The organism is Undibacterium sp. Di27W (assembly GCF_049340345.1).
In the GTDB taxonomy this organism is placed as follows: Bacteria; Pseudomonadota; Gammaproteobacteria; order Burkholderiales; family Burkholderiaceae_D; genus Undibacterium.
Genome location: NZ_JBMPOS010000001.1, coordinates 980,412 through 1,038,082, shown reverse-complemented (window position 1 = coordinate 1,038,082; position 57,671 = coordinate 980,412). Strand labels below are relative to the sequence as shown.

Below are 57,671 nucleotides of genomic sequence, written 5' to 3'. Positions count from 1 at the left end.
TTTCAGGTCAGCGGGCGTCAATACGCCGCGATCCCTGCGCCCAACAATGCCGTGATCTTTCTCGGTCTTGAATATGGTAGCAATTACTGAGACAGGTCTTTGATCAAGCCCGGCAAACATGACAGGAATGTCGGCCACTGTTCCAAGATTAGCCTGACCCTGCAAGACGGCATCCATGGCAGCTTTACCACTGGAATGCGATTGAATCAAAACGACAATGCCTTCTTTGGCAAAGTAGCCCTTTTCTCTTGCTGCTGTAATTGAGCAAGTCCCAACATATTCTGTATTGGTTGCGATAATGACTTGCTGTAGCGAGGACTCAGGTTTCGCAGGTGTACGCATTATCCAAAGATAGAGAAGGCCGATCGAGAATGCCACCAAAAACAGGCAGACCAGCCAGGTCAGGACAGTCTTATTATTCAATTGCCTGGATTTCACACCCGTCATGCCGACTCTCCTTCTTAATTTTCCAAATACCCACTCCGTCGATACCGAAACTGCGCACAGGTGGAGATCAATCTAGTAAAAGTTTATCTGGTGAAGTCAGGATATTCTTGCTGTTGAAGCGACCTCTTTGCGCCTGGAGCAAATTTTTGCAGCAAATAAGTGCAAATTTGTTAATTTTATTCTAGTTCTTTTAGCAAATTTAAGCAAGCAATCGCAGTTTTGTTGTCAAGGTCATCTTCTTCATGCCACGCTGAAATGGATATGGCAACTAGTTTGTACTGACGTAGATAAGTAAAGAGTGCCCTTATTTCTGCATGGGATGGACCTTGTTTTACATGATACTTTAATGCAGGCAATTTTGCCTTATCATCAATCACATCTGTATCAAAATGCAGATAAATGTTCTCTCCTGGCAACAAGTGCTTATGTACATCCTCGATTTTGCAGATGCTTATTCGAGAGCTTTCTAAAGACTCTTTTTCACCAAGATCAAGGTCACGCGCATCCGATAAAATAATTTTTTCTTCAGGAAAGGCCTGAATACCAATTGCATCCAGGAAGGCGCCAACTGAGTCACGACTATCTTTGCGCCGGTCTCGTTTACCGACCAGCATGGCCAAAGGCATTCCTCCAAGATATTTAGTGTGCGTCGTTCCCCAGGTATGAAAATCCCCGTGAGCGTCCAGCCACAATATACGGTCTGGCAAATTGCCAGCCATTTGCAAACCTGCCAGCGTACCTAAAGCAGAGAAACAATCACCCGCGATAGTGACAGGCCGACCTCCACGCTCAAGGATTTGTCTGACGGCATGGGCATGTAGCGCATAAATTTGCCCCATTCTGCGCAACTTTTCATTAGCGTCATTAATCTTGCCTTCGACGAACTCAGGAACATCCAATACCTGCCACTGCTGTGGACTGACATCATTGACACGCGCCAGACCATCCCTTCTCTGGCCTGTCAAAAATGGAACGAGCAAGTGATTTTTTATAACCATGTTTCAGGATTCATTTGATAAGCTAATGCATCCATCATTATCTTTACCTCTCTTCGCTCAGCCAGACGTAATAGACTATCTTCACGTTTTCGCCAGCGCCTTATTTTGGGAGCCTCGGTTGCCATCGTTACAGGAAAAGCCGGTAATCCAGACATGTCCTGCAAGTCCAGGTAAGAAGTGATCTTCTTAATAACGCTGGCAGGCTTGGACAAAAACTCTTCAAAAGAAACCGACAAACAGCTGACTTGACTGTCAAAGATAGATTGATGAGCAGATAGCCATTGATTCAGACACACCTCCTCCAGGTTGGCGTTGATATATTCTTTCCAGTTTGGTGGCAGATCAAATTTCCACCAATGCTTTCCAAAGCCGACGAGATTGGTATATCCCTTGATTGCCAAATCAACCCCTACTGATTCCACATTTCGTGAAAAGAAAGCGATGGGAGAAAGCCAGCCATCCATCAAACCATTTACTGACTGCGCATAGCCACGGGTCAAATGTATGTATCTGATTTGCGCATTCGGAAATAATTGCTCATACATCCCTATTCTATAAACGTCAGGTGGTGTTTTAAAGAGCAGGGTTTTGTCGCCTGCATCAGCAGGTCCGAATGGTCGTCTATAGTGACGTGGGATGACAAATGGAGGCTCTTCCAATTTAATCACCTCATTAAAGCAATGGCTTGCTGCTGGATTTTTTTTGCCATCATAGTAATCCAGTCGCCAGGTCTCATTTTTGAAGACTCTGGACAAGACCAGTTCCTGCAACATGGCCTCACCTTGTATTTGCTGCTCTCTGGCCTGATCAAAGACCGTCTCTAGGTCCCGCACAAGCTGAAGATAGATTCCAGCTTGAGAAAACAATGCAGGATATTGCAGTAAGAGGCGTTTTTTCCATCGATCCTGAAGTATGTCGTAGTCAGGAACCTCAACGGCAGGCAAACTCATGTCATCAAGGATATTGTCCAGCAATGCTTCTTTATCATTCAAGTGCGTGATGACATCACTATCGCTGTTGCAGGCAAAGCCATTTCTGGTCAAGGCCAGGAATGGTTCAACTTCGCCATCCATGGAGGCAATATCAGGATGGGCAGATAGCACGCTCTTCAATAGACTGGAGCCAGATCTTGGTGCAGTCAAAATGACTGCCACCTTTTTGACAGCTTGGCCACGATCTGTATGTGCTATTTGGCGCAAATCATTAATGGTATCGATGACATCCATCACTACACCGTGGACTTTGCACGCCTCATGACAAAGGCATAGAATTTCTTGGTCTCTGCCTTATCCGCTGCTGCGCTTGCCAATGTCCTCACAGAGAAACCGGCAGCTTTTGCCAATGCCTTGATCTCATCAATGGCACCAAAATTGGATTGTGCAAAATAAATCCGTCCTCCTGGCTTCAAATGCTTGCCCACGTCAGTAAAGAACTGGGTATTTGTCTTGAAATCTGTATCCCATTGTGATCTTGCAACCACATCAGGGGCGGGCTTGTTACGAAAAGGCAGATTGGCCGTAATAACATCAAACTGCTCATCTTTAAGTGCCTGGAACAGATTGGATTTTTTTACCTTCATGAGTTTATCAAAGCCATGCATTTTGGCATTGTGCTTCGCACTCTTGATAGCTGAGGGATTAATATCTACTGCAGTGACTTTACTCGCGCCCCCATAACAGGCGAATATGGCAATGACCCCGGAACCTGTCCCAACATCCAGCACACTTTCACCTGCCTTGATTTTGAAACTTTGCACCAAAGGTTGACTGTCCGTGAATGGCCAGAAAGTTTCAGGGAAAACCAGGAACTCCTTGCCCAGGTACTTGACAGTTTTCCCATTAGGATCAATGTCCTTAAAAGCCTTTTGTCGGTTTTTTTGCCAGCGATCTATGTGAGTAAGGTTAGATGCAGATGTTTGTTCCATGGCTATCCCTTTCAAAAGATAATTGCAGAAAATACCTACCTCAAGCATTTCTCAGCAAAGTCACAAGCTGAAATATGGATCTTGTTCTAAGCCCGTTTTTTATTCGCAGCAAACTCCAGGGCGAGGTCTATTACTTCACTAAATTTTTCTATGTCTATCGGTTTAGTGACATAAGAGAAAAAACCAGCACTATTTCCTTTTTCAAGATCTGCAGGCATCGCATTCGCAGTGACAGCAATAACCGGGATGTGCGCAGTTTTCGGGTCATCGTGCAGGAAACGGCGCGTTTCTATACCATCAATACCTGGCAAGTTAATGTCCATCAAAATCACATCCGGCAAATACAATCGCGCTTGTTCTATGCCCAGCAAACCATCTGTTGCAGTCAACAACACCAAATCCGAACGCAGACGTATCAACTCAGCAACCAGGCGCAAATTAGTTGGATTGTCTTCAACATAAAGCAGTGACTTCTTGACAGATGTTCTGTCGTTTGTGATGCTTCCGTGAGTCAACTCTTTAGTGTTCATTTCCTGGCTTGCAGGACTGGTGGCTGCCCCTGGAAATTTAACCCAAAATGTGCTGCCTACACCTACCTGGCTGTGTATGCCTATGCTGCCTTGCATGGCCTCTACCAAATGTTTTACCAGTGACAAGCCTATGCCAGTGCCCTCTTCATTGAACACTTCTCGCCCCAGGCGATTGAATGGCTGGAAAATGGTTTCCAGCTGGACTACGCTCAGCCCTATGCCGCTATCCATAACTTGAACGCAAATAAGGCCATCCTCGCTGGCATGAACCGTAATCTTGACGGTGCCACTTTCACGATTGTATTTGATGGCATTGGATAAAAGATTGATTAAAACTTGTTTTAAACGAATGCGATCAGCCGTCACAAAAAAACGCGTATTTTCTTGAAAATCTACGCTGATCCTACGCTTTTTAGCGAGTGGCTCTATCATCGTCTTGCACTCACCAAGTATTTCATCAAGAGCGATAGCTTCTACCGACAACTTCATCGCACCAGACTCCACTTTTGCCAGGTCCAGGATTTCATTGATAAGTGTCAGTAAATGACTCCCTGCTTCTTCTATGTGCTTGGCGAATTCTTTCTTTTCATCCAGGCTGGTCTGCAGTGTTTCAGAGGCGAGTATTTGTGCAAAACCCAGGATGGCATTCAAAGGCGTGCGTAGTTCATGACTCATATTGGAAAGAAAGGTCGACTTCGCACGATTGGCGATTTCTGCCTGTGTCCTGGCTTGCTCGAGGTCTTTATTGAGCGCCACCAGCTCTATCGTATGCTCACGCAATTGCCGTTCCAGTTTGGCATTTGCCATACGCAAGTGGCGCGTATCCATGGCGCGTACCAGCACCGGCAAGATGGATGAAATTTTGAATGGTTTGATGATGTAGTCAAGTGCACCAACCTTCATGGCCTTGACTGCGGATGCAATACTACCTTCACCCGTCATGACGATGCATGCCAGATCAGAATCAATTTTTCGTGCCGACTCCACCATGGCAATGCCATCCAGGCCAGGCATCATCAAATCTGTCAACAGCAGGTCAAATGTATTGCTGCGCAAATAATCGAGTGCTTCGATCCCGTTTGCAAAACCAGTCGTTGCATAGTTGTGGTCACGCAACAAATCACACAAAGCTTGTAAGTGTGCAGTCTCATCATCAACTATCAAAATGCGTGCTTGCATTTGGGATAATGTCATTCGAACTCCTGGCACAGTCTGAACGTTCAACATCTATCACTTGCCTGGCAGATTTACCCAGGCTAGCAAACCGAACATGGACTGACGCACAATGTAGATTGCCGGACAAATTGATTTAGGTGATTCTTCTTATAAGCATATTAGCATTTTTTGAAAACGATGATAAAAAATAAGCAATGCAAGAATGCCTATAGATGCAATACTTTGTAAAAGAATATGAAATATCCTGCCGCTTCAGTTGAAGGGCGCTAATGGTAAATGAACATTAGAAATCAAGACGGATGCTTAAGCGCAGACTGGTCTACAAAACCTGTGCGATGCAACATGACAATAGCTTCATGCGTATTTCCGCCTATGGCATCTTGCAGCGTGTATTTATCCAGTGTTGCATAAAATGCATATAAGGCCTGATCAAGCACGGACTTGAGCTGGCAATTACCTCGCAGGGCGCAAGGCGGCGTAGCGCAATCGATGAGTGCAGTCACGCCTTCCAGTTCGCGAATGACACTACCCAGGCGATATTGTTTTGCATCCTGGGCCAGGGCCATACCACCGCCCTTCCCCCTGGTTGTGATAATCCAGTTTTTCTGAGCCAGAAAATGCACGACCTTGACCAAATGATTACGGGAGACGGAAAACTTGTCAGCAATCTCACTGATAGTGACGGGATCTTGCCTGTCTTTGTGACTCAAATACATGAGCACACGCATGCCAAGATCGGTAAAGTGGGTCAATTGCATAAAATTTTTCTGATATGTCCTTATCGCTTGCGCATAGTAATACAGAACTACATAAAACAAGGCCATACGCTTTTGTTTCTTGCAAGGATATGGCCTAAAAATGAATTAATGCGCAAATCCACCACTACCGAAAGCTTCTTTATGTATACGGTCTGAGGCGATACCCATATCCCGCAAACTGGTGATTTGTGCCTGCATGAACGCACGCGGGCCACATACATAGTAATCAGCATCAGCCAATAAAAAATCTGAAGACAAATCTTGCAGATTCAATCGTCCCTGTTGATCGTAATCAATCGCAACCTGGTCTTCTGCGCGAGGCACTTCGTAGTACGTCATTGTTTTGACTTGTGCAAATTGCTGACTCCACTCACGCACTTGCTGTTTGAAAGCATGCACCCCACCATGACGGCATGCATGCAAAAAACGAATCTGACGTGGAGTATTTTGCTTAAGTAGATGTTCCAGCATCGCCAGCTTGGGCGTCACACCGACACCAGCGCTGATTAACACAACTGGCGTATCTCGGTCTTCATGCAACACATAATTGCCCATGGGGGGCGCGACATCCAGCATGGCACCTTGCTGCACATCTCTATGCAATACATTGGAAACCAGTCCAGCAGGTTTTCCTGGCATCTCTGCTTCACGTTTGACAGAGATGCGTAAATACTCCTGACCTGGTGAGCACGACAGGCTGTATTGCCGTGGTTGCATGATGCCCAGTTCTGGCACAAATACTTTGACAGAGATGTACTGCCCCGGCTGATAGTCAGGTACTGCGCCACCATCGGCTGGTTTCAGATAAAAGGAGCTGATCTCATCACTTTCTACTATTTTTTTGCTGACTACAAAACTGCGCCAACCTGTCCATCCACCAGGAATCGTCGCTGCTTTTGCATAGATGGCAGTCTCTTGCGCAATTAATACATCGGCGAGCTGACCGTAAGCAGCTGCCCATGCCTGCAATAATTCATCGCTGGCAGCATTTCCCAATACCTCTTTGATCGAAGCCAGTAAATGCTTGCCGACTATAGGGTAATGCTCTGCCCTGATACCAAGGCTCACATGCTTATTTGCCACCAGCGTAAGTACTGGCAACAAGACCATGGGACTGTCTATGTGTTCTGCATAAGCCAGCACCGCCATTGCCAAGGCTTGTTGCTGGCTGCCGGATTGCTGATTGCCTTGATTGAAAATGGGTTTTAGTTCGGGGTTGTGAGCAAACATGCGTGCGTAAAAATGACGCGTCAATGTGACGCCATGCTCCTTCAATACCGGAACTGTCGCCTTAACCAAATTTCTAGTAGTAGTGTCTAACATAATAGTCTTAGATATATATTAAATACATGTTTAAAGCCGCATCAAAACACGAAGGCTAAAAACAACCATGAACATCACTGGGATTGCATGGACACATCATAAACCCTTAAACATATATTGTAAATACATGTTTATATCCACTCTGAGCCAGATCAAAGATTTTAAAAAATGCATCTCTTTTGGGATTAAGCATGAATCTCTGCTATTACATGAGATCCATGCCATCTTACTTACAATAAGCGACTATGCCTGGGCAATTTTGCAGACAAGTACTCAAGTTGATCAGCTATCACATTCCTGCCACTCAATATGAAATGCTCGAAACGGCAAGGAGCATAAGGAACATAAATTAAAGGCTTGAAATCATGTACCAATTTGTTGCCTTTTGCATGATTGCAGTCCTTGCAGGCAGTCACACAGTTCTCCCAGATATCTTTCCCGCCACGTGAGGTCGCCAGGATATGATCGCGGGATAAATCCAGATAAGGAAAAACTTCTCCGCAGTAGGCACAGATATGCCTGTCTCGTGCATAGAGCAGTCTGTTTCCATCTCCTAATGGAATCTGGTGACGGCTGTTTTTTGACATACGTTCACTATTCCTGATGGAGATGATGGGTTTGATGGCGATTTTTGATTGCTCGCCATCTTTGTTATAACCGCCACGCAGCGTGAAGACTTGATCACCTATATCCCACGCCACTTTGTTTGCGGCGTAATGGGTCGCAGCATCATTCTGACTTATCCAGTCATAGGGTACCCCAGCTATATCCAAAACCAATATTTGTTGCATACATCACCTGTTTCTATTGGGATGTTTTTCAATTTGGGAAGACGGCTGACAAAAACTCAATACACATCACTAGTCATGACTTCATTGTAGGCAGGAAAAGTCGATGCTGTAAGGCATGATGATCAAAATTCATTTTCTAAACATTTTCCAGCAAGATCTAACGGCGTTTTTTCCAGGAATATTCTGGTCCCGGATCGGCAACGCCTGCGCGGCCTACTGAATTCGGATTTTCACATGACATGGTGATATGGCGAATAGCCATACCTTGACGCTGCTCTGCACGCAAGGATTCAGAGAACTGCAAGGCAGCAGCCATATTTTCACCATCAAACTCTTTTGAGCAAGTTCGCTCTTGTCCATCTACCAGGATGGACCAATAAATCATAAACATATTTTCTATTTTTCTTATTTTTTTTGAAATTACAAAACGCATGCAGAACAATATCTGGATATTCTCCACATTTCAGCATGTTAAAAGAGGCTTTCATTCAAACCACTTTTAAGATGCTGCGGACAAATGATTAGCCCGCTACTAGCACCTCTTTCCATCCTCAAAAAGATGAAGCTTGAAAGGATCGTCAATACGTCGTCCCAAATTGTTAAAGAATCCCGTGTTACCCGGCGTTTTCCGGCACGACCGCCCCAAGGCGGGTTCTACTACTGGGTTTTCAGAGCAGTTAATCTGAAAACCAAAAAGGTAAAAAGCCCGGTGCATTATAGGCATCCGGGCTTTTCAACTCTCAATTCAGAAGGCAGAGACATGTCTGCTGCTCCTGAATTCAAGGATTACTCCCCCGAATATCCATCATGATAGACCTGTGAAATGCCAGCTCCCAACCGCTGCCCTGCACATAAAAACCAGTAACTGGTTTAGACCTTGCCAACGGCACAGCACCTGGTATTGCACTACCATTAGCTTCATTTGTTTCCAGCCAGTTGCTCAATAGCAGTCCAGCTCGCGCCGCGAGGCCCAAGCTTGGTTTAACTGACGATTGATGCATGGCTTGAATAATCATATCTTTGTTGATGTTGACGCTTTTTTAGTATTTACCAATTCATCTTGACATAATTTTTTCCAACAAACAAGTCTTTAAAAGAGTAATTTCTTCATTTAAAGAAGAAATTAAATAGAGTGTAGTTTTTATTACTTATTTCTCATGATGGAAATAAGCACTACCTTAACCTTGGCACTGAATTAATTTAGTCTATCTAACAAAGCTTGAGCCAATCCCTTTAACTCCAATTGCAATTGCGCAGGCTTGCGAATAACAAAATCAAAAGGCAAGGAAGCCAGTTGCCGTGCGAACCAAGCTAGATCATCGGATTGGTTATAAAGTAATACACCCTCAGGTGTTTGCTCCAGAACGGCAATAGCATCTGACAGATAATGACGTGCCGTCTGCATATCTGTGGCCAGCATAACCTCAACGCTATAGGCGCGCGGGATGCTTGCTACAGCACTGCGCAAGTGGTCAAGAATATTAAAGCCCATCGGCAAGTCAAAATACTGGGCCAATAGTTCAAACTTGAGAATGCGGTCAAGCCGAAAACTGCGTATGTCACGCCGCAAATGGCAATAGCCCACGACATACCAGTAAGCGGCATGATATGCGACACCATAACCATTGACTACGCGCTCACTCTTGTTGCCATCTCCTCCCTGGTAATACAGATGCACGCTGCGCTTTTGCGCAATGGCATCACTGAGCATGGTCAGTATCTCCTTGTCAGCTGGCATCATGGCAGGTTTCAGGTTCAGCTCTATCGACGCATTCGTGGCGGCCAGTCTTAGTCTGAGCTGCTCAGGCAAAATTCTTTGCAGTTTTGCCTGAGCGCTGTCTATTGCAGTTGGCACATCAAGTAACTTCATTTTGCGCGCAACAGACAAGGCAAGGGATATGGCGAAGCCCTCCTCCTCATTAAACATCATGGGCGGCAATTTAAAACCCGGCATGATGGCATAGCCGCCGTGGCGACCTCGCACTGCCATGATGGGTATGCCCATTTCCTCAAGGGTAAGGATATATCGACGCAGGCTGCGGCGATCAATTTCCAGCATCTGTGCCAACTCAGCCCCACTAAGCTGCCGATGATTTTGTAACAACTCCAGTAGAGCCAGCACACGGGTGGTTGGATGATAGGCTTTAGACATAGCGCAAGTTTATTTATTTAATAGGATAAATTATGCCCTATATATTCTTTATGCTGGCAGCTCTCGCTTCAGTTGAAGCAGGTTCCACAAGGAGAAAACATGAGCACAATAACAAACACCAGCAGTGTTAAGGATTTTGACTTTTTTATCGGCGATTGGATCGTGACACATCGTCGTCTCAAAGAGAGGCTTGCAGGCTGCCATGAATGGCAGGAATTTAAGGGCAATACCAGTGTCAGCAAGTTACTCGGTGGAGCAGCTAACGTCGATGACAATTTGCTGGAAATGCCGGATGGAGCCTATCGGGCAGCGACTCTACGTGCATTTGATGCAGACAAAAAAACCTGGTCTATATGGTGGCTGGATGGCCGCTACCCATCCCATCTGGATGTGCCTATGCAGGGACAATTCAGCAACGGTATTGGTGAGTTTTATGCAGACGACAGCTTTGCCGGGCAAACAATACGTGTACGCTTTTTATGGAGCATGCCAGCAATAGGTCAACCGCGCTGGGAGCAGGCATTTTCCACCGATGGCGGCATCCATTGGGAAACTAACTGGGTTATGGATTTTCACAGATCTGCTCTCCATTCCACCTGATCATTCGATGGGAACATATCACATGAAATTATTTGGCAGCATAGATTCTGGGCATTCATTCAAGCCACGCTCATTTCTCTTACTCACGGGCATACCCCATGATTATTATGGGGTAGACCTTGCGCTGGCCAGGTCTGCGCGGCCAGCCAATTTTGTCTCCGTCAGCAAATTTGGTGAAGTGCCCGTGCTTGTGCATGGCGAACAGGCCATGTGTCAATCGAATGCAATACTGATCTATCTGGCACAAAAAACCCGACTGTATTGTGGACACGATGCCGCTGAGTGGCAATCCATACTCGAATGGCTAAACTGGGAAAGCAATCGCATAGGCTTTAGCATACCCAACTTGCGCTATGCTTTGCGCTGGGCACCTCAAGCACCAGAAGTCTTAGTTTATTTGCGTGATCGAGCAATGGCTGATTTATTGACACTGGATGGTGTATTTGCCGAAAGCGAATTTTTGCTGCCATCAGGAGTTACCATTGCCGACCTCAGTTGTTCAGCTTATTTGTTTTGGCTTTCGCAGGCAGGAATCGATGAAGCAGCATTCCCGAATATTCAGCGCTGGCTGTCATCGATTCGTGCATTGCCCGGCTGGGTTCATCCAGATATCGCATTGCTAGCAACCAGCAGTTAAAGCTGACCACCAAGTACAGGGCGGGAAAAGCGTTGCTCCATGACCTCTTCCCCCCATTGTCGGCCAGGCCGTTCTTCACGCAACACAAATCCGGCGGCTTCATACAGGCGTCGTGCCGTATCCAGACCTCTGAAGGTCCACAATTGTATTTTGCTGAATTGCTGTTGCTCGCAAAAAGAAATTGCTTCAGAGAGCAAGCGTCTGCCTATACCACTACCACGCACCTCATCATCGACGATAAACCAGCGTAAATGCGCAATATTGCTACCCAAGTCCTCGCCATCGATTGCGATAACAGCGACGACTTGAGCCTCGCGCATGGCAAACCATAGTTGATTGCATGATTTATCCATGCGTCCGGCAAACTCAGCCATGCCGCTAGCCACTTTAGCCTCAAAGAAATGCCCAAATCCTGCAAAACCTGCATAGTAACGGGCGTGCATTTCCACAGCGCGGCCCAAAACTCCTGGCCGGTAACCACGCACTATATTCACCCCATGCTCCACGGGAAATACAGTTGGGTGCACCTTTTTGCGACTAGCCGCCAATGCCTCACCATAAATACTCAGCCCATGTTGAACCTTACTTTGCGCCGATGCTGGCATATTGATCAGCGCATTACTGACTTGCGCATATGCGAACTGGTTGATAGCCGCAAGGGTTTGGTGACCTTTGGCGCTCAGAGTAAGCTGTTTTTCACGACCATCTCTTTCGGCGCAGGTTTCGATTAACTCCCCATTGTCTATCAACTTACGCAGCATGCGGCTGACACTGGATTTTTCCAGGCACAGCACATCGCAGAGTTCAGCCGCACTACTAATACCATTTTCCCCAATTTCGATTAAGGCATGGACAGCAGAAGCCGGGAGATGAGTACCAGCCAAGGTCGGTTTCATGAAACCCAGTTCACGCACTAATCTACGTGAGGCATCACGAATAGCTGGAATGGATAATTGAGGATTAGTAGTATTCATGGTCGCCTGCCATATAGTTGCATCATACAACTATATGGCTTACTCTCGTTTTTTACAAGCCTTATTTCCACCCTTCGCCGCCGGTTTCCCACTATCAAAAACAGAAGATTGTCACATAAAGAAAAATAAGCGCTTTTATCTTGAAGTAAGCCAATCCAAACCGCCAAAAATGCCCTTAGCGATTGAAACAAAGTTGGTATTGATATATATTCTCATTATCATTTAGAGTTACATATAGACCAAAGGAACGACGCCATGAGCAGCCTGCCAACAAAGCAAGCAATTGCCACGACATTGAATCAAATGCGCGTGGGTGACTCTGGCGTGGTTGTTGATGTTGAAGATCAGGGTGATGCAAAAAACGAGAGCCTGTTCAATATTACCCGTCGCCTGAAAGAACTGGGTTTTGTCAAAGGCGAATCAGTCAAGGTACTGCATAAAGGTTATTTTGGTGGAGAGCCCCTGGCTGTCAGGATTGGTCAATCCACCTTTGCCTTGCGAAATTTTGAAGCTGCTTTAATCGGCGTTACCCATACAGAAAAAGTAGGAACATAGTGAACGAATTGTTTTCTCCGCGCATTGCTCTTGTCGGTAACCCTAATTGCGGAAAAACTGCACTTTTCAATCGATTGACAGGTGCACGGCAAAAAGTGGCGAATTATGCTGGTGTCACGATAGAACGAAAAGAAGGTAAATTCCGTTCTGCTGCAGGGCGTCACTGGCAAGTGCTGGACTTACCAGGCACATATAGCCTGCACGCCATCACCCCTGACGAAAAAATCACGCAGGATGTTGTCACTGGCCAGCGTACAGATGAGGCTATGCCTGATGCCGTCGTCTGTGTCGTCGATGCCACTAATTTAAAGCGTGGCTTGCGCGTGGTATTTGAATTACTTGCGCTTGGACAGCCCCTCATACTCGCCATCAACATGATGGATATTGCTAAAAAACGCCATATCCATATCGACATTGCTGCTCTGAGCAGTACGCTGAATATTCCCGTGGTCGAAACTGTTGCTGTCGATCCTGCAGGCGTCGATGCCTTGCTGAGTGAGCTTGAGTCACTGGCACAAACACTGCAACCCAATGGCAATACGACGCCACATGCACTGTCTGCACAAAGCCCTGAAAGTTTGCAACAGCAAGCCAATGCTGTACTGGCTGCCTGCGTTACACAAAGTGTTGACGCTGCCAGCGAGCGCGCTGCCAATCTGAGTTTTCGCCTGGATAGCTGGATTTTGCATCCCTTTATCGGCCCGATTATTTTTGCCACCCTGATGTTCCTGGTATTCCAGGCGGTATTTGCCTGGGCACAGGTGCCCATGGACTTGATCAAGTCTTCCATGGACAGTGCAGGCACTGCCGTAGAAGCTGCTCTGGCGCCAGGCATATTGCAAGGCTTGCTGGTGAAAGGCATCATAGGCGGGGCCGGTAGTGTACTGGTATTTTTGCCGCAGATTGTGATCCTCTTCTTTTTCATTCTGGTGATGGAAGATTCAGGTTATCTGCCGCGCGCCGCTTTCTTGCTCGACAGGGTCATGGGCAAAGTCGGTTTGTCAGGTCGCGCCTTTATCCCTTTGCTATCAAGCTTTGCATGCGCCATTCCGGGCATCATGGCGACCCGGACCATACAAAACCCCCGTGATCGTCTGGTAACGATCATGATTGCGCCTCTGATGACTTGTTCAGCACGTCTGCCGGTGTATGCGTTGATCATCGCCGCTTTTATCCCGGAGAAGACAGTGCTGGGCGTATTGAACCTGCAGGGACTGGTCTTGTTCCTGCTCTATCTGGCGGGTATCGTGTCTGCCATGCTGGTCGCCTATTTCTTCAAGACGAAATGGGGTAGCCAAATTCACCAGCAGGCCTTGATGCTGGAGCTGCCTGATTATCGTTTGCCCAATATCCGCAACCTGCTATTGGGCTTGTGGGAAAGAATCAAGATTTTCGTTACCCGTGTAGGTACAATTATCCTGGCCCTCATGATTTTGCTTTGGTTTCTCAGCAGTTTCCCTGGTGCTCCGGAAAATGCTACTCAGCCGGCGATCTATTACAGCATAGCCGGATATCTGGGCCGCATGCTCGAAGTTGTATTTGCCCCTATTGGCTTCAACTGGCAAATCTGTATTGCCCTGGTGCCTGGGCTGGCTGCACGCGAAGTGGCAGTAGCAGCCTTGGGTACGGTGTATGCGCTCTCACAATCCGGTGAAGAACTGAGTCGTTCGCTGGAACCCTTGATTGCCCACTCGTGGAGTATACCGACAGCCCTCTCGCTGCTGGCATGGTATGTATTTGCCCCACAATGCGTAGCCACCTTAAGTGTAGTCAAACGCGAGACCAACACCCTGCGCTATCCGGTATTGATGGCAGCTTATTTGTTTGCGCTAGCTTATGTTGCCTCTTTCCTGACTTACCACATTTCTGCTTTTTTCCTGGGGAAATAAGCCATGCAAAACCTGATCGCTACGCTATTGCTCGTCCTGGCTTTTGCTTATCTTTTACTGAAATGGATGCCAGTCGGGACTAAAGAAAAGATCAGGATGTATAGCATGAGCCGCTTCCCTGCCATGGAGCCCTTATTCAGCAAACTGGTCAAGCAAACCACAGGATGTGGCTCAGGTTGCAGCAATTGCTCGAGCCCATCCGATGATAGTTGTACAAACTCGCTTGACGTAAAACCCATCAAGCTGATTCGTAAAACATCACCTCAAAGATAAGCGATGCTTATCGCCGCCTTTCATTGGCAGCATGCTTGAATTGATGTATCCTCAAAAAAGCAGAAACAATTTCTGACATATTGAGACAAACAAAGGCTGTAGCTGGACATGACTGCAAGTATCTACGACAAGACAGAAAAAGGCCGGGAAGAAATCACCACCAGGAAATATCAACTGGCGCCCAGATTGCGCACTTTATTGGTCATGATAGATGGCAAGCAAACCGCTGCCGAGATCATGAAAAAAGTATCAGCATTGGGTTTAACGCAAGAAAATCTGCAAGAACTGCTAGAGCAAGAATTCATTGTTGAAACATCTGTACAAACTGACTTGCAAACAGACACCTCGACCACTGCGGCGGAGGCTGAGGCGAATGAACCATCATCAGTATCCCCAGAATTATCGATGACGGATGCTGAGCGTTTTCAGGCACTCTACAGCTTTTACAATGAAACCATCAAGAGCGCCATAGGTTTGCGCGGCTATGGCTTGCAACTCAAAGTGGAGCGTGCTGCAAATATTGAAGATTTTCGGGCATTGAGGCAAGTATATGTAGAAGCAGTTCAAAAAGCCAAGGGGCCGGAAATGGCACGCAGCTTGAGTGACAGGCTGGACTTATTGCTAGGCAAGTCTTAATTAATTAAATAATTACTTAAAAGCCTCATTTCCATGCACGAATAAAAAAGCCAGGTATCAACCTGGCTTTTTCTTTATTCCCTACCCTCTTTTACTCGATACCTTGACTACTCAGGTATTCTTCATAAGTGCCCTGGAAATCGATAATTTTGTTTTCCTTGATTTCCAATACACGTGTCGCCAAAGAGGACACGAATTCACGGTCATGCGATACGAAAATCAGGGTGCCCGCATATTTTTCCAACGCGATATTCAACGACTCGATAGATTCCATATCCATGTGATTGGTGGGCTCATCCATCAGCAAAACATTATGGCGGCCCAGCATCAGCTTGCCATACATCATGCGACCTTTTTCACCACCAGACAGCACCTTGACTGATTTTTTAACATCATCACCACCGAACAACAGGCGACCAAGAATGGAGCGCACGGCCTGGTCATCATCGCCCTCTTGTGTCCATTGACCTATCCAGTCAGTCAGGTTTTTATCGGATGCAAATTCTTCGGTAGGATCTTGCGGCATATAGCCTACATTGGCATTTTCTGCCCATTTGACAATGCCATAATCCGCATGCATGCCAGCAATGTCATCGCCACCTATGCAACGCAACAAGGTGGTTTTACCAATACCATTGGCACCGATAATCGCAATTCTTTCACCTGCCTCTACCATCAGATCAACATTCTTGAACAATGACTTGTCATAGGCTTTGCTCAGAGATTGCACTTCCACTGCCAAACGATGCAATTTCTTTTCGCCATCGAAACGCACGAAAGGATTTTGACGGCTGGATGGTTTGAAATCTTCAATCTTGATTTTATCAATCTGCTTGGCGCGTGAAGTTGCCTGGCGCGCTTTGGATTTATTGGCAGAGAAGCGGCGTACAAAGTCTTGCAGCTCGGCGACCTTTTCCTTGGCCTTGGCATTGTTTGCCATTTGCTGTGCGCGTGCCTGTGACGATGCCAGCATGTAGTCATCGTAATTACCCGGATATACTTTCAGCGTGCCGTAATCCATATCTGCCATATGCGTACATACCTGGTTCAGGAAATGGCGATCATGTGAAATGATGATCATGGTGGAATTGCGTTCGTTCAGGATGTCTTCCAGCCAGCGAATGGTGTTGATGTCCAGGTTATTCGTCGGCTCATCAAGCAGCAGAATGTCTGGATTGGAGAACAGGGCCTGTGCCAGCAAGACACGCAGTTTCCAGCCTGGCGCAACCGCACTCATGACGCCCTGGTGTTGATCAGTTGGTATGCCTACGCCCAGCAATAATTCACCGGCACGCGCTTCAGCAGTGTAGCCATCATATTCAGCAAACTTGGCTTCCAGGTCTGCCGCTTTCATGTAGTCATCGTCAGTCGCTTCAGGATTGGCGTAAATCGCGTCCCGTTCCGACATGGCTGCCCACATTTCTATATGGCCCATCATGACCACGTCCAGCACACGCATGTCTTCAAAAGCAAACTGATCCTGGCGCAATTTACCCAGACGCTCATTCTGATCCAGCATGACCGTGCCTGAAGATTGCTCAAGGTCACCACCAAGAATCTTCATAAAAGTGGATTTGCCGCAGCCATTGGCACCGATCAGGCCATAACGGTTACCTTCGCCAAATTTGACTGAGATATTTTCAAACAGCGGCTTGGGGCCGAACTGCATGGTGATATTAGCGGTAGAAAGCATGTAAGTTTAAATCTTTATTTAATTAAATCAAAGCGTTAGGCACAATCTTCCCATTATACACCAACCACTATTGAGCACTGTATAGCACACTGAAAATCAATGACTTACAACTGTATATTTAATAATTAATCTTTTATAAACAGCAAAAATTGAAATTTAAAATGGATACATGATGGTATTTGTGACGCTCTTCTTGCTGGCGTTGTGTACTATTCAATCGTCGACAATCATCTCACCAACCAAAGGCACATCGGGTGCCACATGGCTAGTCATCAAAATGCATTGACTAGCCTGCCGTGCCGGATCGCTTAATTGCTCGCGCAGGTAATATGCAGCTTCAACATCAAGCGCATTGAACGGCTCATCAATTAAAAGCAGCTTCACGGGTAAAGCTAGTGCCAGGGATAAATACATTTTCTTGTGCTGGCCTAGCGAGAGTGTGTCGATAGTTTGCTTTAGCATAGGCAGCAAACCAAATGCGGCCAAATTGATGTTCAGGTCTGCGGCACGCGCTGCCGGATACAGGCTCATGTGTAAATCAAGAAATTCCTGTACGGTCAGCCAAGCGAAGTCCGGAGTTTCGCTACTGCACCAAAAACATTGCAAGCGCCACTCAAAGCCTTGCTGACGGAGATTGCAGCCATCAAGAAAAATGTCACCTTTAGGGGCATGCAGTGATCCGGCCAATAGTTTTAATAAGGTGGTTTTCCCTGCGCCATTTCTGCCGCGCAGCCATGTGATACCCGCGCCCACAGTGAATGAATACTCCCAAAAAAGACTGCGGTTCGGGTAGGCAAAACACAAATTTCGTACACTCAATTCCACAACTCACTCCCGATTGCCGTCAGAATTACCATAAATAAGATAATGATGCGAGCGCGCACTGCTGATGATAAATGGCTCAAGCTCACAATGATCACCTGCGCTATTAATTGCGCGCCAATATACCAGTGAGCCACCCCGGCATGAAAACTGTCGCCCTTGCCAAACAGTAGTACGGCAAACAGCGCCAGCAGCACATTAGCAGGAATGATACACATGAACTTGCTCAATATCTCGAGAGGCAACAATGCAAATGGTAGTGCGCGCAGGTGCGGGCGCAAACGCTGCATTTGCTCCTGGACCGCTTTGCTGCCCTGGTCGGTTACGATCAAGGCCAGACTGCTGGCGCTGATGCAAAACAAAAAGCGTACAAACGGCGAACCTGGTTGCAGCCAGAGCCAGAACATTGCTGCGGCGGAGATGAACAGTATGCATTGCTTGATACCTATCCCATTTTCCAGACGCCAGAACGGCAACCAAAACAGCTTATACCATTGGTGCAGCAGGCCTGGACGCTGGCTTTGCTGTTGGTAGGACAACATCGATATCGCAAGAGGTTTGTGCAATGTGGCACGCATCAGCCTCCATTCCAGGCTTTGTTGGCGTAAATGTAGCACCAGTGTGCCAAACAACAGTATCAGTGCCAGCGTTATGAGCATCATCGCTATACCGGTAACCGCCACCTGATGAATGGCAGGCATTTCAAACCAGCAGGCAAGGGTTGAAAGCGCATAGGCAATACCAAGCGGAAAAATGAAGAGTCGAACCACAGCAACGTGCGCCAACCAGCGCGCGCTCGGCTTGACAGGTAGCGCACGACTCCACAGCAACACATCCCTGGGTAATAAACGCTTACGTAATAAGAAGATCGGCAGTGTCAATATCGCCGAATAAGCAAGCAATACCCCAAGCACGTTTTGCAAAGGCCAGTGTTCTGACATCCATATTGCGTTGAGCCACAGAGGCCAGGACAGCAATGCCACTGCCATGAGCATCGCTTGCCCGGCAGCAAGCAAGATCACTTCCATCGAGCTCTTCATACTCGACGCGAACTGGTATAACCCGTACCGGGCTTGTTTGACATGAAATTGGGAATAAGCAGTCATTGAGTCATATCACTTGGCAGTAATGGTAAGTCAAGCATTGGCAAGATTGCTTCTTCACCAATAGAAAATGGCTTATCTGAAGATTACCCCAGACAAGCCATTTTTAATTTCAAGTAATTTACTTAATTGAAAGTTTTTCCTTCTGCTGCCAGTTTTGCCAGCAAAGGAGCTGGTTTCCAGGCATCGCCATGACGGCCTTTGGCATATTTTTCCATGGCCATGACCACATTAGGCAAGCCCACGGTATCGGCGTAGAACATAGGCCCACCAGTATGCAATGGGAAGCCATAGCCGGTCAGATACACCATATCGATATCAGAGGCACGGGTAGCGATGCCTTCCTCCAGAATGTAGGCAGCTTCATTGACTAGGGAGTAAATCAGTCGTTCGACAATTTCCTGATCAGAAATTTTGCGACGCGTAATACCCAGGTCAGCGGAATGCTGGATGATCATGACATTCACGATCCCTGAAGGATAAGCTTTGCGGTCGCCCGGTTTATAGTCATACCAGCCTGCACCAGTTTTTTGCCCGAAACGCCCCAGCTCGCACAGCAAATCTGCCGTTTTGGAATAAGTAATCTGTGGTTTTTCTACGTAACGGCGTTTGCGGATATACCAGCCGATATCATTGCCAGCCAAGTCGCCCATACGGAATGGACCCATGGCAAAGCCCATTTTTTCTACGGCCTTATCCACTTGTTCAGGCGTACAGCCTTCTTCCAGCAAGAAACCTGCCTGACGGCTGTATTGTTCTATCATGCGGTTGCCGATGAAACCATCACAAACGCCGGATACAACGCCAGTTTTCTTGATTTTCTTGGACAGGCCCAACACCGTCGCCAGTACGTCTTTAGCAGTTTTTTTGCCGCGTACGATTTCCAGCAATTTCATGACATTGGCCGGGCTGAAGAAATGGGTGCCGATGACATCTTCAGGGCGTTTGGTGAAATCAGCAATCTTGTCGACGTCCAGCGTTGAGGTATTCGACGCCAGAATAGCGCCCTGCTTCATGACTTCATCCAGTTTTTTGAAAACTTGTTCCTTGACACCCATGTCTTCAAACACAGCCTCAATGACGATATCTGCCTGGGCAATTTCTTCATACGACAAAGTACCTGTGATCAGGCCCACACGCTGGTCAAATTTCTCTTGAGTCAGCTTGCCTTTTTTAAGCGTGTTTTCATAATTCTTGCGGATAGTCGCCAGACCTTTGTCCAGTGCTTCTTGCTTCATTTCCAGAATTTGCACAGGGATGCCAGCATTGGCAAAGTTCATCGCAATACCACCACCCATGGTGCCAGCCCCGATAACGGCAACTGATTTGATGGGGCGAGTTGGTGTATCTTCCGGTACATCCGGCAATTTGCTGGCAGCACGCTCACCAAAGAAGGCATGACGCAAGGCTTTGGACTCTGTGGTTTGTACCAGATCGACAAATAATTCACGTTCAAACTTGATGCCATCATCAAATTTCTTGGTGATGGCAGCCGCCACTGCTTCCACGCATTTTAAAGGTGCGGGGAAAGGGCCAGCCATGGCGCGCACTGTATTACGTGAAAATTGCAGGTAAGCTTCGTAATTCGGATAATCAATCTTGATATCACGTACTCTTGGTAATGGGCGCACATCGGCCACTTTGGCGGCAAATGCGAGTGCCGCTTCCAGTACATCACCTTCCACAACCTCATTGAAGATCGCTGTCTTGGCCAGTTTTTCAGAGGGCACAGGCGTACCAGAGACTATCATGTTCAAAGCCATTTCCAGGCCCAGTACGCGCGGCAGGCGCTGCGTACCGCCAGCTCCAGGCAAGATGCCCAATTTAACTTCAGGCAAGGCAATTTGTGCGCCCTTGGACGCTATGCGGTAGTTACAACCCAGCGCCAATTCGAGGCCACCGCCCATGCAAACAGTATGAATAGCCGCGATGACCGGTTTATCCGATCCTTCAACCACATTGATAAGGGTGTGCAAGCTAGGCTCGGCAGATGCTTTGGGGGAATTGAACTCCTTGATATCTGCACCGCCCGAGAATGCCTTACCAGCACCTGTAATGACGATGGCTTTGACAGCATCATCATTCAATGCCTGCTTCATGCCATTCACCGCAGCTGTACGGGTAGCATGGCCTAGTCCATTGACAGGCGGATTGTTCAGAGTAATTACGGCAATATTGCCATTCACTTGGTATTCGGCGCTCATGTCTCTTCCTATAGGTGAAATACTGCTTGGATTTACCAGTTCAGTGCTTAAAAAATTGGGAATAAGCTTATTTTTGCTTACTATACCGCAAAATAGTACGAGCGTATTATTTTTATTCAGGTTTTTATTTTGCTTTTTGCTGGTATAAACATCTGGTTAAGCAAGCCTTCTGGCTTGTGAAATATCAATAAATTAAATATCTTTGTCACTATATGCCAAAATCAGGAGAAATCCTTCCTTATGTGAGATTGGCAGCGACCAGGAGCTTGTGAACTCATGCTCGATACCAGACCTGCGTGGATAGATGAAATAAAGATCGCCGCCATCACTTGCGTCGTCGTACTTTTGGCATGCCTGCTAGGTATATTCAGTAGATCCATGGGACATCTGGCAGGCCTATGGCCAGCAAATGCTCTTTTGCTTGGTATGTTCGTACGCTTTCCCTTCCTGAGCAAGCCCTGTGGGTGGCTGGGTGCCGTAGCAGCGTATATCGCATCTGGCGTATTGAGTGGTGAAAGCTGGTCAAGCAGTTTATTACTCAGCACTGGCAACCTGGCTTGTGTCACCGTGGGGTGCATGCTGTTTTCATGGCTAGACCCAGGGCATCGCCGCTTGAAGCATCCGCTGTCTGTGTTATATCTCGCTCTGATCGCCGTTATTTGTGCAGCTACTGCTGGCATAGTGAGCACGATCGCTGACCCTGTCCTGTCGAATGACAGTCATCTCAAGGCTTGGACATTTTGGTCAGTGACTGAATTGGTGAATCTGCTTGCCATTCTGCCTGTCATGCTGAGCTTGCCCAATACTTCAAAATTCAGACTCAATCGACGTCGTTCAGGGGATGTTTATCGCCTGAAAATCGACAAACTATTACCAGTTGGCGCGCTATTTGCATCTTTTGCCTTGGGTATCATGCTAGGTGGCCCGGGTGCACTGGCCTTCCCTATTCCAGCGCTACTTTGGTGTGCCTTGAGTTATGGGATCTTCACGACCAGCATAATGACCTTGCTGTATAGCGGCTGGGTATTAATTTCCATGTCTTTGGGCTATCTGCCTATCTCTATCGTCAACATGAATTCACGGTCCATGCTGCTGTCCATACGTACTGGAGTCAGCATGCTCGCCCTGGCGCCATTGACTGTAGCCAGTGTCATGGCAGCTCGTGAAGAACTTTTACGCCATCTTGAGTATATTGCAGAACATGATGCACTCACTGGCTTATTGAACCGACGCGCTTTTTATGATCGCGCCCTGAGTCTGTTAAGCGAGCTTGCGCAGCAAGAAAAACCAGTAGCAGTATTGATGCTGGATATAGACAAATTCAAGAGCGTCAATGATAACTACGGGCATGCTGGCGGTGACCAGGTACTGGTAGCTTTCGCACATATCGCCAGCTCAAGTTTGCGTGAGGTTGATATGCTGGGTCGTATAGGTGGAGAAGAGTTTGCCGCCATATTGCCTGGCTGTGCTCATGAGGAAGCAGACCGAATTGCCCAACGCATACGCACTAGTCTCGCCAGTAAATCCGTAGATATAGGTGATGGACAACAAATTTCCGTGACCGTGAGCATAGGCTGCACTTTCGTCACCCTTGCCATACAGGATATTGAGGCCTTATTACTGGTGGCCGACAAGGCGCTCTATCGTGCCAAGGAAAATGGACGAAATCGGGTTGAACATGATAATTTTGATGAAGTCAAAAATGACAATGATCAGGCCGCAAATAAACAGGCCTGATCATTATTTTTTAAATATCGTTCTTACTATACTTCCAGCCATTCTTTACGGATGTTTTCATTGGCACGCAGATCAGCTGGCGTGCCTTCAAAAACGATACTGCCGTGCCCCATGACATACACGCGCTGTGAGATTTCAAGGGCAATGGCGAGTTTTTGCTCCACCAGCAAGACGGATATACCACGATTCTTTAGCTCTTTCAGATATTCTGCCACCAGCTCCACAATCTTTGGTGCCAGACCTTCTGTCGGTTCATCTATCATGATCAGGTCAGGGTCGCCCATCAAGGTGCGGCATAAGGTCAGCATTTGCTGCTCGCCGCCCGACATCACACCAGCCTGGGTATTTCTGCGTTCACGCAGGCGTGGGAACATCTGGTACATATCCTCCATGCTCCAGCGTGGCTTGCTAATTTTGGAACGACCGGATTTTTCACCCAGCATCAAATTTTGCTCTACAGTCAGACTAGGGAAAATGTCGCGGTTTTCAGGCACGTAACCCAATCCCTTATGGGCTATCTGAAAAGCTTTCAGACCGATAATTTCTTCGCCCTTGAACAGGATGGAACCTGTTGCATCAACCTGCCCCATGGTGGCCTTGACCGTTGTGGAGCGACCGACACCATTGCGGCCCAGCAAGCTGACAATTTCACCAGGATGAACTTGCATATCCACACCATGCAAGACATGACTCTTGCCATAGTAAGCATTCAGATTTTTAATCGTGAGCAAACTCATTCAACCTCCACCGGCGCATGACCACCCAGATAGGCGTCTTTGACTTTTTGATTATTACGGATATTGGCTGGAGTATCACAAGCGATGACCTCGCCATAGACGACTACGGCGATTTTATCAGCCAGCCCAAAGACCACGCTCATATCATGTTCGACCATCAACAGCGATTTACCGACCGTGACTTTGCGTATCAATTCAACCGCTGCATCTGACTCAGAACGACTCATGCCAGCAGTGGGTTCATCCAGCAGTATCACATCAGCACCGCCAGCAATCGTGATGCCAATTTCCAGTGCCCTTTGCTCTGCATAGGTTAACAAACCGGCAGTCACGTTGCGTCTGCGCTTGAGGCCAATTTGCTCCAGCACAGCCTCGGCTCTTTCATGCGCATCCTTCAAACCATTCAGTCTGTGCCAGAAAGAATATTTATACCCTAGCGACCACAATACGGCACAGCGCAGATTTTCATACACAGACAGGCGATGGAATATATTCGTGATCTGGAAACTGCGTGACAGGCCGCGACGATTGATTTCATATGGTTTCAGACTGGTAATGCTGTCGCCATTGAGCAGGATATCTCCTGAACTGATAGGGAAGCGGCCAGAAATCAGATTGAACAAGGTGGACTTGCCAGCACCATTGGGGCCAATGATGGCGAAGCGCTCACCCTTGGGCACCTGCAGGCTTGCCCCCCGGATGATTTCTGCACTGCCAAAAGATTTGCGTACTTCTTTTAATTCCAGCGAAAAGCCTGTCATGCTTGCGCCCTCCGCATTTGCTCTTCAATTTCAGTATTGACTTCACCCCAATGCTGAGAAAAACCACCTTTCAGCCTGGTGCAGGCCAAAATACCAAGAGCAATGACAAGCATCGTCATTGCCCACCAAACACCGCTGGCAGTGTCTATGGAAATACCAAACATTTCTATGACGGCACTTTGTGTTGCCTCCAGCGTGCGTTGATACAGCATTTCTATCGCCAGTATGACGGCGGCAGCGGTCACTGCAGCGGCCAGCACCAGTTTCCACATGCTGGGCCATACCCGCTTGAACAGGCCGAATTTTGCCACCCGTAAATTCATCATAAGTATGCTGGCAACACCGCCAGGAGCGTACATGACGATCAGAATAAAAAAGACCCCCAGATATAATTGCCAGGCCTTGGTCAAATCAGACAGCATCACGGTTAAAAATACCCCAAAAATTGCTCCTATCATGGGCCCGAAGAAAAAGCCCACACCGCCAATAAAGGTGAACAGCAATACTGCCCCGGAACGCACTGCGCTGACATTTTCCGCCGTCACGATCTCAAAATTAATGGCTGACAAACCACCGGCAATGCCTGCAAAAAAAGCAGACAGTATCAGCGTCATATAGCGTACCCATTGCGTATCGTAGCCTATGAACTCGACACGCTCGGGGTTATCCCTGACGGCATTGACGATACGGCCCAAAGGAGTTTGCGTGAATGCATACATGCCTATGGTGCTGATGAGTAGCCAAAAGGCGATCAGGTAATACACCTGGATTTGCGGCCCATAAGTGATGCCCAGAAAAGGCTGGCCTATGACGCGATTGGTAGAGATACCACCCTCGCCACCAAAAAAACTGGGGAACATCAAGGAACAGGCAAAAACCAGCTCCACCATGCCCAAAGTGATCATGGAAAAAGTGGTGCCCGATTTTTTGGTCGTGACGTAGCCAAACAGGACACCGAAACACATACCGGCGATACCGCCTATCAAGGGGATCAGCGTGATAGGAAAATGCAAGCTGCCAGCCGCCACCATATTCATGGCATGGATGGCGAAAAATGCTCCCAGACCGGAATAAACGGCATGCCCAAAAGACAGCATGCCCCCCTGCCCCAACAACATATTGAAGGAGAGGCCAAAGATCATGACTGTGCCCATTTGTGAGAGCAGAGACAATGAGCCGCCAGAGCTGAAGATCAAAGGCGCAAGAACCAGCAAAATCACAAAGCTGCTCCAGATAATCCAGCGCGCCAGATTGATAGGCTTGAATATTAAAGGTTTGCTCATCTTTTATCCTTCGCGTGTGCCAAGTAAACCCCTGGGCCTGAAAATCAGGATGAGTACCAATAAGAGATAAGGCAAGATAGGCGCAGCCTGGGCTATCGTCAGACTCAACAAGGCATAAGCTGGTGCATTCGCTGTAATCACCATCCCCAGTTTGGCAAACATGGTGACGAATGAATAATCAAGCGCCACAGCAAATGTCTGCAATACGCCTATCAATAGCGATGCCACAAATGCCCCCGCCAAAGATCCCATGCCACCAACCACCACGACCACGAAAATAATGCTGCCAAGAGTGGATGCCATCCCCGGTTCAGTCACAAAGGCATTTCCCCCGACTACTCCTGCCAAGCCTGCCAGTGCGCAACCACCACCAAATACCAGCATGAAAACCCGAGGCACATTGTGCCCCAGCGCCTCGACGGTATTTGGGTGAGTGAGAGCAGCTTGAATCACCAAACCTATGCGTGTACGTGTCAATAAGAGATAAATCGAGGCCAGCATCAATAGGGCAACTAGCATCATGAAGCCACGATAGATGGGAAAAGTTGTTGTGTATAAGGTAAATAGCGGGCCATCCAGAGATGCTGGAATAGGATATGGCACGGTAGATCTGCCCCAGATCAATTGCACCAATTCGACAATCACGTATGAGAGCCCGAAGGTGAACAATAACTCTGGTATATGCCCGTATTTATGTACCGAACGCAAACCATAACGCTCTACCATGGCCCCCAGCAAGCCAACGACTAGTGGTGCCAGAAACAAGGCTGGCCAAAAGCCGATTTTAATACTAATGGCATAGGCAAAATACGCACCCAGCATATAGAAACTGGCGTGGGCGAAGTTGAGTACGCCCATCATGCTGAAAATCAATGTCAATCCGGATGAAAGCATGAACAACAGCAATCCGTAACTGACACCGTTCAGCAAAGTGATCAGTGTGAATTCCACAGCAAAGATCCTTTTCAGAAAATTCTTGAACGATCGTACTATTTATAGACAAAAAAAGAGAGTGTACATACAGCCACTCTCTTTTTACATGTGTTTAGCCTGGTCGTTTCATTTGGCAAGAAGAAGGTTGCGACGCGACGAATGCATCTATCTTCTGATTGGTTTTCCAACCCATGCCGGTATTTTCCTGATCAAATTTGACATCCTTGCCATTGGTCTTTACCCAGGTGGCGATATACAGCGGCTGCTGAATTTGATGATCGACTTTACGCATACTGTCATCGCCATTCAGGCTCTTGAAGTTCAAACCCTCGAGCGCCAGGGCCACCTTGGCAGGTTCTATGGATTTAGCCTGTTTGACAGCCTGCCCCATAGCTGCCAGGACAGAGTAAGTCGCCATGGAATAATAGTCATCTTTGTATTTGGCTTTGAAACCTTCAATGATGTCTTTACCTGCGAAAGTTTCATTGTTAGCATTCCAATAACCTACATATTTGACGCGGTCTATACCTGCTGCACCCATGGCTGTCGGCACACCCGTAGTCGACGCATAATAAGTGTAGAAATTGGCTTTCAAATCAGCGTCTTTCGCCGATTTGATCAGCAAGGCCAGATCGGCACCCCAGTTGCCTGTAATGACTGTGTCTGCACCGGAAGCCTTGATCTTGGCGACATAAGGAGAGAAGTCCTTGACCTGCCCAATAGGGTGAAGGTCGTCACCGACGATTTGTATATCAGGACGCTTGCGTGCCAGATATTCCTTGGCTGCACGTGTCACCTGATGACCAAATGAATAATTCTGGCCTATGATATAAACCTTCTGGATATTTTTGTCTGCCGCCATGAAGGTCGTCAAGGCTTCCATTTTCATATCCGAATTGGAATCAAAACGGAAATGCCAGAAACTGCATTTGCTGTTTGTCATATCAGGATCAACGGCTGCATGATTCAGGTAAATGATTTCTTTTCCTGGATTACGCTCATTGTGCTTATTGACTGCGTCCAGCAAAGCCAGGCCTACTCCAGATCCATTACCTTGAGTGATATAGCGAAAACCTTTATCGATGACAGTCTTCAAGACATTCAACGATTCTTGCGGGCTGCCCTTATTATCAAAACCAACTACTTCAAACTTGTGTTCCCCCGCCCATTTTTCAGCATTCGCTTTGTCAGCAATATATTGATAGGAATTCAGAATATTTTGCCCAACTGGCGCAAAGGCACCTGAAAGTGGATCGATATAGGCGATCTTGATGGTATCAGCCATCACTGATGGTACGGCGAAGGATAAAGCGACTGCAGCAAGGCTGGCACGTAAAGGAAATTTCATTTGTCTCTCTCCGGTATTCTCTTTGTTTGGAATCTAGATTTTTTTCGTTTTGTCGCTACTTCCAGGGCATATCCCAGCTCACAATGATCGGCCATGCCCTGCACTTCCTATGCAGTTGGTAGTTTATATTCCTTGAATTGCTCCCTTAGTTTATTTTTCAAAATTTTCCCTGTCGCGCCCAAGGGCAGGCTTTCGATAAAGACGACATCATCGGGTAACCACCATTTGGCAACCTTGCCTTCAAAAAATTGCAGCAATTCCTCTTTGGTGACTTCGGCGCCTGGCTTTTTGACCGCCAGCAACAAGGGGCGCTCGTCCCATTTCGGGTGAAACACACCTATACAGGCGGCCTGCAAAATCGCCGGATGTGAAACCGCCACATTCTCCAGATCTATCGTACCTATCCACTCACCGCCGGATTTGACGACATCCTTGCTGCGGTCGGTAATTTGCATATAGCCATCGGCGTCTATGGTTGCTACGTCTCCGGTAGGAAACCAGCCATCCTGCAACACATCACCGCCTTCATTTTTAAAATAACTCTGGATGATCCACGGACCTTTAACCAGTAAATTGCCATAAGTTTTGCCATCCCAGGGCAATTCCTTACCTGCATCATCGACGATTTTCATGTCCACGCCATACAAGACATGGCCTTGTTTCTGGAGTATGGCTTCTTTCTCTTCTTCCGCCAGATCAGTATGCTTGGCCATCAAGGTACCTGCGGTGCCCAAAGGCGACATTTCTGTCATACCCCAGGCATGTACCACTTCCACACCATAGGTATGGCGCAAGGTTTTCATCATGGCAGGCGGGCAGGCTGAACCTCCAATCACAGTACGTTTGAAGGTCGAGAATTTCAAGTTATTTTGGGCCACATAAGTCAGCAAGCCCAGCCAGACGGTAGGTACGCCAGCAGAAAAAGTCACCTTTTCTTGCTCAAACAATTCGTAGAGCGATTTACCATCCAGATGCGGGCCAGGGAAAACCAGTTTAGCCCCATTCAAAGGTGCGGAATAAGGCAGACCCCAGGCATTCACATGGAACATGGGGACCACAGGCAAGACAGAGTCCCGCGCCGATACATTCAAGCCATCGGGCAAAGAAGAGCCATAAGAATGCAAGATGGTGGAACGATGGGAATATAAGGCACCTTTAGGGTTACCTGTCGTGCCCGAGGTATAGCAAAGACTGGAGGCGGAATTTTCATCAAATTCGGGCCAGATAAAATCATCACCATTGGCTTCGATTAAATCTTCATACGCCATCAGATTCGGGATTTTGCCATCAGCAGGCAATTTATCCCTGTCGCACATCATGATATAGCCCTTGATACCCGGGCAATGCGGCACCATCGCCTGCACGATAGGCAAAAAAGTCATATCGAACAATAAATACTGGTCTTCTGCATGATTGGCGATATAGGCAATCTGCTCAGGATGCAACCTGGGATTAATCGTGTGCAGGACTGCGCCAGAACCAGATACTGCATAATAGGCTTCCAGATGCCTGTAGCCATTCCAGGCCAGGGTGGCGATACGGTCGCCGAGCTTGACGCCCAGCTTGGCAAAAGCATTCGCCAATTTTTTTGAGCGTTTATGACATTCGCTATAGTTATAACGATGTATATCCCCTTCCACCCTGCGGGAAACAATCTCATTCTTCCCAAAATAACGATCAGCATGTTCAATGAGGCTGGAAATAAGCATGGGCTTGCTCATCATTTGCCCCATTACGGGACTCATAGCATAAGACGACATTTGTTCTCCTGAAATCTGCAGCGTTATCGATTACTTTGGTATTTCGTTAATTTTCTGAATATTATTCTTTATCGATTTTTGTACGACCGTACTAATCCGTCAATCAGTATTTTTTTTGCAATGCACAAAGGATATCTTGTTTAGCTTCAACTTTTTTGTTTCCCCACAAACAAAAATGCGGAAGAAAGCTCTTCCGCATTGCAGCAATCAACAAATTTGCTTTGTCTCGAAAAGAGAGCCTTGCTCTCCTTGACGAACACATTCTCTTAACGTTTTCCAGTTGTCCCCGCTTCGCCGGACTCAAGTACAAAACCAGCCCCCCCATCTTTGCCCAACACTTTGACCAGATAGGGCATGACTTCCTTCAGGGTAGCCAGCAAAGTCCAGGGTGGGTTCAAGATAAACATGCCGCTGCTATGCAGGCCAAAACCATCTGGCGATGGGCCACTGATGGATAAAGTCACATTGAGCCAGCTATTCGCTTGCAGGCGTTTGAGTTTTTCTGGCAGGGAGCACGATTCCTGACGCTGCAAGACGGGATACCAGACCGCAAAGGTACCAGTAGGGAAGCGTTTTATGCCATCCTCAAGGCAGACCTTGACGCGACGATAGTCATCCTTGACTTCATAGGGAGGATCGATGAGTACCATGCCACGGCGAGATGGCGGCGGCAACAAGGCCTTCAGGCTTTCAAAACCATCGCCAGCCGAGATAATGACGCGCTTACCCCTGACTGTCTGGCGTATGCCCTGCTCTGCTGCATGGTTATCAAGCTTGCGGAAATTTTCGCTCAATATCTTGATTTCGCTGGGATGCAGCTCAAACAGGCGCAAGCGGTCTTGCTCACGCATGACGATATTGGCGCAATATGGTGAGCCAGGGTAGTAACGCATTTTACCGCTGGGATTGAGGCCCTTGATCAAATCCATATAGGAAGCCAGAGCCTCGGGGATATCTTTCCTGTCCCACAAAGGAGCGATACCAGTCTCAAATTCCGCATTCTTACTGGCATAGCCACTATCAAGTGCATACAAACCAGCACCTGCATGGGTGTCGATATAGGTATAGGCCGTATCTTTTTGGCCCAGATAATCAAGCAACTGGATCAGGACAAAGTGCTTCAGGACGTCGGCATGATTACCGGCATGAAAGCCGTGGCGGTAGCTCAGCATAATAAAATCTTTCAAAAATGGATAGGCAACCTGCCATAGGCAAGTCACCCGAAATGGTAGCAAGCGAAAATGAAAAGCTAGTTCAGGCTACCCGCTTGCCGAGTATGATCAAATCGCGCTCTATGCCATCCAATGTCGCTACCCGTGGCATATTTGCCCAGGTCGCAAAATCAAACGCAGCAAATAACTTCAGACTAGGGACATTATGACCAAAAATAAAGCCTAGCAGAGTGTGAACCTTGATTTTAGGTGCATGGGCAATAGCCTGATTCAGGAAATAACGTCCCAAACCCTGACCACGTGCTGCTACATGCAAGTAAATAGACAATTCGGCAGTGCCTGAATAGGCAGGCCTGCCATAAAAATTCGAAAATGATAACCAGCCTATGATCTGGCCATGTTGTTCGCAGACCCAGAGCGGTCGTGACTCCGGGTGATGCTCATGAAACCAGGCATGACGTGACTCTACCGTCACCGGCTCGGTATCTGCGGTAACCTCACGGGACTCAATGGTGGAGTTATAAATCTCCACGATTTGTGGCAAATCCTCAAATTGAGCCAGTCTATGCGTAAATTCTGCAGCCATCTTCATCAAATCGTATGCGTGGCCCGGGAAGAACGTACTGCCGCGCCTAGCAATTCTTCTACACGCAAGCGTATCCTGGTACCACTTTCATCATCCGGGAAGTGCACACCTATACCTTGCGACTTGTTATTACCAGCACCTGCAGGAGTGATCCAGGCCACTTTGCCAGCGATAGGGTATTTGTTGGGGTCATCCAGGAGTGTCAAAATCAGATAAATCTCTTCACCCAGGCGATATGTCTTGTTAGTAGGCACAAAAATACCGCCATGCTTCAAGAAAGGCATGTAGGCTGCAAACAAGGCAGCTTTTTCTTTAATTGCCAGTGATAACACCGAAGGTCGATTCGGTGAAGGCATATTGAGCGGAGCACTAGGGTCTGCTGGTAAATCTGACATGTTCAGGCTTTCTCAATTCTTTAATTAAATAGTGCTGAGTATTCAAGCAGCATGTCTTCCAAAAATAATTTGGCCGACAAAGGATGGCTGGCTATCGCCTGTCTTTCATTGCAATTCTTGATGAATTGCTGCAAAGCTGACGCATCAACCTGCATGGACAAGGCTTTCAACTCTTTCTCATAGCGAGGATGATACCGGATTCTGCCACTTTGTTTATAGGAAAATATATCGTAGAGCCAACGTTGTAGCCAGCCAACGACGACGGGCATTTCCATTTTCTGCATCTTGTCAGCTGTTTTGAGGCTCAGTTCTGTACCTGGCTTGCTCAAAAAGCGGATAAATTCATCCAGGTCAGCACGCAAGTCTGAATGCGCCATATCCATCGCTGCCAAAGGGGCGCCGCCCTGTTGTGCAAGCCAGACGTCGGCGTCTTTGATCCCTTGTTTTTGCAACCACTCCAGAGCGACAGCAGCATCAGGCAAACCTAGCCCAAACTTGTGGCAACGCGACAAGATCGTTGGCAACAACCTGTCTATGCTATTCGAAACCAGTATGAATACTGTATTGGCATTAGGCTCTTCCAGCGATTTCAGCAAGGCATTTGCCGCTGGCACATTCAGCGCCTCGGCAGGATACAAGACGATGACGCGCCTGCCGCTGCGGTGAGTGGAAATATTCATGAAATCCGACAAAGCCCGGATTTGGTTGATGACGATTTCCTTGGAAGGTGCTTTACTGGCCTTGCTGGTCTTAGCAGCAGGTTCCGTCTCATCACCTGCTGGCGCGTCTTCTTCATCCAGCAACTCTGGCCTGACGCGACGATAATCAGGATGACTGTATTGTGCAAACCAGCCACAGGACCCACATTGCTGACAAGCATGCCCACCCTTCCCCGGGCTTTCGCAAAGCAGGGATTGCGCCAAATGCTCGGCAAACACAGTTTTACCTATGCCTTGTGGTCCGTGCAATAGAAAAGCATGAGGCAAGCGCTCCCCCAAAGCCTGCATCTGCTGCCAGGCTTCTTCTTGCCAGGTATAAAGTGGGTGCCTCATATCACTGCATGCGCCGATTTTAGCAAGTCGTCGATCAAGACATCCAGCTGCAAACGAATTGCCTCTATGCTTTGCGTGGAGTCTATGATTCTGAAACGCTGTGGAAATTCCGCAGCCCTGCGTAGGTATTCATTGCGGGTAGCGGCAAAAAAATCGGCTTTTTCTTGTTCAAACTTGTCCAGATCACGTGTTGCGTCCAGGCGGGCACGTGCCACTTCCAAAGGTACATCGAATAATAGCGTCAGGTCTGGCTGCAAATGCGGATGCACCCATTGTTCCAAGGCATTGAGTTTATCCAGCGATAAATTCCTGCCACCACCCTGATAAGCAAAGCTGGCATCCGTGAATCGATCTGAAATAACCCAATTACCCTGAGCGAGTGCAGGCTCTATGACTTGCGCAATATGTTCACGACGCACGGCAAACATCAATAAAGCCTCTGTTTCCAGATGCATTTTTTGCTTCAAAAGCAATTCGCGCAAGGTCTCACCTAGCGGAGTACCACCTGGTTCACGGCTACAAATGACTTTTACTTCATACGCTTGCAGTCTGTTTTGCAAACGCTCTGCCACATAGGCGATATGGGTGGACTTACCTGCACCGTCTATGCCTTCAAAGCTGATAAATTTTCCTGTGGGCTTCATTCTTGATTTTATTAATTAGCGTTGATACTTGTTCACTGCGCGATTATGGTCATTCAGGTTATCTGAAAACTGACTGGTGCCATTACCACGCGCCACGAAGTATAAAGCATCACTGCGTGCTGGCGCCAAAGCCGCGAAAATCGACTCCATGCCAGGCAGGGCAATCGGCGTGGGCGGCAAGCCAACGCGTGTGTAGGTGTTATAGGGCGTATCGGTCAGCAAATCACGTTTATGTATCTTGCCTTGATAGCGCTCACCCATGCCATAAATAACGGTTGGGTCGGTTTGCAACAGCATACCTGTACGCAGGCGATTGACAAAGACCGAGGCTATCATAGGGCGCTCGGATTTTTGCCCAGTCTCTTTTTCTATGATGGAAGCCATAGTCAGCGCTTCATAAGGATTCTTGTAAGGCAAGCCATCTGCGCGTTTTTTCCAGGCTTCATCGAGTTTCTTCAACAATAGGGCATGCGCCTGCTGATATAGCTGAACATCGGTACTGCCCTTGGCAAAGCGATAGGTATCTGGAAAGAACAAGCCTTCTGCCTGCGGAAAATCAGGTGTGATCTTGCGCATGAGCTCAGCTTCACTCAAGCCCTGGGTTTCATGCTTGATGGCTGGATGTGCGTCGACCAGCTTGCGCATTTGTTGAAATGTCCAACCTTCTATGACTGCCAGGCTGGCCATGGAAAATTCACCATTGACGATCTTATTGAGCAAATCGACTGGAGTTTTACCCGCCTCTATCTCAAAAGACCCTGCTTTCATGCGATTAGCCTTGCCTAATGCGCGTGCCAGTGCCTCAAACAGCAATGGCTGCACCGGCACACCTGCCTCATAAACCTGGCGCGATGCACTACGTACGCTGCTACCTGGCTTGATGGTAAATTCCCGTGCTGCGCCCTCGCTGAAAATAGGGAGTTGCATCCAGTAATAGAAGCCGCCACCTGCGGCCAGCGCAAGTAAAATCAATAATACAAATAGTTTTTTTATGAAACCCATGTAGACAGCTTAATCAAAATTGAGGGAGTTCTGACGAGATTTTGCAGACACTACTATAATTCGCCTGAACAGGTGCAGGCGGTATTGTAAGGCCAGCGCAGACATTAAGCGAATCAGCAGATAAATCAGCAAATAAGAGTGAGTATATCAATATGACGTGGGAAGACTTTTTATCCAGCCAGGGCGCAGCGCTTGAAGACTTGAGCATTACTGGTTTCGTACCGCATTGGCAGTCAGATGCCCTGCAGACAGGGTTTATTGCTCCTTTGACCGATCTTGGTCTGATTCGTGTCACTGGTGAAGACGCCGCCTCATTCTTGCATAATCAATTAAGCAACGACGTTGAGCATTTGGGTGGCAGTGAACTGCGCCGCGCTGCCTATTGCACTCCCAAAGGACGTATGCTGGCCAGCTTTGTGTACTGGAAAGATGGCCAGGATATTATCCTGCAACTATCAAAAACCATACAAGCGACTGTACAGAAACGCTTGCAAATGTTTGTTTTACGGGCCAAGGCCAAATTACACGATATCAATGCTGAATACGTCGTTTTGGGGCTAGGCGGAACTGCTGCGTCAGCAGCACTGCAAGAATGGTTCCCGGAGTTGCCAGCCAAAGTTGACCAAAAACTGAGTAATGAATATGGCAGCCTGCTGCGCATGAGCGATGCCAAAGATGCACCGCGTTATCAATGGATAGCGCCGGTGGAAATTGCCCAGCAAGCCTGGCCAAAATTAAATACCCAGTTAAAGGCAGTGAACACCAGCGCCTGGCGTGTGACTGAGATTCAGGCGGGCATTGCCATTGTCATCGCCAGCACACAAGAGAAGTTTGTCCCTCAGATGATCAATTTTGAACTCATAGGCGGAGTGAACTTTAAAAAAGGTTGCTATCCAGGCCAGGAAATAGTCGCGCGCAGCCAATATCTGGGCAAACTCAAGCGTCGTATGGCAATAGCACTGGTACACGCGAAAGATGTAGCAGCAGGAACCGAAGTATTTAATAGCGATGATGTCAGCCAGCCTTGCGGCATGATCGTTAATGCAGAACAACATCAGGAAGACCGTTCGCTGGTGCTGATAGAAATGAAGCTGGCCGATCAGGAAAGTGGTCAACTGAGCTTGGGTTCGGCCACTGGCGCGGCAATAGAGATATTGCCTCTGCCGTATGCGATAACCGACATTACGCAATAATTATACAAATTCGCGCAATAAAGAATTAAAAGCAGGCATATGAATTGCTATATTTATTTTAAAGCCAGTGCTGACAAAGAAGCTGAAGTGCTGCAACAGGAGCAGTTGTTGCAAAACCTGATGCGTCAGGCTGACCAGCAAAGGCCAGGCTTGCAGAGACGTCCAGCGGAACAGGATGGCATGCATACCTGGATGGAGATTTATCATCAGGTTACGTCTGATTTTGAACAGCGACTTGAGCTGGCTTACGCGCAAACTGGATTACAGCAATTACTGTCTGGTAAGCGACATATGGAATATTTTATGGATGTAGACTTATGTGCCTGATTGTCTTTGCCTGGAAGTTGATACCCTGCACACCATTTGTGTTTGCCGGTAACCGTGACGAATTTTATGACCGGCCTGCCTCTGCGGCAGACTGGTGGCAAGACAATCCCAAAATATATGCGGGACGCGACTTGCAATCCGGCGGCACCTGGCTGGGCATGACTACACTGGATGGCGCAGATAGCCTGACCAGCAAATTTGCCGCCATTACCAATATCCGCGCACCTTCCGAAAGACGGGAAGATGCCCCATCGCGCGGCGAACTGGTTGCCAATTACCTCAATAGCGACTTGAGTGCGCAAGAATATATCGCCAGCATTCGCGATACCGTCGCGGACTATAATGGTTTCAATTTACTGATCGGTGACAAGGAAGACTTGATCTGGTTTTCCAACCGCAATCAGGACGATGTACGCAATGGTCAACCCCTACCCCCTGGCATCTATGGCATTTCAAATGCCTCGTTAGATACTCCCTGGCCTAAAGTTGTCCGTACCAAGGCGGAATTTGCCAGCATGATATGCCAGCGCGCCCCGGTAGATGCCTATTTTGAAGTGTTAGCCAACACCACCCCCGCCCCCGATTGCCGCTTGCCTGATACTGGTGTTTCTTTCGAGATGGAGCGCTTATTGTCCTCGCCCTGCATAGTCTCACCCAGTTATGGCACCAGGGTTTCTACGGTAGTCAAAGTTCACAAAGACTATCCGGCGGAATTCCATGAAAAGCTGTTGCGCTGAGTAGTATTCAATATCTGGCCTGATCGTCATTCATTGCTAGTCAGGCCTTATATTTTTTCAAGTTTGGCTTTCCACAACAAAGCTGCCGCCAGCAACTTTAATATGCAGGGTAAAGCTGCATACGCCAGTGTCAGCGCCTGCAAGCCCTTGGGACTTGCCACACCAGGCACATAGCCCAGGTATTCCAGCGCTGGCAAGGCAAGGCCTGCTGCCACGGCCAGGTTCATTTTGCTGGCCCAGTTCCAGACGCCAAAATAGCTGGCTTCGTTTTTTTCACTATGCCCTGCGGCATGGATGACGCCTGCCAGCAAAGCCGGCGGCAATGCCAGGTCTGCTCCCAGGCTAATGCCTGAAAAAATACAAATCATAGCAAAAGCCCAGGCATCACCAGCATCCAGGGCCAGCACGCCAACAAAACTGAGGACTGACAGCAACATCGCAAACAGCCATGCTTTGACTTCGCCTTTTCTTTGGGCCAGGTGAGTCCAAAAAGACATGGATAAAGCAGCAGCCAGAAAATATATCAGCAACAACACGCCGGACAAATGTGCCAGATGCAGGCGATCTTTAGTAAAAAACAGGAACAAGGTCGCCGGTATGGCAGCGGCTATGCCATTGACTACAAATACCAGAAACAAGGCTTTGAAACTGTGATTGGCGAATAGATGACGCAAAGACAGCGGGACATGATCTACTTCTGTCACACCCGACTTTCGTGACGTACGGCGTATCAAAAGCAATGCAGTTATCAGCAGACTAAAACTCAAGATGCCAGACAATATTGTGACATTGCCAAACTGTATGATGATGGCTGTCGTAATCACGCCAGCAAGGCCACATGCCTCCCGTACACTGGTCAGCCTGACTCTTTGACCTGGCTCTTGCGTCAGGGCCGCCCCCCAACTTTGGTAAGCAATACTGGCCAGGCTGAATCCGGCATATACAACCACCAGTGTCACGAAGAACCAGGCGAAAGCAGGATTGCCTGACAAGTGAGGAGGATGAAATAGTCCAATGAAACCAATAATCAATAATGGCAATGCCAAAACTATATACGGTGCGTAAGTACGGCTCTGTGGCCTGCGGTCTATCACTGCTCCTATGAATGGATCAATGAAGGCATCCATGATGCGGGTCAACAATAATGCAGTACCTATTGCCGATAAAGACATGCCCAGGCGGTCGGCATAAAACTGTGGCACATAGACATAGATGGGCAAAGCTACCATCGCCAGCGGAAAGCCAAACAAAGCATAGGACAGCAACTGCGATAGTGAGAGGCGCGGCATATCTTCCTGTTTGTACTGACTTGAGAAAAGAAAAAAGCGTGGTCATTATTGCATGACCACGCTTTTTTGTTTAATTTCTGAAAATTTAGCTCAGTTCTTCCAGGCGCAACTTCGTCACGGCACCAAAGACGGAATCGAGTTTTTCGATTTTCTCTATCGCTGCGACAATATTTTTTTCCTTGGTCTGATGCGTGAGAATGATGATATCTGTCTGCGTTTCACCTTCAGCCGGTTCTTTTTGCAGCATGGCATCGATGGAAATCGTCAAATCTGCCAGGATACGTGTGACATCAGCCAGAACACCAGGTTTGTCTGCCACATGCATACGCAGATAATAACTGGTGACGATTTCTGCCATAGGCAAGACTGGCAAATCACTGAGGGAATTAGACTGAAAAGCCAGGTAAGGCACGCGATGCTCAGGATCAGCCGTTGCCAGGCGCGTGATATCCACCAGATCGGCAATTACTGCAGACGCGGTAGGCTCAGAACCAGCACCCTTGCCATAGTACAGCGTTGCGCCGACTGCATCACCATGTACCAGTACCGCATTCATGGCACCCTCCACATTGGCGATCAGGCGCTTTTCCGGGATCAGGGTTGGATGCACACGTAGTTCTATGCCAGCTTCAGTACGTTTGCTGATACCCAGCAATTTGATGCGATAACCCAGTTCTTCTGCATAACGGATATCACTGGCTTGCAGTTTGGTGATGCCTTCGACATGGGCTTTGTCAAACTGCATGGGAATGCCATAGGCAATTGATGCCATGATAGTAGCTTTGTGCGCAGCATCGACACCTTCGATATCAAAGGTAGGGTCCGCTTCTGCATAGCCCAGTTCTTGCGCCTGTTTTAACACAGTGGCAAAGTCCAGACCTTTGTCACGCATTTCAGACAAGATGAAATTGGTCGTGCCATTAATGATACCGGCGATCCACTGTATGCGGTTGGCAGTCAGGCCTTCACGCAAAGCCTTGATGATAGGGATGCCGCCAGCAACCGCGGCTTCAAATGCGACCATGACGCCTTTTTCTTCTGCCGCCTTGAAAATTTCATTGCCATGTGTGGCCAGCAAAGCTTTATTAGCAGTGACCACATGCTTGCCATTGGCAATGGCTTTCATGACCAGGTCTTTGGCGATGCCATAACCACCGATCAATTCGATGACGATATCGATATCCGGGTTAGTGACCACCAGATTGGCATCATTGACGACTTCACATTCACCATTGGTCAACTCACGCGCCCGCTCAACGTTCAGGTCTGCCACCATGGCAATCTCAATCGAGCGACCTGCGCGACGCGTAATCTCTAATTGATTGCGCTTCAAAACGTTGAAAGTGCCGGAGCCGACGGTGCCTATGCCTAACAGGCCTACTTTGATGGGTTTCATAAGTTTTCTAAACAGTAAAAAATGAAAATTTCAGGACTTTCGCAAAATTGTCCCAGCAAGGCATGACGACGAAGGCAGTACAAATTGTACGACTAGGAGTCATAACACCGCTGGGGCGGTTTTGCGCAAGTACTGCTAATTGGTGCCGTGACGCTTTCGGTATAACTCTAAAAAGTTAGCTATACGCCCGAAAGCATCTGTCAAATCATCCGTATTGGGCAAGAACACCACACGGAAATGGTCGGGATTGATCCAGTTAAATCCCGTTCCCTGTACCAGCAACACGCGCTGCTCGGTCAGCAGTTCGTGGATAAACTCCTGGTCATCCTTGATGGGATACATCACGGGGTCCAGTTTGGGAAACATATACAACGCAGCCTTGGGTTTGACGCAAGTCACACCAGGAATTGCCGTCAACAGCTTGTGCGCCAGATCGCGTTGCTTGAGCAAGCGACCACCAGGTCCAACCAAGTCATTAATGCTCTGGTAGCCACCAAGCGCCGTCTGGATAGCAAACTGCCCCGGCGCATTTGCACACAAACGCATGGAGGCTAACATATTCAAGCCTTCAATATAATCCTTGGCATGACGTTTTTCACCGGATACCACCATCCAGCCTGCGCGATAGCCACAAGAACGGTAATTCTTGGAAAGCCCATTCAGCGTCAGGAACAGCACGTCATCGGCCAGCGAAGCAATCGAGGTATGCTCTTCGCCATCATACAAAGTCTTGTCGTAAATTTCATCTGCAAAAACGATAAGCTGATGCTGGCGTGCTACTTCGACTATCTGCTGCAAGACCTCAACCGGGTACAAGGCACCGGTAGGGTTATTCGGATTGATGACGACGATGGCCTTGGTGTTGGGCGTGATCTTGCTCTTAATGTCGTCGATATCCGGCATCCAGTCTGCACTTTCGTCGCAGACATAATGCACAGGCTTGCCGCCTGACAGACTCACTGCCGCTGTCCACAATGGATAATCAGGTGCGGGCACTAATACTTCGTCACCACTATTGAGCAAGGCATTCATGCCCATGACGATCAGTTCTGACGCGCCATTGCCGATATAAATATCTTCTATCGTCACACCACGGATATGCTTTTCCTGGGTGTAATGCATGATGGCTTTGCGCGGTGCGAACATGCCTTTGGAGTCGGTATAACCGGCTGCATTTTGCATATTGCGTATCATGTCCTGCACGATTTCATCCGGCGGATCAAAGTTGAAGACAGCCAGATTGCCTATGTTCAGCTTGATGATCTTGTGACCTTCATCTTCCATCTGCTTGGCTTTTTCCATGACAGGGCCACGGATGTCATAACAAACGTCTGCTAGTTTTTGTGATTTTTGTATAGGTCGCACCGCTGCAATCCTTGATAATATTCATGAGTTGGCAACATCCACATTTACAAGCTAAGCTGAAAGCAGATGAAAGCCTACAATACAGAAAATAAGCGCAATACAGAAAATGCTGCACTGCCGAACGTTCCATTCTGCACAAAGCGCCGAATTTTATCAATCAGAACTTAGCAAAAGGCGAACTCACCAGCAGATTTGCATGGATAGAGTCGCAGCATGTATCGTAAATGAGGGTTTTGCCACCTAATACGCTTATCCAGACGCAGATAAAGAGAGCAAAAAGTACTGCATCTATCATAAAGCCTTGAACACCGAATAAGAAACCATCATGAAAAAACTCTTGCTTTCCGTCTTATTGACATTCGCACTCCTGGAGAATGCCCGCTCACAAAACGTCCTGGAAGCCATCGCCATCGATAGTGGTGGCAGGCTGAGCGCCAGCCTTCTGGTGCTGGAAACAGGACAAAGCCTGTGGATATTGCCGGATGCGCCAGCACCGATGCAAGGTGTGAGCAAGTTACCTATCGTCATGGCAGCATTGGCAGCTGTGGATCAAAACAAGCTCAAGCTGGATCACAAGATCGTCGTTAGCAAAGAAGACTTGCTCAATGAAGAACAACATAGCTTGTTACGCGACGAACACCCCGACGGCAATTTTAAAATTACCTTGAAAGAACTCATGCATCATGCCATCGCAGATAGCGATGGCACAGCCAGCGATGTCTTGTTGCGTTTGCTGGGTGGGCCAAATGCAGTCATGCAATATCTGGCACGACTGGGAATACAGGAGATCAAGATCATTGATACCGACAAGGAAATGGCAAAATCCTGGAATATGCAGTACCGCAATGTGGCCACACCCAAAGCCATGATCAAGCTGTTACAAGCTTTTCAGCAAGGTAAAGCGCTCAGTCCCAAAAGTCATGATTTGCTCATGCAATGGATGACCGATATTGACACCAAGACTGACACTAAGCCCAGCCCGGGTCGCATCAAAGGCTTGCTGCCTGCAGGCACACCTGTCGTTCACATCAGCGGTAATTCGCCCCCTCGCGGCAGCTTGACCCCTGCCCATAATGACGTAGGTATTGTGACTTTACCAGATGGTCACCATATGGTAGTTGCCGTCTTTATCACTGACAGTACAGCGCCGCATGTCTCCCGCGACCTCACCATCGCCAAAATTACGCGGGTAGGATGGGATGCCTGGACAAAAAAATAAGCCTGAAATCGCAAGGATAGTATGAGCAGGAATAAAAAACGTTACAATGCGCCACTCATTTCAGCCCCAACCTTTGAGCTATATCGATGAAGTTGCATTCTACCCCTACGCAGCAATACCAGACCATCACTGCCTACGAACGAGACAGTGTAGAAATTAATGCAATTACTTATGCCCACAGCCTGATTGTGCTGCCGGAAACCAAGCCCCAGCATTGGTCTGCCACCAGTTTTGAGCATTTGAATAATGCTGACTTCGCACAAATCGAAGCCACAGAGCCAGATGTTGTCATTTTAGGCACAGGCAACAAACAGCGCTTTGTGCACCCCAAGTTGACGGCTGCTCTGGCTGCCAAACGTATAGGCGTGGAATGCATGGACAATCAGGCGGCTTGCCGGACATACAATATATTGATGGCAGAAGGCCGCAAGGTTGCACTGGCGCTGATTATGGAAGCTGCATGAACCACACCTCCCCTTACGATTCACCGCGTACCTTATGGGCGCTGACCATCGCCTTTTTAGTGGTCTGGTTTTACATGCTGGGTGCAAGAACCCTGGTGCCGACGGATGAAGGCCGCTACGCCGAAATGGCGCGTGAAATGCTGGCCTCGGGCGACTGGATCACTTTGCGCTTGAATGGCATCAAGTATTTTGAAAAGCCTCCCCTGCAAAACTGGATGAATGCACTGACCTTTGCCATCTTCGGTCTGGGGGACTGGCAAGCACGTCTTTGGACAGGTTTGAATGGCTTGCTGGGTGTTGCTGCTGTAGCTTATACCGGCAACAAAATATTCAGCCGTCGCGTTGGTATAGTTGCCTCCCTGGTACTGGGCTCAAGCTTCTGGTGGGCGGGCATGGGTCATGTCAACTCTCTGGACATGGGCTTGTCTGGCATGATGACGCTGGCATTGTGTGGCTTGCTGGTCGCGCAAATGGCAGGTACCAATAGCAAGACTGAGCGCAATGCCATGCTGGTTTGCTGGGCTGGCATGGCATTAGCGACGATGTCGAAAGGCTTGATCGGGTTTGTATTGCCAGGGGGGGTATTGGTTATTTATACCCTGGTGACGCGTGACTGGGGCTTATGGAAACGCTTACATATGGGCAAGGGTTTAATCCTGTTTTTTGCTATCACAGCGCCTTGGTTTATCTTGATCGCGATTAAAAACCCTGAGCATCCACATTTCTTTTTTATTCATGAGCACTGGGACAGGTTTACAAGTGACGTGCACAAACGTGGCGGCCCCTGGCATTACTTTATTCCCCTGCTTATCATAGGTATCGTTCCCTGGATAGGAGTCTTGCTTCAGGGCTTATGGTCTGGAGTCAAAGATAAAACACCAGGTTTTCAACCGCAAAAAATGCTGCTCATTTGGGCCGCCTTCCTGTTTTTCTTTTTTAGTATTTCAGGTTCAAAATTGCCAGGCTACATTCTGCCTATCTTCCCTGCGCTCGCGCTTCTTATCGCTTGCGACCTGGAGAAATCAGATAATAGCCCAGTGAAAATAGCAGGCATCCTGTTCATAATATTTGGCATAGCTATTGCGATCGGCCTCACAATCTATCTAGGTAAATTACATGAGGCAGACGCATTTGACCAAGCCTTGGCGATTGCATACAAACCCTGGATAATTTGCGTAGCCGTGTTGGCGATCATCGGCGGGGCACTCACATGGCTGCTGGCACGTAAAGGCACAACAGGAAAAGACTGGGCGATTATTTGCCTTGCTGCCAGCGGTTATCTGGTAGGTCAAATTGGTTTTCTGGGACATAACCCTTGGGGTAAATACATTGCGGGCAGCGAATATATACTCGCAATCAAGGCAGAATTGACCTCGCCAACAACGCCTTTCTATGCAGTTGGCCGCTATGAACAGGCCCTGCCATTTTATCTTGAGCGCACTACGACACTGGTTGAGTTCCCTGATGAAATGCAGTTTGGCCTTGAGCAACAGAAAGAATTGTGGATACCAAAGCGTGAAGACTTCGTCAAACAGTGGCAGATGCATCAGGACAAGGGTGAAACTGCCGTTGCCATCCTGCGCAATGATATTTATGACGATTTGGCAAAAACTGATTTCCCCATGAGGGTGATTGCCAAGGACCCGCGCCGGGTGATCGTCGCCAATCTGGCCAATAAAAACAAATAAATCATTATGAATATCAATACCTTTGGCTTTATCTTCACTGGCATTATGCTTAATGCTGTTGCCCAGCTTTTGCTGAAGAAAGGCACGAATGCAGTTGGTGCCATACATCTTACTGCGGAGAACTGGTTCTCGACAGGCTTGCAACTGGCGACACAGCTACCCATCATTGGCGGCCTGACTTGTTATGTCTTTTCAGTCGTCGTCTGGATTATTGGTCTGTCACGTGTCGATGTCAGTATTGCTTATCCCTTATTGTCCCTGGGTTATATCGTCAATGCCATCGGTGCGTGGTATTTCCTGGGGGAAGTCATGTCCCTGCAAAGGATGCTGGCAATCGGCGTCATCATCATAGGTGTAGCCTTGCTGGTAAAGAGCTGAATTACTGCATTAGGCCACATCTCATATTCCACAAGAATAGTTCTGTTTTATTGAAAGGTTCACCATGAGTGACGCATCCACATTTTTGCCATTCACCAAACCAACTATCGATGAAGAAACCATCGCAGCCGTCACCGAAGTCTTGCGTTCTGGATGGTTGACGAGTGGACCCAAGGTGCAGGCACTGGAAGCACAATTATCTGAATATTTTGGTGGTCGCCCTGTGCGCACTTTCAATTCTGGCACCTGCACCATGGAAATTGCCCTGCGCATAGCTGGCATAGGCGCTGGCGATGAAGTCATCACGACACCAAATTCATGGGTGGCGACCGCCAATGTCATCATAGAAACAGGTGCAACGCCTGTGTTTGCTGACATTGATCCAAAAACACATAATATTGATCTCGACAAAGTCGAAGCTGCTATCACGCCGCGTACCAAGGCGATTATTCCCGTGCACATGTGCGGCCTGCCTTGCGATATGGATAAACTGTATGCTATCGCCGACAAATACAAGCTGCGCGTTATTGAAGATGCAGCGCAAGCGATAGGTTCCAGCTGGAAAGGCAAGCGCATAGGCGCTTTTGGTGACTTTGCTTCATTCAGCTTCCAGGTCAACAAAAACATCATGACTGGCGAAGGTGGTTGCCTGGTCTTGAACAATGCAGAAGAAGTGCGCCTGGCAGAAAAATACAGGCTGCAAGGCGTGACGCGCAGCGGCCTGGATGGCATCGATGTTGATGTACTCGGTGGCAAATACAATATGACCGATATTGCCGCTGCCATAGGCCTGGGGCAAATGAAGCATCTGACAGAGTTCAATGCCAAGCGCGCGGCCTTGGCACAGCATTACTTCACGAGCTTTGGTACTGACTTTGAACAAAAGACAGGGGCAGAGTTACCCGTTGCCGATTTTGAAAACAGTAACTGGCATATGTTCCACCTAGTTTTGCCAGAAAGCGTCAATCGCGCAGCTTTCATGCAGCAAATGCTGGATCAGCAAATTGGCCTGGGTTACCATTATCGTGCTATCCATTTGTTCAGCATGTATCGCGAACGCGGCTTTACCGATGGCATGTTCCCGATTGCTGAACGCATAGGCAAACAGATTGTTACTTTGCCACTATTCCCATCAATGAACACAGAAGATGTCGAAAGAGTCGTGTCTGCGGTAAAATCCTGCCTTCTCTGAAATCGGCAGAACAATACCAATGAAACCCGAACTCTCTGTTGTCATACCCGTCTACAACGAAGAAGCTGGCCTGGCCAAGCTGTTTGATCGTCTGTATCCAGCGCTTGATGCACTGGCAGCGCGTAGCGTCAGCTATGAAATAGTCTTTGTCAACGATGGCAGCCGCGATAACACGCCTGCCTTGCTGGCTGACCAATATCGCCTGCGTCCTGATGTCACGCGTGTCGTACTTTTCAATGGCAATTATGGCCAGCACATGGCTATTCTGGCCGGTTTTGAAGCCACGCGTGGTGAGATCGTCGTCACCCTGGATGCGGATTTACAAAACCCACCTGAAGAAATCGGTGCCCTCGTCGATAAAATGCGCGAAGGCTATGATTATGTAGGTTCCATACGCCGCAAGCGCCAGGATTCTGCCTGGCGCACTTACGCATCCAAGGCGATGAATCGCTTCCGCGAAAAAATCACCCGCATCAAGATCACTGACCAGGGCAATATGCTGCGCGCCTATGGCCGCAATGTGATTAACCTCATCAACCAGTGCAGCGAGGTGAATACCTTCGTCCCTGCCCTGGCGTACACCTTTGCCCGCAAGCCTACAGAAATCACGGTTGAACATGAAGAACGTTCGGCTGGTGAATCGAAATATTCGATCTATAGCCTGATACGCCTGAATTTTGATTTGATGACGGGCTTTTCCATCATGCCTTTGCAATGGTTTTCCATGCTGGGTATGGTCTTGTCCGTCTTATCTGGTGGCCTGGTGCTACTCTTGCTGGTGCGCCGTTTTGTACTGGGTGCTGAAGCCGAAGGCTTGTTCACCCTGTTCGCCATCGCCTTCTTCCTGATGGGCGTCATTTTGTTTGGTATAGGCTTGCTCGGTGAATATGTAGGTCGCATTTACCAGCAAGTGCGCGGTCGCCCGCGTTATGTGGTGCAAACCATACTTGAGCAATCCAGCGCAGATTTGCCTGAAGTTAATTAAGAAAGCAGAGATGACACCATCAGCATCCCCTGCAAAAGCAGTAGTTTTTGCCTATCACAGCGTCGGTGTGCGTTGCATCAAGACTTTGCTGGCACGTGGCGTAGACGTCAAACTGGTCGTTAGCCATACTGACAACCCGGCAGAAACTATCTGGTTTGAATCCGTTGCCGATCTTTGTCGTGAGCAAGGCATACCCTGCATCACTCCTGACGATCCAAAATCAGCTGAGCTGAAAGAACAAGTGGCAGCTATAGCGCCAGATTTCATTTTCAGCTTTTATTATCGCCACATGCTGCCGCTGGATGTATTGGCGCTGGCAAAACGTGGCGCTTACAACCTGCATGGCTCCTTGCTGCCTAAATACCGTGGTCGTGTACCGGTCAACTGGGCTGTATTACATGGTGAAACTGAAACTGGTGCCACCTTACATGAAATGGCCTTAAAACCTGATGCAGGCGACATTCTTGCTCAAGTATCAGCGCCTATTTTGCCGGACGACACAGCCTATGAAGTATTTGGTAAATTGACCGTGGCTGCTGAACAATGCCTGTGGAATGCCCTGCCAGATTTGATCGCAGGCACCGCCAGACGCTTACCTAATGATCTGTCAACTGGTAGTTATTTCGGTGGCCGCAAACCGGAAGACGGACGTATCAACTGGCAACAGACTGCCCAGCAGGTATATAACTTGCACAGAGCCGTTGCCCCGCCCTACCCTGGTGCGTTTACCGATCAGGCTGGCAAGCGTTTTGTTATCGGAAAAGCACGCTTATCCAAATCTGATACGGCAAATTTGCCGACAGGCTTACATGTAGTAGATAATAACGTCCTTGGCGTGTGCGGCGATGGCCGGGCACTGCATATTATTGAATTGTTAATGGATGGCAAAATTGTGGGCACGCAAGAATTGGCGGCCCTATTGAAGCAAACGGCATAAGCCTTTGTTTTGCGCATCTGAACTGGCAATCAACATTTACTTTAAAAAGAATTCATTATGAAAAAAGTCCTCATACTCGGCGTGAACGGTTTTATCGGTCACCATTTGTCCAAGCGCATTCTGGAAACCACAGACTGGGAAGTGTATGGCATGGACATGCAAACCGAGCGTCTGGGCGACATGATCAACCATCCGCGCATGCATTTCTTTGAAGGTGACATCACCATCAATAAAGAATGGGTTGAATATCATGTCAAGAAGTGCGACGTGATCCTGCCGCTGGTGGCAATCGCTACACCTTCCACATACGTCAAACAGCCTTTGCGTGTTTTTGAGCTGGACTTTGAAGCCAACCTGCCTATCGTCCGCTCCGCGGCAAAATATGGCAAGCACCTGGTGTTTCCATCCACGTCTGAAGTCTATGGCATGTGCCATGACGAAGAATTCGATCCGGAAGAATCTGAACTGATTTGCGGCCCTATCAATAAACCACGCTGGATTTATTCCTGTGCCAAGCAATTGATGGATCGCGTAATCTGGGGCTATGGCATGGAAGGCTTGAACTTCACTCTGTTCCGTCCATTCAACTGGATAGGTGCTGGCCTGGATAATATCCACACACCTAAAGAAGGCAGCTCACGCGTTGTGACGCAATTCTTTGGCCATATCGTCCGTGGTGAGAATATCTCCCTGGTCGATGGGGGTGCGCAAAAACGTGCTTTCACTTATATCGACGACGGTATCGATGCTTTGATGCGTATTATCGATAACAAAAACGGTGTAGCCAGCGGCAAGATCTATAACATCGGTAACCCGACCAATAATTTCTCCATCCGCGAACTGGCACACATGATGCTGGATCTGGCTGCTGAATATCCTGAATATGCTGAAACAGCCAAAAAAGTAGAACTGACAGAAACCACTTCTGCTGCCTACTACGGCAAAGGCTACCAGGATGTGCAAAACCGTGTACCAAAAATCACCAACACCTGTGAAGAACTGGGCTGGAAGCCAGTGACAACCATGCCAGACACCATGCGCAATATTTTTGATGCTTACCGCAGCCAGGTAGCTGAAGCACGCGCCTTGATGGACTAATACGGGACTACATGCCTACCATCGTTCTCAAGATCGACGTCGATACCTATCGCGGCACTCAAGAAGGCGTACCTAACCTGGTACGCATTCTAAAGAAACACAATGCAGGCGCAACTTTCCTGTTTTCTTTGGGCAAGGACCACACGGGCTGGGCCTTGCGCAGGGCATTTCGCCCTGGTTTCTTCCAAAAAGTGTCGCGCACCTCAGTCCTGGAGCATTATGGTTTCAAGACCCTGATGTATGGCGTTTTCTTGCCAGCCCCGGATATCGGTAGCTGCACGACAGAAATGCAGGCTGTGCGTGATGCTGGCTTTGAGTGTGGCATCCACACCTGGGACCACGTAGTCTGGCAAGACAATGTACGAGTACGTGACCTGGACTGGACACGCAAACAAATGCAGCAAGCTCACCAGCGCTTCCAGCAGATTTTTGGTGCCACGCCAAAAACCCATGGTGCGGCTGGCTGGCAAATGAATGATCATGCTTTTGCCCAGCTTGACCAGTTTGGCATGCAATACGCCTCTGACGGGCGCGCCATGCTCAATGAAGATGGCAGTCTCACCAATGCAGACGCAGGCCCCTACCGCTTGCAAGTAGGCGGCAATGTCATGTCCTGCATACAGATGCCGACTACCCTGCCGACTCTCGATGAGTTGCTGGGGCGCGACATCGCTGGCAATGTCATTAGCGAGTCAAATATCGCTGCGAATATACTGAAACTGACGGCAATTCCAAAAGATCATGTATTTACCTTACATGCAGAGCTTGAAGGACAAAAACTCGCCCCCATATTCGAGGAATTGCTGACAGGCTGGCACAAGCAAGGTTATCGTTGTATTTCCATGGCGGACTACTATGCGTCCATCAAGAACAGTGACTTACCAACCCGTCCATTGTCATGGGCTAGCTTGCCAGGTCGTTCCGGAGAACTGGTCGCCCTGATCTAGTCAGTCAGCAACATTTCTCCACCCCTAACCAAGGAGATGAAAGTGGCTGAGACCCCTTCCGCACTACACTGCCAGGTACCAGAATTTTCCGCCGTCATGACTGGCGGCAAAGCGTTTCAATTAAGTGAGCACGTTGGTAAAAATATCATTATTTATTTTTACCCCAAAGACAACACGCCAGGCTGCACCACGGAAAGCATCGCCTTCCGTGACTTGCACCCACAATTCCAGCAAGTTAATTCTGTCGTTTTTGGTGTCAGCCGTGACAGCCTGCGCTCTCACGACGGATTTAAAAATAAATTAGACCTGCCTTTCGAACTGATTTCTGACCCGGATGAAACTTTGTGTTTGTTGTTCAATGTCATGAAAATGAAGAACATGTATGGCAAACAAGTGCGTGGCATAGAACGCAGCACATTTGTGATTGACGGCAATGGCAAATTAGTGAAAGAATGGCGTGGAGTCAAAGTAGCAGGACACGTAGACGAAGTACTCGAATTTGTGAGCGCCCAAACTTAATTGAACTCTCCAGAATTACTCTTGATAAAAGCCGTGAAAGACAGTGCCAGCAGCGATGTTGGTAAGTCCTTAGCGGCTTTTAACTTTTCAGCTCTCACTTTTTGATTGAGGTTTTCATGCCATTGCCAAAAATGCCGACCAAGCCAGCAGCACTGCTTTCACCCAAGGATTATCCGAAGGCAGAAAAAGGCAAACCAGCCAAAACAATAAAATCCGCAACGCCAGAGAAAATCAAAGCTATTGATGTAGCACCCGCACCACAAAGAAAGAAAGCCTTACCTGTACCGGCAGTGGTCAGTAAGCCAGTCGCAGAAAAAGCAGCGCCAGCTGTCATCGCCAAAGCATTGCCCGTTGTCGCAGCAAGCAAGGCCAAGACCCATGATAGCCGCGTCAAGTCTGGCACCAGCCGTGCTGCAGACAAATCTGGCACAACTAAATTGTTTGTACTCGATACCAATGTTCTGATGCATGACCCATCATCGCTATTCCGTTTTGAAGAGCATGATGTTTACTTGCCCATGATCACGCTGGAAGAACTGGATGATCATAAAAAAGGCATGTCTGAAGTAGCCCGCAATGCGCGCCAGGTATCGCGCTCGCTGGATGCATTGGTAGGCGACATCGATCATCACGATATAGAAAAAGGCATCTTGCTGTCCAAACTGGGCAACAAGGATGCCAAGGGCCATCTATACTTCCAGACCAAGCTGCAAAGCGCCGACCTGCCCGTTGGCCTGCCCAAAGGCAAGGCAGATAACCAGATTCTTGGCGTAGTACGTGCACTGGAAACAGAAATGCCAGGCCGCCCTGTGGTACTGGTGTCGAAAGACATCAATATGCGCATCAAGGCGCGCGCCATGGGCTTGCCAGCAGAAGATTACTTCAATGACCATGTGCTGGAAGATTCTGATCTGTTGTATTCAGGCATAGTGCAATTGCCTGATGACTTCTGGAACAAGCACGGTAAGGGTATAGAAACCTGGCAAGAAAACCGCAATGGTTTGAGCACAACTTTCTACCGCATTACCGGACCAGTCATCCCTTCTCTGCTGGTGAACCAGTTCGTCTATCTGGAACCCAAGAATGGTGAAGCATCTTTCTATGGTCAGGTAAGACAGATCAACGGCAAGACTGCAGTACTGCAAACCTTGCGCGACTATGGCCATATCAAGCATAGCGTGTGGGGTATCACCTCACGCAATCGCGAGCAGAACTTTGCATTGAATCTGTTGATGGACCCGGAATGCGATTTCGTTACCCTGCTGGGCCAGGCTGGTACCGGCAAAACCTTGCTGGCACTGGCTGCAGGGCTGGCGCAAGTGCTGGAAACCAAAACCTACAATGAGATCATCGTCACGCGCGTTACTGTGCCAGTCGGCGAAGACATAGGCTTCTTACCTGGTACTGAAGAAGAAAAAATGTCACCTTGGATGGGTGCATTTGACGACAACCTGGAAGTACTTAACAAGTCAGATAATGATGCCGGTGACTGGGGTCGTGCCGCGACTCAGGACTTGATACGCTCGAAGATCAAGATCAAATCTCTGAACTTCATGCGTGGCCGCACCTTCGTCAACAAATTCCTTATCATCGACGAAGCGCAGAACTTGACACCAAAACAGGTCAAGACTCTGGTGACACGCGCAGGTCCTGGCACCAAGATCATCTGCCTGGGTAATATTGCTCAGATCGATACACCTTACCTGACAGAGGGTTCCAGTGGTCTCACCTATGTTGTGGACAGATTCAAGGGTTGGGCACACAGTGGCCACGTGACACTGGCACGCGGTGAACGTTCACGCCTGGCAGATCACGCGAGCGAAATTTTGTAATTCACAAAGACCTCGCAAATGAAAATGGCACCCAGTTTGGGTGCCATTTTTTTGTTCAAGACCCGGATAACAGATACCTGAAATCCAGTAAAAATCTATTAAGATATAGGCAGTTCCCATGGATAAGGGACATGACCTGGCGGTGGTTCTTCACCTACGCTTGGATCATGGTTTTGTCCGCCATTACTATTATCCGCACCAGAAACCAGCAATATTTCCTGCTCAGTCAATACACGTGCAATCTTCATTCCTATAACACCAGCCTCAGCTTCATTTTTTTTAGCTTGGATATTCATTATCAAAATTTCCCATGATTGCGCAGATTTCATTTGCTTTGGTACATAGTCTGCGATCCCATGTACCAAAGAAGTGTGACATAGTAATGTGTCGTCATAAACTCTTGAAAAGTATTTTTCAAAATTGGTGACACAAGTGCATTTTAACTTTTATAAAAAATGTTAAATTGCGCATCAAGTATTAAAGCAATGACATCAAGTGTCAAGGAAATTAAATACAATATAAATTAATAGTTGCAAATTAGATTGCGTACTACGGTGTTACATGAAAAGTGTTTCTTCAGATTTTCATGGCGGATATGAAAAATGGCACCAACAGGTGCCATCTACTTTCTCCCACAATCCTGCCATCGCTTTATTTTTTGAATAATAAATGCAATACGTCCGTAATCGCTGGAGTAAATACGCCGCCATGATCAGTTTTATATGCTGGTAGCCGTATCAGGTTCAAACCTTGATAATTACGAGCTAGCATCTTTTGATAGGCAGCTTCTACATCACTATCAAAACCTGCACCGCCAGCGCTGGCATAAACAAAGGTCGTATCTGGCATTTTCCCTGCGGATGCAAGGAACATCGCGTTGTCCAACTGCGCATTTTCCACGGGATTTCTTAAAGGACCATCGACGGCAATAAAATTCCTGAACACACGCTTATCTGGCCTGTCCAGTGTTAATGCTGTTTGCACAAAATCAGCCCCAAATGAATGCCCAACCAGGGTTCGCTGTTTGGAATTGACACGATAGTCTACCTCGATAGAAGGAACAAGTTCATTACTGAGGAATTTATAAAAATCCGTGGCGCCAGGGAGCAAATAATCAAAGTCCCTTTTTCCTGCAGTCGCAACGCCGACCAGGATCACGCGAGTACCCTCGTCCATCAAGATTCTGCGCATCACTTCAAAAGGGCCACCACTCAATTCACCATCCAGGGTGAATATAACGGGTAGTGCATCACTGGTGCGCGCGTAATCGGCGGGAACATATACATTAATCGGATACAACACGCCTGTAGACTTCGATAAAAAAGTGCTGCTCTTTGTTAAGGCAACATCAGCAGGAATACCGACGGCATTGCTATTAGCACTTGTACCACCACTTCCGCCACCACATCCCACCACTAGCAAAGCTATCAATAGCCCACTTAAATATTTTTTCATTTTGTCCCTGATGTGAATGCTGCCTCAAAAAAATGCTTTCCTTACTTCCAATCCCCTCTTAAGAGACTGACCTGCTCTTGCAAAATTTGTGGCGTCACATCCTTGGCTTGCATAACCTCCCCCACCACCAATTCAAGTTTGGAAAATGGCCCACGGCGAAAAGCACGTTCAAATGAATTACTTTTGTCACGAGAAAAAAAGCTACCCCATAAACCACGCAAGGCCAGCGGATAAACTGGAACAGGGCTACGCTCCAGTATCTTCATGACTCCACCTTTAAATTCATTCAACTCCCCTGTTGCTGTCAGCTTACCCTCGGGGAAAATACAGACCAGCTCACCTTCATGCAAAGCCTGGGCAACGTCGATAAACGACTTTTCCATCAGCCACGGATCTTCTTTGGCAGGTGCGATAGGAATAGCTTTGGCAGTCCTGAATACCCAGGACAAGAAAGGTATTTTGAAAATCCTGTGATCCATCACAAAACGTACTGGCCTGGGGCTGGACGCCATGATGACGATGGCATCCATATAGCTGACATGATTGCAGACCAGGATAGCAGCCCCTTCATCCGGCAAACGTTGAGTATTGACACCCCTGACTTTATAGATCGTGTGTATCAATATCCAGGCGATAAAGCGCATCAAGAACTCGGGCACCAGGCTAAAGATGTAAATTGCCACGATTGCATTCAGTATGGCGGTCGCCATAAAGATTTGCGGTATTGTGAGACCTTTTTCCAGCATCGCCACGGCAGACAGTGAAGCAACCACCATGAACAAGGCGTTCAGGATATTCATGCCAGCTATTGTGCGTGACAAATGTTTTGGATCGCAACGTGTCTGTATCAAGGCAAACAGTGGAACAATATACAGGCCACCAAAAATACCTATCATTGTGATGTCAAACAAGATGTGCCAACTACCTGTTTGCTTAACAAACTCCATTGCACTAACGGTTGCGATATTGGTATAACTGATACTGGATAAATACAGATCAAAGCCAAATACAGACAAGCCTATGGCACCAAACGGGACCAGACCAATTTCCACCTTATGGCCCGATAATTTTTCACACAGCAGGGAACCAGCACCTATGCCAAAAGAAAAAATTGTCAGCAACAGCACGAAGACGCTGTGGTCACCATGCAGATAGTCTTTGGCATATAAAGGGAATTGTGCGAGGACGATGGCACCATAAAACCAGAACCAGGAATTGCCCAGTAAGGATAAGAATACCGGGCGATTTTGTTTGCTGAAGCTGATATTCCTGATCGTTTCTGTGACCGGGTTCCAGTTAATTTTCAATTCAGGAGCCGGGGCCGGTGAATCAGGAATGCGCAACGCCGTCAGATAACCCATGATGGCCACAACGATCGCACCACCAGCCACTAATTCAGTGCCCCATGGTTTGTGCACCACGAGCATGGCACCGAGTATTTCACCCAACAGAATGCCAACAAAGGTGCCCATTTCTATCAAGCCATTGCCGCCGACCAGCTCATCTGTCTTCAGGTGTTGTGGCAAATACGCATATTTGACTGGACCAAACAGAGTCGAATGTATGCCCATGCCGCAAACAGCAGCGATCAAGAGCCACAAATTGTGGGTTTGCCAACCAACTGCGGCGACCAACATGATGCCAATCTCTAGCAATTTAACCTTACGGGCCATCCTGCCTTTTTCAAATTTGTCGGCCAATTGCCCCGAAGTCGCAGAAAAAAGCACAAAAGGTAAAATAAATAAGCCGGGAATCAGGTTATTCAACAAGCCAACTTTCATATCAGTCCAGGACAATGCGTCATACGTCAGTATGGTGAGTAAGGCTGTCTTGAAGACATTGTCGTTGAAGGCGCCCAAGAATTGCGTCCAGAAGAAAGGAGCAAAGCGACGCTGGGACAGCAGGGTAAACTGGCTATGTTGGCTCATGGATGATATCTGCTACCTGAAAATTAAGATTAAAACCGCAAGAATTGTAACTTACTCAAGTCTGAATTGAGTGAAAAGCATTTTTTAGCTCAGGAAAGAAAAAAATCTATTGCCCTGTGTACAGGTAGCAGTTGACACCCCTCTTGTGTCGCTGCCTGCAATGCTGTTTCCAGCAACGCTGGCGTGGCGCCCCAGGGGCCTGGCGTTTCGCTGACTTCGTGCGTATATAAAATCAACCAGCCCCCTTCTGTAGCAGTATGTTTGATCAATGCACCCAGCGCATCAATATTGCTGCTGGCAGAATACAGGGATTGCGCACGCAAGGCAGACAAATCAGCCCGCCCTGTCTGCGTGCCGCCACCAGTAATGCGGCTATATGAAAATCGTTTGGATGCCGCCAGTTTACTGCCCAGGGCATAAGCACCGAAAGGAAAGGCAAAACCGTGGTGAGTAATGCCGTGCTGCCTGAAGAAAGCCAGATTACGTTCCCAGTCCTCCAGCAAAAAGCCCGAAGATGCATTGGCGCAATTGGTATGTGAATAAGTGTGGCAGCCAATTTCATGCCCGTTTTCCAACAGCCGCTGTAAATCGACTACGCTATGACATGCTTGATTTTGTTCGACACCATCCGTGAGACCACCGCATACATAGAAAGTACCGCGCGCCTGGTATAACTCCAGCAGCATTGCTCCCTGATGACAGGCGCTGGCAGGCACGTCATCAAAACTGAAACTGACCACCCCCCTGCCTTTATTCAAGGGCAACCAGCGATTAGCCAGATGACGGGCGGCGAAACGGCTCAGTCTTTGTTGGAATCCCATGATCAGCGCAGGCTATCAGAAGCGCTCAAGGAATGTTGATAGCGTTTCAAACCCATACGCGAATTACTCCCTGGTAAATTTTCATAGGTATATTCCAGTCCCAGCTTGACGACGGATTGCTTCAAATTCACACCATCAGATTCGCGCTGTACTTTTTCATAAAAACTATCGAGTACCAGGCGAAAACCCCGCTCGAACTCATAAGCGCCACCTAAGCCTATGCGCATCAGCCTTTCTTTGCGCGAGGTGCCCGGTGCACCATCAGTCACGCTCGCCAAACGGGGCACAAGTACGTTATCGCTATTTTGCAGCAAAGTGGAAAAATTCATTTGCGATTTTTCTGAGTACTTCCACTGCGCATCAAAGCGCATGGCCTTACTCAGGACGTAAACTACCGTGCGGTCTACGATGGTAAATGGCCGGTCCCACAACTGTAAATCCAGGCGCAATTTTGGAGAATAGTGATAAGTACCGCGCCATAAGATGTTTGAGAGGTTCGTATTGCGCTCAGTAAGTACATCATATTGGCGCTTGATGATACCAAGATGCGCACTGGTGACAGACTTGCTGCTATAGCGCCATTCTGCATCAAGAAAAACTTCCGACTCTTTATAGGCTTTATCGAGGTCAGCAATATCCTGGGCATTCCGGTCAGGAAAACTGGTTTCTGATAAACGGCTACCGATTTCAACACCGGAGCCTGTAGGCGAGTAATAGCGCCCACTCAATTGCCTGCCACGTTCATCAAAGTTATATAACTGATTCAGTGGCAAATCATAATTCAAGCCTGCACGGTCAACTTTGACGTTCAGCGACCACTCATCTGTCAGTTTAAAATTCAGGTCGGCAGCAGCACGTTTTTGATGCGAAACATCTTTTTCCGTCAAGCTGCCGTTAATGTATTGGAATAACCTGTCTTCCTTGCCTACGGACACATGCCCATTGACGATTTGCCCGGCGGCCCACTCCAGGGTTGCGTCGGCTGCGGTCAAATGATGGTCAAGGT

56 protein-coding genes (2 of these 56 cut by a window edge) are annotated in these 57,671 nt (G+C 48.0%); 21 read left to right on the top strand and 35 right to left on the bottom strand.

The window, feature by feature from the left end:
* From ACO0LF_RS04670 to ACO0LF_RS04625, 10 genes are all read right to left on the bottom strand, one after another.
* Positions 1–447, bottom strand: partial view of an ABC transporter substrate-binding protein gene (locus ACO0LF_RS04670; RefSeq protein WP_423012356.1) — the beginning only. Its footprint begins 597 nt before the window's first position; only the first 447 of its 1,044 coding nucleotides appear in the window; its start codon is at positions 445–447; the stop codon falls past the left edge of the window.
* 176 nt (positions 448–623) lie between these two features.
* A complete protein-coding gene (locus tag ACO0LF_RS04665) occupies positions 624–1,445 on the bottom strand; it encodes an arginase family protein (protein ID WP_423012354.1) in 822 nt (273 codons plus the stop codon).
* On the bottom strand, positions 1,436–2,671 hold the full coding sequence (locus tag ACO0LF_RS04660) for a sulfotransferase (RefSeq protein WP_423012352.1): 1,236 nt from the start codon (positions 2,669–2,671) through the stop codon (positions 1,436–1,438). Before ACO0LF_RS04660 ends, ACO0LF_RS04665 begins: the two co-directional genes overlap by 10 nt.
* A 2-nt stretch (positions 2,672–2,673) precedes the next feature.
* Positions 2,674–3,369 (bottom strand): methyltransferase, encoded by a 696-nt coding sequence (locus ACO0LF_RS04655; protein ID WP_423012350.1) that lies wholly within the window; start codon positions 3,367–3,369, stop codon positions 2,674–2,676.
* 86 nt (positions 3,370–3,455) lie between these two features.
* Complete coding sequence (locus ACO0LF_RS04650; protein ID WP_423012348.1) at positions 3,456–5,093, bottom strand: response regulator; 1,638 nt, start codon at positions 5,091–5,093, stop codon at positions 3,456–3,458.
* 272 nt (positions 5,094–5,365) lie between these two features.
* Complete coding sequence (locus tag ACO0LF_RS04645) at positions 5,366–5,833, bottom strand: RrF2 family transcriptional regulator (protein ID WP_423012346.1); 468 nt, start codon at positions 5,831–5,833, stop codon at positions 5,366–5,368.
* A gap of 105 nt (positions 5,834–5,938) precedes the next feature.
* On the bottom strand, positions 5,939–7,156 hold the full coding sequence (gene hmpA, locus ACO0LF_RS04640) for an NO-inducible flavohemoprotein (protein ID WP_423012344.1): 1,218 nt from the start codon (positions 7,154–7,156) through the stop codon (positions 5,939–5,941).
* A 230-nt stretch (positions 7,157–7,386) separates the two neighbouring features.
* The gene (locus ACO0LF_RS04635; RefSeq protein ID WP_423001092.1) at positions 7,387–7,947 is read right to left on the bottom strand and encodes an HNH endonuclease; all 561 of its coding nucleotides are present in this window, start codon (positions 7,945–7,947) and stop codon (positions 7,387–7,389) included.
* A 157-nt stretch (positions 7,948–8,104) separates the two neighbouring features.
* The gene (locus tag ACO0LF_RS04630; protein ID WP_423012342.1) at positions 8,105–8,380 is read right to left on the bottom strand and encodes a hypothetical protein; all 276 of its coding nucleotides are present in this window, start codon (positions 8,378–8,380) and stop codon (positions 8,105–8,107) included.
* A 762-nt stretch (positions 8,381–9,142) separates the two neighbouring features.
* Positions 9,143–10,099 (bottom strand): helix-turn-helix transcriptional regulator, encoded by a 957-nt coding sequence (locus tag ACO0LF_RS04625; protein ID WP_423012340.1) that lies wholly within the window; start codon positions 10,097–10,099, stop codon positions 9,143–9,145.
* Between the two features lie 99 nt (positions 10,100–10,198).
* Here ACO0LF_RS04625 and ACO0LF_RS04620 point away from each other — a divergent pair, with 99 nt between their 5' ends.
* Positions 10,199–10,699 carry a DUF1579 domain-containing protein gene (locus ACO0LF_RS04620; RefSeq protein ID WP_423012338.1) on the top strand — a complete coding sequence of 167 codons (501 nt, stop codon included), beginning with the start codon at positions 10,199–10,201 and terminating at the stop codon, positions 10,697–10,699.
* Positions 10,700–10,721: 22 nt separating this feature from the next.
* Positions 10,722–11,336, top strand: a complete 615-nt coding sequence (locus ACO0LF_RS04615) for a glutathione S-transferase family protein (RefSeq protein WP_423012336.1) — start codon at positions 10,722–10,724, stop codon at positions 11,334–11,336.
* Here ACO0LF_RS04615 and ACO0LF_RS04610 read toward each other — a convergent pair.
* Positions 11,333–12,310 carry a bifunctional helix-turn-helix transcriptional regulator/GNAT family N-acetyltransferase gene (locus tag ACO0LF_RS04610; RefSeq protein WP_423012334.1) on the bottom strand — a complete coding sequence of 326 codons (978 nt, stop codon included), beginning with the start codon at positions 12,308–12,310 and terminating at the stop codon, positions 11,333–11,335. The two genes, ACO0LF_RS04615 and ACO0LF_RS04610, sit on opposite strands and share 4 nt — an antisense overlap.
* A gap of 255 nt (positions 12,311–12,565) precedes the next feature.
* Here ACO0LF_RS04610 and ACO0LF_RS04605 point away from each other — a divergent pair, with 255 nt between their 5' ends.
* The 4 genes from ACO0LF_RS04605 (at position 12,566) to ACO0LF_RS04590 (ending at position 15,663) form a co-directional block, all read left to right on the top strand.
* Positions 12,566–12,865, top strand: coding sequence for a FeoA family protein (locus ACO0LF_RS04605; protein ID WP_423012332.1), 300 nt, complete (start codon positions 12,566–12,568; stop codon positions 12,863–12,865).
* Complete coding sequence (feoB, locus tag ACO0LF_RS04600; protein ID WP_423012330.1) at positions 12,865–14,754, top strand: ferrous iron transporter B; 1,890 nt, start codon at positions 12,865–12,867, stop codon at positions 14,752–14,754. Before ACO0LF_RS04605 ends, feoB begins: the two co-directional genes overlap by 1 nt.
* A gap of 3 nt (positions 14,755–14,757) precedes the next feature.
* Entirely contained in the window at positions 14,758–15,027 is a 270-nt protein-coding gene (locus ACO0LF_RS04595; protein WP_423012328.1) for a hypothetical protein, read from the top strand.
* A gap of 108 nt (positions 15,028–15,135) precedes the next feature.
* Positions 15,136–15,663: a hypothetical protein gene (locus tag ACO0LF_RS04590; RefSeq protein ID WP_423012326.1), complete on the top strand. Its 528-nt coding sequence runs from the start codon at positions 15,136–15,138 to the stop codon at positions 15,661–15,663.
* A gap of 91 nt (positions 15,664–15,754) precedes the next feature.
* Here the strand turns inward: ACO0LF_RS04590 and ACO0LF_RS04585 are convergent, their stop codons facing one another.
* The 4 genes from ACO0LF_RS04585 to ACO0LF_RS04570 form a co-directional block, all read right to left on the bottom strand.
* Positions 15,755–17,356: an ABC-F family ATPase gene (locus ACO0LF_RS04585; RefSeq protein ID WP_423012324.1), complete on the bottom strand. Its 1,602-nt coding sequence runs from the start codon at positions 17,354–17,356 to the stop codon at positions 15,755–15,757.
* 213 nt (positions 17,357–17,569) lie between these two features.
* Positions 17,570–18,181, bottom strand: coding sequence for an ABC transporter ATP-binding protein (locus tag ACO0LF_RS04580; protein ID WP_423012322.1), 612 nt, complete (start codon positions 18,179–18,181; stop codon positions 17,570–17,572).
* Positions 18,172–19,206 (bottom strand): hypothetical protein, encoded by a 1,035-nt coding sequence (locus ACO0LF_RS04575; protein ID WP_423012320.1) that lies wholly within the window; start codon positions 19,204–19,206, stop codon positions 18,172–18,174. Before ACO0LF_RS04575 ends, ACO0LF_RS04580 begins: the two co-directional genes overlap by 10 nt.
* A 200-nt stretch (positions 19,207–19,406) precedes the next feature.
* Entirely contained in the window at positions 19,407–21,485 is a 2,079-nt protein-coding gene (locus ACO0LF_RS04570; RefSeq protein WP_423012318.1) for a 3-hydroxyacyl-CoA dehydrogenase NAD-binding domain-containing protein, read from the bottom strand.
* 276 nt (positions 21,486–21,761) lie between these two features.
* Between ACO0LF_RS04570 and ACO0LF_RS04565 the strand changes: the two genes are divergently transcribed.
* Complete coding sequence (locus ACO0LF_RS04565; protein WP_423012316.1) at positions 21,762–23,222, top strand: diguanylate cyclase; 1,461 nt, start codon at positions 21,762–21,764, stop codon at positions 23,220–23,222.
* A 26-nt stretch (positions 23,223–23,248) separates the two neighbouring features.
* Here ACO0LF_RS04565 and ACO0LF_RS04560 read toward each other — a convergent pair whose 3' ends face one another.
* The 12 genes from ACO0LF_RS04560 to mltG all read right to left on the bottom strand — a co-directional run bounded on the left by ACO0LF_RS04560 (position 23,249) and on the right by mltG (position 34,895).
* The gene (locus ACO0LF_RS04560) at positions 23,249–23,959 is read right to left on the bottom strand and encodes an ABC transporter ATP-binding protein (protein ID WP_423012314.1); all 711 of its coding nucleotides are present in this window, start codon (positions 23,957–23,959) and stop codon (positions 23,249–23,251) included.
* Entirely contained in the window at positions 23,956–24,720 is a 765-nt protein-coding gene (locus ACO0LF_RS04555) for an ABC transporter ATP-binding protein (protein WP_423001123.1), read from the bottom strand. The genes ACO0LF_RS04560 and ACO0LF_RS04555 overlap by 4 nt, the downstream gene beginning before the upstream one ends.
* A complete protein-coding gene (locus ACO0LF_RS04550) occupies positions 24,717–26,003 on the bottom strand; it encodes a branched-chain amino acid ABC transporter permease (RefSeq protein ID WP_423012312.1) in 1,287 nt (428 codons plus the stop codon). The genes ACO0LF_RS04555 and ACO0LF_RS04550 overlap by 4 nt, the downstream gene beginning before the upstream one ends.
* A gap of 3 nt (positions 26,004–26,006) precedes the next feature.
* Positions 26,007–26,954 (bottom strand): branched-chain amino acid ABC transporter permease, encoded by a 948-nt coding sequence (locus tag ACO0LF_RS04545; protein ID WP_423012310.1) that lies wholly within the window; start codon positions 26,952–26,954, stop codon positions 26,007–26,009.
* A gap of 94 nt (positions 26,955–27,048) precedes the next feature.
* Positions 27,049–28,284 (bottom strand): branched-chain amino acid ABC transporter substrate-binding protein, encoded by a 1,236-nt coding sequence (locus ACO0LF_RS04540; protein ID WP_423012308.1) that lies wholly within the window; start codon positions 28,282–28,284, stop codon positions 27,049–27,051.
* A gap of 107 nt (positions 28,285–28,391) precedes the next feature.
* A complete protein-coding gene (locus ACO0LF_RS04535; protein WP_423012306.1) occupies positions 28,392–30,044 on the bottom strand; it encodes a 3-(methylthio)propionyl-CoA ligase in 1,653 nt (550 codons plus the stop codon).
* 266 nt (positions 30,045–30,310) lie between these two features.
* Positions 30,311–31,216 carry a 23S rRNA (adenine(2030)-N(6))-methyltransferase RlmJ gene (locus ACO0LF_RS04530; protein ID WP_423012304.1) on the bottom strand — a complete coding sequence of 302 codons (906 nt, stop codon included), beginning with the start codon at positions 31,214–31,216 and terminating at the stop codon, positions 30,311–30,313.
* Positions 31,217–31,298: 82 nt separating this feature from the next.
* Positions 31,299–31,802, bottom strand: a complete 504-nt coding sequence (locus tag ACO0LF_RS04525) for a GNAT family N-acetyltransferase (protein ID WP_423012461.1) — start codon at positions 31,800–31,802, stop codon at positions 31,299–31,301.
* Between the two features lie 5 nt (positions 31,803–31,807).
* The gene (locus tag ACO0LF_RS04520) at positions 31,808–32,197 is read right to left on the bottom strand and encodes a PilZ domain-containing protein (protein ID WP_423001137.1); all 390 of its coding nucleotides are present in this window, start codon (positions 32,195–32,197) and stop codon (positions 31,808–31,810) included.
* Between the two features lie 20 nt (positions 32,198–32,217).
* Positions 32,218–33,249, bottom strand: a complete 1,032-nt coding sequence (holB, locus tag ACO0LF_RS04515) for a DNA polymerase III subunit delta' (RefSeq protein WP_423012302.1) — start codon at positions 33,247–33,249, stop codon at positions 32,218–32,220.
* Positions 33,246–33,893: a dTMP kinase gene (gene tmk / locus ACO0LF_RS04510; protein ID WP_423012300.1), complete on the bottom strand. Its 648-nt coding sequence runs from the start codon at positions 33,891–33,893 to the stop codon at positions 33,246–33,248. The genes holB and tmk overlap by 4 nt, the downstream gene beginning before the upstream one ends.
* Positions 33,894–33,908: 15 nt before the next feature.
* Positions 33,909–34,895, bottom strand: coding sequence for an endolytic transglycosylase MltG (gene mltG / locus ACO0LF_RS04505; protein ID WP_423012298.1), 987 nt, complete (start codon positions 34,893–34,895; stop codon positions 33,909–33,911).
* Between the two features lie 152 nt (positions 34,896–35,047).
* Between mltG and ACO0LF_RS04500 the strand changes: the two genes are divergently transcribed.
* From ACO0LF_RS04500 to ACO0LF_RS04490, 3 genes are read left to right on the top strand one after another with little or no spacing between them, the layout of a single operon-like run.
* Positions 35,048–36,088 carry a YgfZ/GcvT domain-containing protein gene (locus ACO0LF_RS04500; protein ID WP_423012296.1) on the top strand — a complete coding sequence of 347 codons (1,041 nt, stop codon included), beginning with the start codon at positions 35,048–35,050 and terminating at the stop codon, positions 36,086–36,088.
* A 39-nt stretch (positions 36,089–36,127) separates the two neighbouring features.
* Complete coding sequence (locus tag ACO0LF_RS04495) at positions 36,128–36,415, top strand: DUF4936 family protein (protein ID WP_423012294.1); 288 nt, start codon at positions 36,128–36,130, stop codon at positions 36,413–36,415.
* Positions 36,406–37,152 (top strand): NRDE family protein, encoded by a 747-nt coding sequence (locus ACO0LF_RS04490; protein WP_423012292.1) that lies wholly within the window; start codon positions 36,406–36,408, stop codon positions 37,150–37,152. Before ACO0LF_RS04495 ends, ACO0LF_RS04490 begins: the two co-directional genes overlap by 10 nt.
* A gap of 47 nt (positions 37,153–37,199) precedes the next feature.
* On the opposite strand, the gene ACO0LF_RS04485 is transcribed toward ACO0LF_RS04490, so the two are convergent.
* From ACO0LF_RS04485 to ACO0LF_RS04475, 3 genes are all read right to left on the bottom strand, one after another.
* Complete coding sequence (locus ACO0LF_RS04485; RefSeq protein WP_423012289.1) at positions 37,200–38,441, bottom strand: MFS transporter; 1,242 nt, start codon at positions 38,439–38,441, stop codon at positions 37,200–37,202.
* An 85-nt stretch (positions 38,442–38,526) separates the two neighbouring features.
* Positions 38,527–39,837, bottom strand: coding sequence for a homoserine dehydrogenase (locus ACO0LF_RS04480; RefSeq protein ID WP_422975055.1), 1,311 nt, complete (start codon positions 39,835–39,837; stop codon positions 38,527–38,529).
* 135 nt (positions 39,838–39,972) lie between these two features.
* Positions 39,973–41,202 (bottom strand): pyridoxal phosphate-dependent aminotransferase, encoded by a 1,230-nt coding sequence (locus ACO0LF_RS04475; RefSeq protein ID WP_423012286.1) that lies wholly within the window; start codon positions 41,200–41,202, stop codon positions 39,973–39,975.
* A 325-nt stretch (positions 41,203–41,527) separates the two neighbouring features.
* Here ACO0LF_RS04475 and bla point away from each other — a divergent pair, with 325 nt between their 5' ends.
* The 11 genes from bla to ACO0LF_RS04420 all read left to right on the top strand — a co-directional run bounded on the left by bla (position 41,528) and on the right by ACO0LF_RS04420 (position 52,461).
* Positions 41,528–42,421, top strand: coding sequence for a class A beta-lactamase (gene bla / locus ACO0LF_RS04470; RefSeq protein WP_423012284.1), 894 nt, complete (start codon positions 41,528–41,530; stop codon positions 42,419–42,421).
* Between the two features lie 86 nt (positions 42,422–42,507).
* Positions 42,508–42,885 (top strand): Mth938-like domain-containing protein, encoded by a 378-nt coding sequence (locus tag ACO0LF_RS04465; protein ID WP_423012282.1) that lies wholly within the window; start codon positions 42,508–42,510, stop codon positions 42,883–42,885.
* On the top strand, positions 42,882–44,573 hold the full coding sequence (locus ACO0LF_RS04460; protein WP_423012280.1) for a glycosyltransferase family 39 protein: 1,692 nt from the start codon (positions 42,882–42,884) through the stop codon (positions 44,571–44,573). Before ACO0LF_RS04465 ends, ACO0LF_RS04460 begins: the two co-directional genes overlap by 4 nt.
* Positions 44,574–44,579: 6 nt before the next feature.
* Positions 44,580–44,951: an EamA family transporter gene (locus ACO0LF_RS04455; protein WP_423012278.1), complete on the top strand. Its 372-nt coding sequence runs from the start codon at positions 44,580–44,582 to the stop codon at positions 44,949–44,951.
* Between the two features lie 64 nt (positions 44,952–45,015).
* On the top strand, positions 45,016–46,143 hold the full coding sequence (locus ACO0LF_RS04450; protein ID WP_423012276.1) for a DegT/DnrJ/EryC1/StrS family aminotransferase: 1,128 nt from the start codon (positions 45,016–45,018) through the stop codon (positions 46,141–46,143).
* Positions 46,144–46,162: 19 nt separating this feature from the next.
* Positions 46,163–47,128 carry a glycosyltransferase gene (locus ACO0LF_RS04445; protein WP_423012274.1) on the top strand — a complete coding sequence of 322 codons (966 nt, stop codon included), beginning with the start codon at positions 46,163–46,165 and terminating at the stop codon, positions 47,126–47,128.
* A 10-nt stretch (positions 47,129–47,138) separates the two neighbouring features.
* Complete coding sequence (locus ACO0LF_RS04440; protein WP_423012272.1) at positions 47,139–48,065, top strand: formyltransferase; 927 nt, start codon at positions 47,139–47,141, stop codon at positions 48,063–48,065.
* A gap of 57 nt (positions 48,066–48,122) precedes the next feature.
* Positions 48,123–49,163: a bifunctional UDP-4-keto-pentose/UDP-xylose synthase gene (locus ACO0LF_RS04435; protein ID WP_110253336.1), complete on the top strand. Its 1,041-nt coding sequence runs from the start codon at positions 48,123–48,125 to the stop codon at positions 49,161–49,163.
* Positions 49,164–49,174: 11 nt separating this feature from the next.
* Positions 49,175–50,110 (top strand): polysaccharide deacetylase family protein, encoded by a 936-nt coding sequence (locus ACO0LF_RS04430; protein ID WP_423012269.1) that lies wholly within the window; start codon positions 49,175–49,177, stop codon positions 50,108–50,110.
* A 36-nt stretch (positions 50,111–50,146) separates the two neighbouring features.
* Positions 50,147–50,629, top strand: a complete 483-nt coding sequence (locus ACO0LF_RS04425; RefSeq protein ID WP_423012267.1) for a peroxiredoxin — start codon at positions 50,147–50,149, stop codon at positions 50,627–50,629.
* A gap of 116 nt (positions 50,630–50,745) precedes the next feature.
* On the top strand, positions 50,746–52,461 hold the full coding sequence (locus ACO0LF_RS04420) for a PhoH family protein (protein WP_423012265.1): 1,716 nt from the start codon (positions 50,746–50,748) through the stop codon (positions 52,459–52,461).
* 98 nt (positions 52,462–52,559) lie between these two features.
* Here ACO0LF_RS04420 and ACO0LF_RS04415 read toward each other — a convergent pair whose 3' ends face one another.
* From ACO0LF_RS04415 to ACO0LF_RS04395, 5 genes are all read right to left on the bottom strand, one after another.
* Entirely contained in the window at positions 52,560–52,757 is a 198-nt protein-coding gene (locus tag ACO0LF_RS04415) for a hypothetical protein (protein WP_423012263.1), read from the bottom strand.
* 355 nt (positions 52,758–53,112) lie between these two features.
* On the bottom strand, positions 53,113–53,916 hold the full coding sequence (locus ACO0LF_RS04410) for an alpha/beta hydrolase (protein ID WP_423012261.1): 804 nt from the start codon (positions 53,914–53,916) through the stop codon (positions 53,113–53,115).
* A 41-nt stretch (positions 53,917–53,957) separates the two neighbouring features.
* Positions 53,958–55,844, bottom strand: a complete 1,887-nt coding sequence (locus ACO0LF_RS04405) for an MFS transporter (RefSeq protein ID WP_423012259.1) — start codon at positions 55,842–55,844, stop codon at positions 53,958–53,960.
* Between the two features lie 89 nt (positions 55,845–55,933).
* Positions 55,934–56,665 carry a polysaccharide deacetylase family protein gene (locus tag ACO0LF_RS04400; protein ID WP_423012257.1) on the bottom strand — a complete coding sequence of 244 codons (732 nt, stop codon included), beginning with the start codon at positions 56,663–56,665 and terminating at the stop codon, positions 55,934–55,936.
* Between the two features lie 2 nt (positions 56,666–56,667).
* Positions 56,668–57,671, bottom strand: the 3' portion of a protein-coding gene (locus tag ACO0LF_RS04395) for a hypothetical protein (RefSeq protein ID WP_423012255.1). Its footprint extends 385 nt past the window's final position; only the last 1,004 of its 1,389 coding nucleotides appear in the window; its start codon lies beyond the right edge, outside the window; it ends in the stop codon at positions 56,668–56,670.

Excerpts from the sequence above, each read along its gene's own strand:
- ACO0LF_RS04585 (WP_423012324.1), bottom strand. The coding sequence starts at position 17,356 with ATGCTTTCTACCGCTAATATCACCATGCAGTTCGGCCCCAAGCCGCTG.
- ACO0LF_RS04485 (WP_423012289.1), bottom strand. The coding sequence starts at position 38,441 with ATGCCGCGCCTCTCACTATCGCAGTTGCTGTCCTATGCTTTGTTTGGC.
- ACO0LF_RS04480 (WP_422975055.1), bottom strand. The coding sequence starts at position 39,837 with ATGAAACCCATCAAAGTAGGCCTGTTAGGCATAGGCACCGTCGGCTCC.
- ACO0LF_RS04460 (WP_423012280.1), top strand. The coding sequence starts at position 42,882 with ATGAACCACACCTCCCCTTACGATTCACCGCGTACCTTATGGGCGCTG.
- ACO0LF_RS04625 (WP_423012340.1), bottom strand. The coding sequence starts at position 10,099 with ATGTCTAAAGCCTATCATCCAACCACCCGTGTGCTGGCTCTACTGGAG.
- ACO0LF_RS04575 (WP_423012320.1), bottom strand. The coding sequence starts at position 19,206 with ATGGAAGTGATCTTGCTTGCTGCCGGGCAAGCGATGCTCATGGCAGTG.
- bla (WP_423012284.1), top strand. The coding sequence starts at position 41,528 with ATGAAAAAACTCTTGCTTTCCGTCTTATTGACATTCGCACTCCTGGAG.
- ACO0LF_RS04500 (WP_423012296.1), top strand. The coding sequence starts at position 35,048 with ATGACGTGGGAAGACTTTTTATCCAGCCAGGGCGCAGCGCTTGAAGAC.
- ACO0LF_RS04405 (WP_423012259.1), bottom strand. The coding sequence starts at position 55,844 with ATGAGCCAACATAGCCAGTTTACCCTGCTGTCCCAGCGTCGCTTTGCT.
- ACO0LF_RS04535 (WP_423012306.1), bottom strand. The coding sequence starts at position 30,044 with ATGTCGTCTTATGCTATGAGTCCCGTAATGGGGCAAATGATGAGCAAG.
- ACO0LF_RS04615 (WP_423012336.1), top strand. The coding sequence starts at position 10,722 with ATGAAATTATTTGGCAGCATAGATTCTGGGCATTCATTCAAGCCACGC.
- ACO0LF_RS04445 (WP_423012274.1), top strand. The coding sequence starts at position 46,163 with ATGAAACCCGAACTCTCTGTTGTCATACCCGTCTACAACGAAGAAGCT.
- ACO0LF_RS04595 (WP_423012328.1), top strand. The coding sequence starts at position 14,758 with ATGCAAAACCTGATCGCTACGCTATTGCTCGTCCTGGCTTTTGCTTAT.
- ACO0LF_RS04540 (WP_423012308.1), bottom strand. The coding sequence starts at position 28,284 with ATGAAATTTCCTTTACGTGCCAGCCTTGCTGCAGTCGCTTTATCCTTC.
- ACO0LF_RS04410 (WP_423012261.1), bottom strand. The coding sequence starts at position 53,916 with ATGAAAAAATATTTAAGTGGGCTATTGATAGCTTTGCTAGTGGTGGGA.
- ACO0LF_RS04650 (WP_423012348.1), bottom strand. The coding sequence starts at position 5,093 with ATGACATTATCCCAAATGCAAGCACGCATTTTGATAGTTGATGATGAG.
- ACO0LF_RS04455 (WP_423012278.1), top strand. The coding sequence starts at position 44,580 with ATGAATATCAATACCTTTGGCTTTATCTTCACTGGCATTATGCTTAAT.
- ACO0LF_RS04605 (WP_423012332.1), top strand. The coding sequence starts at position 12,566 with ATGAGCAGCCTGCCAACAAAGCAAGCAATTGCCACGACATTGAATCAA.
- ACO0LF_RS04655 (WP_423012350.1), bottom strand. The coding sequence starts at position 3,369 with ATGGAACAAACATCTGCATCTAACCTTACTCACATAGATCGCTGGCAA.
- ACO0LF_RS04420 (WP_423012265.1), top strand. The coding sequence starts at position 50,746 with ATGCCATTGCCAAAAATGCCGACCAAGCCAGCAGCACTGCTTTCACCC.
- ACO0LF_RS04430 (WP_423012269.1), top strand. The coding sequence starts at position 49,175 with ATGCCTACCATCGTTCTCAAGATCGACGTCGATACCTATCGCGGCACT.
- holB (WP_423012302.1), bottom strand. The coding sequence starts at position 33,249 with ATGAGGCACCCACTTTATACCTGGCAAGAAGAAGCCTGGCAGCAGATG.
- ACO0LF_RS04490 (WP_423012292.1), top strand. The coding sequence starts at position 36,406 with ATGTGCCTGATTGTCTTTGCCTGGAAGTTGATACCCTGCACACCATTT.
- ACO0LF_RS04525 (WP_423012461.1), bottom strand. The coding sequence starts at position 31,802 with ATGGCTGCAGAATTTACGCATAGACTGGCTCAATTTGAGGATTTGCCA.
- ACO0LF_RS04570 (WP_423012318.1), bottom strand. The coding sequence starts at position 21,485 with ATGAGCGCCGAATACCAAGTGAATGGCAATATTGCCGTAATTACTCTG.
- hmpA (WP_423012344.1), bottom strand. The coding sequence starts at position 7,156 with ATGTTAGACACTACTACTAGAAATTTGGTTAAGGCGACAGTTCCGGTA.
- mltG (WP_423012298.1), bottom strand. The coding sequence starts at position 34,895 with ATGGGTTTCATAAAAAAACTATTTGTATTATTGATTTTACTTGCGCTG.
- ACO0LF_RS04440 (WP_423012272.1), top strand. The coding sequence starts at position 47,139 with ATGACACCATCAGCATCCCCTGCAAAAGCAGTAGTTTTTGCCTATCAC.
- ACO0LF_RS04435 (WP_110253336.1), top strand. The coding sequence starts at position 48,123 with ATGAAAAAAGTCCTCATACTCGGCGTGAACGGTTTTATCGGTCACCAT.
- ACO0LF_RS04645 (WP_423012346.1), bottom strand. The coding sequence starts at position 5,833 with ATGCAATTGACCCACTTTACCGATCTTGGCATGCGTGTGCTCATGTAT.
- ACO0LF_RS04660 (WP_423012352.1), bottom strand. The coding sequence starts at position 2,671 with ATGGATGTCATCGATACCATTAATGATTTGCGCCAAATAGCACATACA.
- ACO0LF_RS04415 (WP_423012263.1), bottom strand. The coding sequence starts at position 52,757 with ATGAATATCCAAGCTAAAAAAAATGAAGCTGAGGCTGGTGTTATAGGA.
- ACO0LF_RS04495 (WP_423012294.1), top strand. The coding sequence starts at position 36,128 with ATGAATTGCTATATTTATTTTAAAGCCAGTGCTGACAAAGAAGCTGAA.
- ACO0LF_RS04400 (WP_423012257.1), bottom strand. The coding sequence starts at position 56,665 with ATGGGATTCCAACAAAGACTGAGCCGTTTCGCCGCCCGTCATCTGGCT.
- ACO0LF_RS04425 (WP_423012267.1), top strand. The coding sequence starts at position 50,147 with ATGAAAGTGGCTGAGACCCCTTCCGCACTACACTGCCAGGTACCAGAA.
- ACO0LF_RS04620 (WP_423012338.1), top strand. The coding sequence starts at position 10,199 with ATGAGCACAATAACAAACACCAGCAGTGTTAAGGATTTTGACTTTTTT.
- ACO0LF_RS04665 (WP_423012354.1), bottom strand. The coding sequence starts at position 1,445 with ATGGTTATAAAAAATCACTTGCTCGTTCCATTTTTGACAGGCCAGAGA.
- tmk (WP_423012300.1), bottom strand. The coding sequence starts at position 33,893 with ATGAAGCCCACAGGAAAATTTATCAGCTTTGAAGGCATAGACGGTGCA.
- ACO0LF_RS04565 (WP_423012316.1), top strand. The coding sequence starts at position 21,762 with ATGCTCGATACCAGACCTGCGTGGATAGATGAAATAAAGATCGCCGCC.
- ACO0LF_RS04610 (WP_423012334.1), bottom strand. The coding sequence starts at position 12,310 with ATGAATACTACTAATCCTCAATTATCCATTCCAGCTATTCGTGATGCC.
- ACO0LF_RS04450 (WP_423012276.1), top strand. The coding sequence starts at position 45,016 with ATGAGTGACGCATCCACATTTTTGCCATTCACCAAACCAACTATCGAT.
- ACO0LF_RS04630 (WP_423012342.1), bottom strand. The coding sequence starts at position 8,380 with ATGCGTTTTGTAATTTCAAAAAAAATAAGAAAAATAGAAAATATGTTT.
- ACO0LF_RS04560 (WP_423012314.1), bottom strand. The coding sequence starts at position 23,959 with ATGAGTTTGCTCACGATTAAAAATCTGAATGCTTACTATGGCAAGAGT.
- ACO0LF_RS04465 (WP_423012282.1), top strand. The coding sequence starts at position 42,508 with ATGAAGTTGCATTCTACCCCTACGCAGCAATACCAGACCATCACTGCC.
- ACO0LF_RS04590 (WP_423012326.1), top strand. The coding sequence starts at position 15,136 with ATGACTGCAAGTATCTACGACAAGACAGAAAAAGGCCGGGAAGAAATC.
- ACO0LF_RS04550 (WP_423012312.1), bottom strand. The coding sequence starts at position 26,003 with ATGAGCAAACCTTTAATATTCAAGCCTATCAATCTGGCGCGCTGGATT.
- ACO0LF_RS04520 (WP_423001137.1), bottom strand. The coding sequence starts at position 32,197 with ATGTCAGATTTACCAGCAGACCCTAGTGCTCCGCTCAATATGCCTTCA.
- ACO0LF_RS04555 (WP_423001123.1), bottom strand. The coding sequence starts at position 24,720 with ATGACAGGCTTTTCGCTGGAATTAAAAGAAGTACGCAAATCTTTTGGC.
- ACO0LF_RS04635 (WP_423001092.1), bottom strand. The coding sequence starts at position 7,947 with ATGCAACAAATATTGGTTTTGGATATAGCTGGGGTACCCTATGACTGG.
- ACO0LF_RS04530 (WP_423012304.1), bottom strand. The coding sequence starts at position 31,216 with ATGCTGAGCTACCGCCACGGCTTTCATGCCGGTAATCATGCCGACGTC.